The following is a 45033-nucleotide window of genomic DNA, read 5'->3' as shown; positions in this document are numbered from 1 at the left end:
ACGCCAACGCCGAGGACGTCGTCCTGCGCGGGCTGACCGACGACCAGCGGGCCACGCTGCTGGCCACGCCCACCGATGACGGCTACCGCCTCGACATCCGCCTGCAGGGCGAGCACGAGACGGTCTTCTTCGCCCTCTGAGCGGGCAGCGGCGCCCGCCTACGTCGATTGTCGCAGTCGAGATGGCAGCACACGCCGTCCGGGAGGGGTCATCTGCGGCATCCGGCGCACCTCGCCCCTCCCTAGGTTCACGAGGACGCCTCCGGAGACCCTGGTCACAGGAACCCCGGGGAGGCGTCGGAGCATCCCGGAGTCGGCGGACCGCCACCCGGGACGGATCCCCTGAGGAGGGCGTGATGACGCGACCGGCCGACGCTCAGCACGGCGTCCTGGTGCTGTCGTGCCAGGACGCGCCCGGCATCGTGCACGCGGTGTCGGGACTGCTGGTGCAGGAACGGTGCACCATCGTGGAGAGCCACCAGTTCGACAGCCCGACGAGCGGGATGTTCTACATGCGCGTCGAGTTCGCGCACGTCGACGGCGCTCCCCTCGACCTCCCCGCGCTGCGCCGCGCCTTCGAGGGGACCGCGGAGCACTTCGGGATGTCCTGGCGCCTGGCCGACGCCGCCGAGCGGCAGCGCGTGCTCATCATGGTCAGCCAGTACGCGCACTGCCTCAACGACCTGCTGTTCCGCAACTCGGTCGGTGAGCTCAACCTCGACGTCGTCGGCATCGTCTCCAACCACCCGACGCTCCAGGGCATCGCGGACTTCTACGGGGTCCCCTTCCGGCACATCCCCGTGACCCGCGAGACCAAGCCGGAGGCCGAGGCCGCCCTGCTCGAGATCGTCCGGGCGGAGGGCGTCGACCTGGTGGTCCTGGCCCGCTACATGCAGATCCTGTCCGACGACCTGTGCAAGCAGCTCGAGGGCCGTGCGATCAACATCCACCACTCGATGCTGCCGAGCTTCAAGGGCGCCCGGCCCTACCACCAGGCGCACGCCCGCGGCGTCAAGTTCATCGGCGCGACGGCCCACTACGTCACCGGGGACCTCGACGAGGGCCCCATCATCGAGCAGGAGATGCTGCGGGTCGACCACTCGGTCAGTCCCGAGCAGCTCGCCGCCCGGGGCCGGGAGGCGGAGACCCGCGCCCTGGCGCACGCGGTGCGCTGGCACACCGAGAACCGCGTCATCATCCACGGCAACCGGACCGTCGTCTTCGAGTAGGCGACCGCACGAGACGGTGCCGGGGCCGCGGGCCCCGGCACCGGGCCGGTCAGAGCCGGGTCAGGCGGCACGCGGTGCCGTACGCGCAGACCTCGCTCCAGGTGCCGCCCATCTCCGTCGTGTCGAAGCGCATCGCCACCACGGCGTCGGCGCCCCTGGCCTCCGCGGCGGCGGTCAGTCGCTCGAGCGCCTCCTGCCGGCTCTCCTCCAGGTTCTTGGTGAGCCCCTTCAGCTCCCCTCCGGTCAGCGACTTCATCGCCGCGCCGAGCTGGGCGCCCGCGTGACGGGAGCGGACGGTCAACCCGAAGACCTCGCCGAACACCTCCTCGATGCGGTGGCCCGGTACGTCGTTCATCGTCGTGATGAGCACAGGATCACGCTCCCTCGGTGTCGTTCCCCGTCCGTGACGCGGTGCAGTGTCCGCCGGGTCGGCGAGCGGTACCAGCAGGTCGGCCCTCCGTCCCGGAACGGTGACCGGGCCTCGGGGGGAGCGCCGCGCTCCCGGACCGTGCGGTCAGGCGGGCGCGGCCGCCGTGCGGGTCGGGTCGACGACGTCGGCCAGGGTGAGCCGGGCGCCGTCGGCGCGGGCCCGCTCCGCGGCGCCCGGGTCGAGTGCGGCGGTGACCGCGCGGAGGGCGTCCGGGGTCTCCTCGAACGCCGGCCAGCGCAGCCCGGTGCGCACCGCCTGGGTGCGGGCCGCGGAGAACAGCCGGACCGCCTCGCGCGGGCGGCCGGCCATCGCCGTGGCGACGGCCCGCAGCTCGAGGGCGACCGGCCCGTCGGGGGTGCCGAGCACCAGCCGGTGGGCGATCATCCGGTCCGACCAGGACAGGGCCGCCGGCGCGTCGCCGGAGCGGAGGGCGCCGACGACGGCCATCCCGGCGACCACCAGCGCGACGGGCTCGTCCCCGAGCGCCAGCGCCCGCCGGTGCAGAGCGGTCAGCCGCCCACCGGGCAGGACGCCGGAGCCGCTGTCGACCAGGGCGGCGCAGGTCTGCGCGAGCAGGTCGAGGTCGGCGTCCCCGACCGCGGTCCGCGCCGCCGTCGCCACCGCGGCGGCCAGGGCCCGCGCCGGCTCGAGCGCACCGGCCGCCACCAGGGAGTGGGCGAGCAGCGTCTGGACCTCGGCCACGGTGCGCGACCGCGCGTCCGGGCTGCCCTCCAGCAGGTCGGTGGCGACGGCGAGGTGGGCGACGGCGAGGCCGTCCTGGCCGCCGGAGGAGAGGTGGTGGGCGAGGGTCAGCCGCACGAGCGCCGCGGACACCGGGTCGGCGAGGTGCTCGACCTCCAGCGCCCGCTCGGCCCAGGTGCGGCCCTCGACGGTCCTGCTGCGGAAGCACCAGAACGTGCCCAGCCGGCCGGCCAGCCGCACGCCCTCGGCGGAGGGCGCCTCCACGAGCAGGTGCTGCAGCGTGGCGCGCAGGGTGGGGAGGTCGTCGTCGAGGGCGTCGAACCGCGCGCTCCGCGCCCCGCGGCCCCGCGGTGGCCCGGCCAGGGTCAGCGCGGTGGCCCACCCGTCCCGCCGGCGGCGCAGCGCGGCGGTGTCCGGGCCGGCCGCGTGCGCGGCGTGCCCGCGCACCGTCGCGAGCTGGGCGAACCGCGAGGGGCCGCCCGGCCGCGCCGGCCCGAGCGGGACCAGCAGCGAGCGGTGCACCAGGCGGGCGACGAGGTCGGCGGTGACCGTGTCCGGCCGCGACCCCGCCCCGGGACCGCCGAGGACGGCGCCGGCGGCCACCACGGTGAACGGGCCCGGCAGGACCGAGGCGGCGCGGTGCAGTTCCGCCTCGTCGTCGGGCAGCAGCGCGTAGCTCTGCTCGACGGCGACGCGGACGGTGCGGTGGTGGTCGCTGCCGCGCCCGGTCCGCGCCAGCGAGCTGGGGTCGGCGGTGACCTGGTGGGCGATCTCGTCGAGGCTGAAGGCACGCGCCCGTGCCGCGGCGAGCTCCAGGGCCAGCGGCACGCCGTCGACGGCGGTGGCGATCCGCACGACCGCGCTGAGCAGGCCGAGGTCCTCCCGGTCGGCGCCGGCGGCGGCCAGCCGGTCGAGCAGCAGCGCGACCGCGGGGGAGGAGGTCACGTCGTCGTCGCCCTGGGGCAGGGGCAGCGGCCCGAGCCGGTGCAGTCGCTCGCCCTCGACCTCGAGCGGCTCGCGGCTGGTGACCAGCACGGTGGGCGCGCCGGCGCCGGAGAGCCAGTCGTCGACCAGGTCGGCCACGGGGTCGAGGACCTGCTGGCAGCCGTCGAGCACCAGCAGCGCGCGCCGGCCGTGCAGCGAGCCCCGCAGCGCCGCCGCGGGCCGGGCGGTGTCGGTGGGGGCGAAGCCCAGCGCGGACACCACGGTGGACAGGACGGTGGCGGCGTCGCCGGCCGCGGTGAGGTCGACGAACCACACGCCGTCGGGGAACCGGCCGGCGACCGTGCGCGCCACCTCGATGGCCAGGCGGGTCTTCCCGCACCCGGCCGCGCCGACGAGGCTGACCAGCCCCGAGCCCGTCACCAGACCGGTGAGCTCGGCCAGCTCCCGCCCGCGCCCCACCAGGGACGAGGTGCGGTGCGGGAGGTGCGCCGGCGGCGGCGCGACGGCCTGCGCCGGGGGCCCGTGCCGTGGGGACGGGACCGCGGGCCCCGCGCGGGCGGGCGTCCGGGGGCCGGCCAGCGTCGGGTCCTCGGCGAGCATCCGGCCGTGCAGCTCGCGCAGCTCCGGCCCCGGCTCCAGCCCGAGCTCGTCGCGCAGCACGGCGCGGACCTGCCGGTAGCTGCGCAGCGCCTCCTCGGGCCGGCCCAGGCGGTGCTGGGCGAGCATGCGCAGGCTCCACAGCCGCTCGCGCAGCGGTGTCTCGGCCATGGCCGCACCCACCTCGAGCAGGGCCCGCTCGGGGGCGCCGTCGGCCAGCAGCGCCTCGGCCAGGAGCTCGCGGACCTGGTCGCGCAGCTCCTCCAGCCGGGCGACGGCGGCGGTCGCCCACGGCTCGTCGGCCACCGTCGGGTAGGGGCGCCCGCGCCACAGCGCCAGGGCCTGCTCCGCGACCCGGCCGGCCTCCTGCGGGCGCCCGGCGGCCAGCAGCGCCCGCGCCTCACCGACCAGTCCGGAGAACCGCCGCGAGTCGATGGTGGTGGGGTCGGCGACCAGCCGGTAGCCGCCGGGCTCGCGCAGCAGCACCGCCGAGGGGGCGCCCGGCGGACGGTCGGGCTCGAGCGCCTTGCGCAGCCGCCAGACGTGCGAGTCCAGCGTCGACGGCGAGCGGGCCGGGGAGTCCGCACCCCACACGGCCTCGGTGAGCGCATCGACGCTGACCGGCCGGCCCGCGTCGACCAGCAGCAGGGACAGCGCCGATGCCAGACGGGTGCCGCCGAGGGCGACCGGCTCCCCGCCGCGGACGACCTCGAGCGGGCCGAGGTCACGGAAGGACAGCACGTCGGCAGGAGCGTCGCCGTGCACGTTGACCCCCTCGCGTGCCACCCCCGTGCCCGCGACGACGGGACCGGCCCCGTCCTCGGGGAGCCGCGTGCGCGACGCGGCCACCGTCGACGACGCCCCAGCGTCGGACCACTGCGTACCGCATCCGGCGCCGTCCCGGTAGGGGTCCGGACCCGGCCGCACGGCCGGGTTGGAGCGTGCTTGGAGCGCCCGGCCGGAGGGTCCTCGGACCGGCCCGCCCGCCCGGCGGGCCCGGGGACCACCGCAGGGGGAGCCGTGACGAGCGTGCGAGGGACCAGTGGGGACACCGGGGGACGAGGCGGCGGGGTCCGGCGGCTGTCGCGGCGCGGCTTCCTCGCGGGGACGGGGACGGCGGCCGCCGGTGTCGCGGTCGGGACGGTCACCGGCGCGCTCCCGGCCGCGGCCGCGCCGTCGCAGGGAGCGGGGAGCGGGCCGGTCCCCGCCGTCGAGGTCGGCCCCGGCGACCCGCGCTACCCGGCGCTGGTGACGGGGTTCAACCAGCGGTTCACCGGCACCCCCGCCGCGGTGGTCGTGGTGACCACCGCCGACCAGTGCCTGCAGGCGGTCCGCGTCGCTGTCGCCGCCGGCCGGCGGGTCACCGTCCGCGCGGGCGGCCACTGCTACGAGGGGTTCGTCACCGACAACCCCGGCGGCGTGGTCCTCGACGTCTCGGGGATGCGGGCGGTCACCCGCACCGACGACGGCGGCACCCGCCTGGAGAGCGGCTGCACCAACTGGGACGTCTACGAGCTGCTGTACAAGAGCCAGGGCGTGACGCTGCCCGCGGGGTCCTGCTACTCGGTGGGCCTGGGCGGGCACGTCGTCGGCGGCGGCTACGGCCTCATGTCGCGCGAGCACGGGCTGACCGTCGACCACCTGTCCGCCGTCGACGTGGTGGTCGTGGACGCCGACCGCTCCGTGCGGCTGGTGACCGCGCGTCCCGACGACCCGGAGACCGGCGACCTGTTCTGGGCGCACACCGGCGGCGGGGGCGGCACCTTCGGCGTCGTCGTCGCCTACACCTTCCGCGACCTGCCGGCGCCTCCGCCGACCGTCCAGCTGGCCACGACCACCTGGCAGTGGAGCGCCCTGGACGCGGCCTCGTTCGCCACCCTGCTGGGCAACTACGGCGGGTGGCTGGCCGCCAACAGCGCGCCGGACAGCCCCGGGCGCCGGCTGTTCGGCCTGCTCAAGCTCTCCCACGTCTCGGCCGGCACGGTCACGCTGGTCACCCAGGCATCCGGCGAGGACCCCGCCCTGCTCGACGGGTTCCTCGCCGCGCTCGACGCCGGCATGCCCGCGACCGCGCTGCCGGCGACCACGCGGCGCACGATGCCGTGGCTGCAGGCGACGCAGACGCTCAACGGCTCGGGCCCCAACCAGCGGGGCAAGTACAAGTCGGCCTACCTGCGCCGGCCGTTCCCCGAGGCGCACGTCGCCGCCCTGCACGCCGCCCTGACCGACCCCTCCTACAGCAACCCGCAGGCGCTGGTGCAGGTCGACACCTACGGCGGGCAGGTGAACGCCGTCGCCGGCGGCGACACGGCCGTGTCGCAGCGGTCGTCGATCATGAAGCTGCAGTACCAGACCTACTGGACCGACCCCGCCGAGGACGAGGTGCACCTCGACTGGATCCGCCGCTGCTACGCCTCGGTGTACGCCGCCACCGGCGGGGAGCCGGTGCGCGACGACGTCACCGACGGCTGCTACGTCAACTACCCCGACGTCGACCTGCGGGACTGGCCCACCCTGTACTTCGGGCCGAACTACGGCCGCCTGCAGGAGGTCAAGGGCCGGTGGGACCCCACCGACCAGTTCCACCACGCCCAGTCGGTCCGCCTGCCGGGGCGCTGACCGGGCGCCCGCTCACCGGGCGGTCGCGGGAGCCGGCGGCGGGACGGCGGCGAACAGGTCGACCAGGGCGTCCCAGCGGTTGCGGCGACCCGGCGGGAACCGGCGCAGCGACCGGGCGCGGTGCGCGCTGCCCTCGGGATAGCGCCACCGCGCCCACGGGGACGCCGGCCGGGCCAGCCGCACCGCGCCGACGAGGGCCACGAACGGCACGAACACGCCCACGACGCCGAGGACCACCCGGCCCTTGAGGACGGCGACGAGGGCGGCGGCGACGTGGACCAGCAGCGTCAGCGCGAACACGCCCTCGCCCCGGGCGTCGTCGGCGTCGAAGGGGTTGGCGCCGACGAGCAGCATGACGCCGACGACGAGGGCGATCAGCACCGCGTCCACCGAGCTGCGGCCCTCGCGCGACCAGTACACGTCCTCGAGGTGCAGCCACAGCGCGAACTCGTCGAGGGTCAGCGCCGCGCCGGTGCCGAACAACACGGCGAGCAGGGCACCGCCGGCGCCGTCCGGGCGCCACGCGAACTCGGCCGTGCCGGTGCCCAGCAGCAGGAAGATGCCGTAGACCTCGTGGTGCACGTGCACCCCGCCGACGCTGGCGTCCCGGAACGGCCCGCGGCCGGTGCGGATGGCGTGCGTGACGAAGCGGGTGACGAGGAAGGCGACGAGGAACCCGAGGACCAGCCAGGCGACCAGCTCGCGGCGCCCGCTCAGGACCGGCAGCAGCCCCGGGTCCAGGTCCGTCCCCACCAGGTCCACACGCTGCGGGTCCACACGCTGCGGGTCCACGCAGCCTCCTCGCCTCCGGCCGTTCCGCGATCGTGCCGTCCACGCCGCCGCCGTGGGGGACGCGCACGCGTGCCTTCCGCCGCGGTGGCGGACCGGCGAGGATCGCCGAGCGCGCGGGGCGAGGGGAGGACCGGGTGGATGACGTCGTGTCGATCGACACCCTGGCCGCCGTCGCGGCCGTCTCGCTGCTGGCGGCCGTCGTCGTCGGGCTGTTCCCGCGCCTGCTGGTGCCCCAGGTGGTGCTGCTGCTGGCCGGCGGGATGGTGCTCGGCCCCCACGTCCTCGACGTCGGGGCCGCGGCGGACGTGCGGGTGCTCGCCGACGTGGGGCTCGGCTTCGTCTTCCTGCTGGCCGGCTACGAGCTCGACCCGCGCCTTTTCCGCGAGGACGCCGGCCGGCGGGCGGTGCTGGCGTGGTCGGTCTCCCTGGGGCTGGCGCTGGGGGTGGTGGGCGTCCTGGCCGCCACCGGCGTGGTGCGGGCCTTCCTGCCGGTGGCGCTCGGGCTGACCACCACGGCGCTGGGCACGCTGCTGCCCGTCCTGCGGGAGAAGGGGCTGCTCGGCGGGCGGCTCGGGCGCTACCTGCTGGCCACCGGCGGCGTCGGCGAGCTGTTCCCCGTGCTCGCCATCGCGGTGTTCCTGGGCAGCCAGGGCCGGCTGGCCGCGCTCGCCTCGCTGGGCGCGGTCGCCGTCCTGGCCGTGGTGCTCGGCCTGCTGCGCCGCGGCGTCCGGGACGGCGGGCGGCTGGCCGCCGTGGTCCGGGCGGGGCAGGACGAGACCGCGCAGATCACCCTGCGGGCCACGGTGCTCCTGCTGGTCGCGCTGATCGCGCTCACCGACCAGTTCCACCTCGACGCGGTGCTCGGCGCCTTCCTCGCCGGCGTCGTCCTGCGGCAGTGGGTCGGCACCGCCGCGCCGCAGCTGGAGGCCAAGCTCGACGCGGTCGGGTACGGCTTCTTCGTCCCCGTCTTCTTCGTCTCCTCCGGCATGGCGCTGGACCTGGCCTCGATCGCCCACGCCCCGCTGCGGCTGCTGCTGTTCTTCGTGCTCATGCTCGCGGTCCGGGGCGGCCCCGCCCTGCTGGTCTACCGCCGCGTGCTCCCGGCGCGGCAGCGGGTGCAGACCGCGCTGGTGAGTGCGACGGCGCTGCCCGTGCTGGTGGCGCTGGCCGAGATCGGCGTGCGCAGCCGCACGATGCTGCCGGAGAACGCCGCCGCGCTGGTCGGCGCGGGCGTGCTGACCGTGCTGCTGTTCCCGGCGCTGGTCGTCGCGCTGGACCGGCGGCCCGCCGTGGCGGCGCCGGTACCGGCCGCGGGAGGCCCGGCGACCGGCGGGTGAGCGCGGCCGCGGGGGTCGCGGCCGCGCTGGCGCTGCTGGCGGCGGCCCTGTTCGCGCTGGCGTCGGCGGTGCAGCAGCGTTCTGCGGCCGCCGTGCCGGAGGGAGCCGGGGGGAGCCTCCGCCTGGCCCTCGCCCTGGCCCGCTCGCCGCGCTGGTGGGTCGGGACCCTCGCCGACACCGGCGGCTACGCGGCGCAGGCCGCCGCCCTGGCCGTGGGGTCGCTGCTGCTCGTGCAGCCGCTGCTGGTGACGACCGTGCTTTTCGCGCTGCCGCTGGGTGCCCGGTGGGCCGGGCGGCCGCTGAGCCGCGCCGACTGGTCGTGGGCCGCGGTCCTCGTCGTGGCCCTGGCCGCGTTCGTCATCACCGGGGAGCCCACGGCCGGGGACGACGCGGCCGGCTGGCGGACCTGGCTGCCGGCGTGGGCGGTGCTGGGCGCGGTCGGCGGCGCGTGCCTGCTCGGCGCCGCGCTGCGGCGGGGCACGCCGCGCGCGGTCCTGCTCGCGCTCACCACGGGCCTGGCCTACGGCCTGGCCGCGGCGCTCACCAAGGGGGTGGTGGACCTGCTCGACGAGGGCGTGGCCGCGGTGCTCACCTCGTGGAGCACCTGGCTGCTGGCCGCGGCGCTGCTCGGCGGGACGTTCGTCCAGCAGGCCGCGTTCCAGGCCGGCCCGCTCGGCGCCTCCCTCCCCGCGGCGACGGTGGGCGAGCCGGTGGTCGGCGCGGCGCTCGGCGTCACCGTGCTCGGCGAGCGCCTGCGCGCCGGCGGGACGGAGTGGCTGCTGGTGGCCCTGCTGGTCGCGGCCATGGTCGCGGCCACGGTGGCGCTCGCCCGGTCCGCCGCATCCTCCGGGGCGGTCCCGTAGGGCTCAGCCGACCGGCGCCGGGGCCCGGCGCCGGGCCAGCAGCGCGAACACGAACGGCGGCAGGGACAGCACCACGGTCGCCAGCGCCAGCAGGGCGACGTAGCCGACGGTGCTGCCGGTGGCCAGCTGGCTCGGCGGCACGAAGCCGAGCAGGAAGGAGGCCAGGCAGCCCAGCAGCCCGACGCCGCCGACGAGCCACACCCCGGGCAGCCCGCCGGGGATCCGGTAGGGCCGGGGCACGTCGGGACGGGTGTGCCGCAACCGGATGACGCTGGCGAACACCAGCGCGTACATCGCCACCACCACCTGCGCGGTGACCGCGGAGAGCATCCAGTACGACGTGCTCACGCTCGGCACCACGACGAACAGCAGCGCGAAGACCGTGCCGGCTCCGCCCTGCACGACCAGCAGCGCCACCGGGACGTCGTTGCGGTTGGTCCGCCCGAACCGCCCCGGCGCCAGCCCCTCGCGGGCGACCACGGCGACGCCCTTCGCCGGTCCCAGCACCCACGGCGTGAGGTGGGCGACGCCGCCGAGGACGACGAGCACCGCCAGCGGCGGCAGCAGCCAGCCCACCGAGAGCGTGTCGAGCACGCTGGCGAACAGCTCCATGGTCCCGGACACCAGGCTGATCTCGTGCCTCGGCAGCACGAAGGCCATGAACAGCGAGCCGAGCACCGAGAACACCACCGTCACCGCGACGGCGAGGGCGATCGCCCGGGGGACGGTGCGGCCGGGGTCGCGGGTCTCCCGCGCGTGGAAGCCGGCCATCTCCATGCCGGTGAACAGCAGGATGACCCCGCCGAGGAACGCCATGTTGCCCAGCGAGACGTCGGGCACCAGGGCACCGGCGGAGAAGGGGATCTGCGAGGGGTCGCCGCGCAGCAGGAAGGCCGCCCCGAGGACGACGACCAGCAGCGCCGGGACGATCGAGCCCGCGACCGTGCCCACCGCGCCGATCACCGCGGACGTGCGCACGCCCCGCAGCGCGGCGGCGGTCGTGCCCCAGAAGACGATCAGCATGACGACGACGAGGTAGGCCCGGTCGTCGGCCAGCGACGGGTCCACGACGTAGGCCGAGGAGGCGGCGATGAACGACAGCACGGTGGGGAACCAGGCGACGTTCTCGGCGTAGTCGCACCACACGGCGAGGAACCCGGTGCGCCCGCCGAAGGCCTCCCGCACCCAGGCGTAGACGCCGCCGTCGCGCGGGAACGCGGTGCCCAGCTCGGCGGCCGCCATCGAGACGGGGACCAGGAACACCGCGATCGACAGCGCGAACAGCAGCAGCATCGACCAGCCGTACTCGGCCATGACCGGCAGGTTCCGGGCGCTGACGATCGAGGCGACGTTGACCATCGCCAGCGCCAGCACGCCGAGCCGGGCGGGGCGTGCGGGCCGGCTCACCGGGCGCCCTCGCCCACCAGCGCCGCGCGCAGCCGCCGTCGCGTGTCCTCGTCCCCGGTGCCGGGCAGCAGCACCGTCGCGTCGGCCACGGTGAGCACGGCCCCGCTGCCGCGCGGGCGGGTCAGCGACTCGAAGCGCCGGGCGGCGGCGTCCCGGGCACCGGGGGAGGCGAACCGGTCGACGACGACGGTCACCGCTGCCCCCGGGCAGGTCGCGGCCACCTCGTAGGCGCGGCCGCCGAGGCTGCCGCCGGGCAGGTCGTGGGCCACGTCGGCGGTGGCGCAGACCCGCAGCCCCGCCGCGGTCACCGCCCGCTCGACCGCGGCGAGGGAGCCCGGCCCGAACGGCGCCCGGTCCCGGGCGGCCCAGGAGACGACCGCGAGGGCGCCGAGCAGGGCCGCGAGCACGACTCCCGTCCCGAGGACCGTGCCCGCCCGCCTCACGCCGCCGCCCGGCCCGGTGGGTCGGGCGGCGCCGGCACGCCGCCGACGGCGCGGGGCACGAGCAGCGACCCGAGGCCCGGGACGGTGAGGAAGCCCTCGGCGCCGGCGTAGCGCAGGCCCACCCGCGGGAGGTCCGCGCGCCGGCGGACGGCGAGGACGCGCGGGAGCCACTCGGGGTGGAACCGCTCGTTGAAGTCGCGCAGCGAGCGGATCTGGAAGAACGGGTTGAGCACGCCGACCGCCCAGCGGGCCGCGCGCTGCGCCGGGGTGAACTCGACGTCGTCGGCGAACAGCCGGCCCCACACGGCGAAGTTCATCGACAGCCGGGCCACGCCGCGGGCGCCCAGGGCGGCGGCGGTCTGCGCGATGAGGAACTCGGTCATCCCGTTCGGGGCGCCCGGGTCGTGCCGCATCAGGTCCAGCGTGTAGCCGAAGGACGGGCCGTAGGCCGGCACCAGCCGCAGGAAGCCGCCGGGCACGCCGCGCTCGTCGAGGGCCACGCAGAGCAGGAACTGCGGGTCGGCACCCGCGCCGCGCACGTCCTGCGACAGCGTCATGGTGAACCCGCGCTCCGGTGCCTTCCCGCGCCAGCGGGCGCTGATCGCGTTGAGCTGGTCGACCAGCGCCGGCGGCGCGTCGGCCTCGGCGAGCAGCCGGAACCGGTGGGTGCGGCCCACCCGCCGCACGGCCGCGCGCAGGCTCTTGTGCCCGGCGCCCTCGAGCAGCGGCTTCCGGCAGTCGATGACCGCCTCGTCGCCGAGGTAGACCGAGGTGAACCCGCGCGAGGCGTACAGCGGCATGCTCGCCTCGCGGACGGCGAGCAGCGCCGGCGTCCACGCGCGCTCGTCGCACAGGGCGAGGAACTCGTCGAGGACCCGCACCACGGAGTCCCGGGCGCCCACGGGGTCCCCGGACACCAGCGCGTACCCGCCCAGGTAGGTGTAGGCGAGGAACGCCTCGCCGTCGCTGGAGAAGAAGAAGCTCTTGTCGTCGCGCAGCGAGAAGTAGGCCAGCGTGTCCCAGCCGTAGGTGTGCACCAGGCGCGAGGCGTGCGCCCAGTCCTCCCCGGTGTGCGGCCGGCGGGCGGCCAGCGGCCGCAACAGCAGGACACCGAGGACGACGAGCCCGGCGACGCCGAGGGCGAGGAGCGCGTCGGGGAGGAACCGGGCGAGGAACGCCGAGCGGTAGGTGTAGGGCCCGTCGAGGCCGACCAGCCCGCCGAGCACCGTCTCCAGCGCGCCGCCGGGGGTGAGGGCCGGGTCGACGCGGGCGCGCTCGGCCCACAGCGTGGTCAGGCCGAACAGCAGGACCCCGCCGAGGTACAGCGGCAGGACGTGCAGCAGCCGCAGCAGCGACGGCGGGTCGCCGGGCGCGCGGAACGCCGAGCGGGCACCCACCAGCGCGACGACCATCGCGATGCACAGCGCCACCGCGACCGGGTGCGGCCCCTTGACCGCGTGCGCGACCGCCCCGACCGCGAACAGCGCGACGACCAGCTGCCACGCGCGGTGCTTGCGCCGGGCGAGCTGCCGGGCGAGCAGGAGGAGCAGCAGGCCGACCACGACGGAGGCCACCGAGCCCGCGACGGGCACCCACAGCGGGTCGACGTCCACCGTCCCGCCGCCGATCCGGTCGTGCACCACCGGCAGGCGGACGGCGAGCTGCAGGACGCCGCACAGCGCGGTCAGCGCCGACAGCAGCGCGACGGTGCGCGGGCGCACCTGCGCGCGGGGCGGCGGCGCGGGCACCGGGTGCGCCGACGGGGCGAGGTCGGGCAGCGCGGTCACCGGGCCGCCGTCGGCCGGGACCGGCGTGGGGGTGACCAGTGGCCGCGGCGCGCCGCCGGGGCCGCCCCCGGGTGGTGGTCCGGACTCCGGCCGCAGGGTCGGGAAGAGGATGACCTCGCGGATGGAGTCGACGCCGGCCAGCAGCATCACCAGCCGGTCGATGCCGACGCCGAGGCCGCCGGTGCAGGGCATGCCGCGTTCGAGCGCCCGCACGTAGTCCAGGTCGACGTCGCCGGCCTCGGGGTCCCCGTGCTCCTTGGCGCGCGCCTCGGCCTCGAAGGCGGCCAGCTGCTCGACGGCGTCGTTCTGCTCGGAGTAGGCGTTGCACAGCTCGAAGCCGGCGACGATCAGCTCGAAGCGCTCGACGTAGGCGGGGTCGTCGCGGTGGGTGCGGGCCAGCGGGGAGACCTCGCGCGGGTAGTCGACGCAGAAGACCGGCCCGACGACGTCGTGCTGCACGCGCTCGTCGTAGACCTCCTTCATCAGCCGGCCGGGGCCCCAGCCCGCCTCGTAGGGGAGGCCGAGCCGGTCGAGCACGGCGCGGGCCTCCTCGACCGGCATCGCCGGGTGCATGACCGCGCCGGTGACGTCGGTGATCATGTCGGCGAAGCGCCGGCGGGGCCACGGCGCGGCGCCCAGGTCGATGTCGTGGCCGCCGTGGTGGACGACGAGGTCCTCGCCGAGCGCGGCCCGGGCGGCGGCGGTGACCGTGTCCTCGACCAGGTCCATCATGTCGCCGTAGTCGGCGAAGGCCTGGTACGCCTCGAGCATCGTGAACTCGGGGTTGTGGCGGGTGTCGATGCCCTCGTTGCGGAACACCCGGCCGATCTCGAAGACCCGCTCCATGCCGCCGACGATCAGCCGCTTGAGGTGCAGCTCCAGCGCGATGCGCAGGTAGAGGTCCAGGTCGAGCGCGTTGTGGTGGGTGACGAACGGGCGCGCGCTGGCGCCGCCCTGGATGCTCTGCAGCACCGGCCCCTCGACCTCGGTGAAGCCGCGGTCCTCCAGGTGCCGGCGGATGGCGCGCACGGCGGTGTGCCGGATCCGGAAGACCTCGCGGGTCCGCTCGTTGACCTCCAGGTCGGTGTAGCGCTGCCGGTAGCGGGTCTCGACGTCGGGCAGCCCCCGGTGGGGGTCCGGCGGCGGGAGCAGCGCCTTGCCGAGGACGGCGAAGTCCGCCACGCACACCGACAGCTCACCGCGCCGGGTGGTGATCACGGTGCCCTCGGCGCCCAGCCAGTCGCCGCGGTCGACGTCGTCGAACTCGGCGTGCCGGTCGGCGCCGAGCACCGAGCTGTCGACGAACAGCTGCACCGTGCCGGTGCGGTCGCGCAGCGTGGCGAAGGTCAGGTGGCCCTGGCGGCGCACCAGCTCGAGCCGGCCGGCGACCCGCACCCGGTCGGCCGCCCGCTGGTCCGGCGCCAGGCCGGCGTACCGGTCGTGCAGGCCGGCGGCGGTGGCGTCGGTGGGGTAGCGGTAGGGGAGCGCCCGGCGCTCGTGCAGCGCCGCGAGCTTGCGCAGCCGGTGCGCGCGCTGGTCGGCCGCCGCGCCCGTCCCGCCGGGCGTCTCCGGCGCGCTCACCGGGTCGCCACGTGCCGGCGGTGCTCGCCGGCGACCACGGCCGTCGGCGGCGTCCGGGCCGGCTGTCCGCCGAGCTCCTCGTCGGCGGGGTGGATGCGCGCATGCCGGGTCATCGGTCGTCCTCCCAGGTGCGGGCCGGTGTCGCGACCGGGACTGTGGCGAGCCCGCCTCCAACCCGGCTCCAACGGGCGGGGCGCCCGGTCAGGCGGGCTGCGGCTGCACGTGCAGGAGGTCGGTCAGGTACTCGGTGACGGCCCGGTCGTCGCTGCCGGCCGACAGGTAGCCGACGTAGCCGTCGGGCCGGATGAGGGCGAGCCCCGCCGCACCGGTGCCGTAGCGGTGCGCGACCGCCCCGGCGGGGTCGACGAGGGCGTCCGCGGGTGCGCCGGCGGCGGTGGCGACCACGGGCACGACCGAGCCGAGGGCGCCGAGGGCGCTCCGCAGCCGGTCGAGCACCGCGGGGTCGCCGGTGGTCGTGAGCAGCAGGAACCCGGGACGGCGGAGCAGGTCCCCGATCCACGCCTGCGCGCCGTCGGCGGTGATCAGGCCGGGCACGTCGGGTGCGTGGTCGCCGGGGGAGGCGTGCCGCCGCCCGCCGGCGAGGCCGGTGACGGCGGGGCTGCCGCGGTAGGCGATGGTCGTCTCGGTCATGGCCGACACCAGTTGCTCACCCGCCGCCGGCACGTGCCCCAGGACCGAGAGCGCGAGGTCGCGCAGGTGCGCGAGCGTCCCGTCCGCGCTCATCACGTCCGTCAGGGTGCTGGTCAGCCGCACCACCCGGGCGCCGACCGGGTGCCGCTCGGCCTGGTAGGTGTCCAGCAGCTCCGGTGCGGCCCGGCCGGTGCTCACCAGGGCCAGCTTCCAGGCCAGGTTCACCGCGTCCTGCACGCCGGTGTTCATGCCCTGCCCGGCGGCCGGGCTGTGGACGTGCGCGGCGTCCCCGGCGAGCAGCACCCGGCCGGAGCGGTACTGCGGGACCTGCCCGTGGTGCACCTCGAAGTAGGTGAGCCACCGCGGATCGTCCAGCCGCCACGCCCCGCCCATCCGCTCGGCGACGAGCCGCTGCGTCTGCTCGAGCGTCGGCCGGGCGCCGGGTGCCGGGGCGCCGACGAGGAACAGCAGCCGGAGACGCCCGCCCGGCATGGGGAACGCGCCGCCGATGCCGTCGGGGTGCAGGTACATGCGGATGGTGTCGGCCGACGGCGCGCCCTCCGCGGCGACGTCGGCGAAGAGGAAGTGCCGGCCGGAGAACACGCCCTCGAGGCGGGTGCCGACGGCGGCCCGCACCCGGCTGTGGCCGCCGTCGGTGCCCACCACCCAGCCGTAGCGGTGCCGCGTGGTCCCGGTGGGGGAGGTCAGCGTGACGGTGACACCGTCGTCGTCCTGGTCGAGGCCGTCGAGGGACGTGCCGCGCTCCACGGTGATCCCGAGCTCGCCGGCCAGGGCGGTCAGGAACGCCTCGGTCTCCGGTTGGGCCAGGTCGAGGATGCGGGGGAAGCGCGAGTCCACCTCGGCGGTGGTCGCGTGCACCCGCAGCGTGGCCTCCCGCCCGGCCCGCAGCTCCAGCGCGGTGATCGCGAGCGCCCGTGCCTCGAGCCGGTCGAGGACGCCCATGGCGGCCAGGTGCTCCTGGGTGCGCGGGTGGACGACGACGGCGCGCGACTGGTCGGTGGGCTCGGGCAGCGCGTCGACCAGCCGCACGCGGGCGCCCTGGCGGACCAGCTCGCAGACCGCGGTCAGGCCCACCGGTCCGGCCCCGACGACCAGGACGGTGCGGGCGTCGCCGGTCCCTGCGGCGGGTGCGGTCATCGGGTCCTCCTCGGTCCGGGGTTGGGGCCACGGTGACCGGAGGCGGTCCAAGCACGCGCCAAGCGGCGGGTCGGCCGCTGACGGCCCGCCCGACGACGTCCCGACGACGTCGTCGGGACGTCGGTCAGCCGTAGAAGCGGTAGACCGGCTCGGCGATGCAGACCGGCTTGCTGCCGCCCTCGGCCTCGATGACGGCGGTGGCGGTGATCTGCAGTCCGCCGGGGATCTCCTCGACGTCCTTGAGCGTGGCGGTGAGGCGCAGCTTGGCGCCGACCGGCACGGGGGCGGGGAAGCGGACCTTGTTGAGCCCGTAGTTCACGCCCATCGTCATGTCGGTGACGACGAGCACCTCCGACCACATCGGGATGAGCAGGGACAGCGTCAGGTACCCGTGCCCGATGGGGCCGCCGAAGGGGCTCTCGGCCTTGGCCCGCTCGACGTCGACGTGGATCCACTGGTGGTCCCCGGTGGCGTCGGCGAACAGGTTCACCCGCTCCTGGGTCACCTCTACCCAGTCGCTGGTGCCGAGCTCGGTGCCCTTCAGGGCGGGCAGCTCGGCGAGGGTGGTGGTCGTGGTGCTCATGCGGAGTGCTCCTCGGTGGTGGCGTAGCGGTCGCGCAGGTCGGGCTTGCGGATCTTCCCGGTGGCGGTCTTGGGCAGCTCGGGGACGAACTCGACGTGGCGCGGCACCTTGAAGCCGGCCAGGCGCTGGCGGAGGGCGGTGCGGATCGCCTCGGGGTCCTCGGCCGACCCGGGCGCGGGGACGACGACGGCCAGGCCGACCTCGCCCCACGTCTGGTCCGGCACACCGATGACGGCGGCCTCGAGGACGTCGGGCAGCTCGAGGAGGGCCGACTCGACCTCGGCGGGGTACACGTTCTCCCCGCCGGAGATGATCATGTCCTTGTAGCGGTCGCGGATGTAGAGGTAGCCGTCCTCGTCGGTCGAGCCGGCGTCCCCGGAGTGGTACCAGCCGTCGACGATGGCGGCCGCGGTCGCCTCGGGGGCGTTCCAGTAGCCGGCCATGATGTTCGGCCCGGACAGCACCACCTCGCCGATCTCGCCGGGCGCGCACTCGGTCCCGTCGGGGCGGACCACCCGGACGTCGACGAAGAACTGCGACTTGCCCGCCGAGCCGACCTTGGCCACCGCGTCCGCGCTGTCGAGCGCCGTGCCGGCCGGTGCCGACTCCGTCATGCCGTAGGCCTGCTGCACCGTGACGCCGCGGTCCAGCCAGGTGCGCAGCAGGGGGAGGGGGAGCGGTGCCCCGGCGGCGCCGATCGTGCGCAGCGCGGACAGGTCGACGTTGTCGAAGTCCGGCTGCCGGCTGAGGGCGTCGAGCATGGTCGGGACCGCGAAGAACGACGTCACCCGCTGCTCGACGACGACCCGGAGCGTCGCCGGCGGGTCGAAGCCGCGGACCAGGACGACGCACCCGCCCCGCAGCAGCGTGGGGTTGAGCGTGCCGTTGAGCCCGCCGATGTGGAACAGCGGCGCCAGGCCCAGCGTGCGCTCGTCCGGGGTGAAGTCGAACCCGAGGACCTGGTTGATGCACGACCAGGTCATGTTCCCGTGGGTCAGCGTGGCGCCCTTGGGCCGGCCGGTGGTGCCGGAGGTGTACATGATCAGGCAGGGGTCGTCGAGGGTAACCGTCTCGTCGCGGAGCACCGGCTCGGCGTCGGCCAGCAGCTGCTGCCAGTCGAGGGAGTCCGCGCCGCCCTCGAGCGGGGTCTCGGCGGCCGCCCAGTGCCGGACGGCGGGCACCGCGGCCCGCAGCGCGTCCGCCGTCGTCCCGTGCTCCCGCCCGTGGACGACGACGGTGGCGCCGGAGTGCTCGAGCACGTACCGCGCCTCGGGGACGGTGAACCGGGCGTTGACCGGCACCCACACGGCGCCGAGCTGCCCGCACGCGTAGAGGACCTCCAGCGCGGCGGGGTGGTTGGCACCGAACCACGCGACCCGGTCCCCGCGCCGGACACCGAGGGCGTCCAGCGCCGCGGCCGCCCGGCGGACCCGGTGCGCGAACTCGCCGTGGGTGGTCGTCGTCCCCTCGAACCAGATCGCCGGCTTGTGCGGGGAGATGCGCAGCCGGCGCTCGGGCCACGAGCCCAGGCCCGCGTTCCTCATCGTGGGCCGGTCGGGTCGAGGTTCAACGCCCGGATCGCGTTCTCCTTCATGATGAGCGGCCTGACCTCGGGCTTGATGTCCAGCTGCTCGAAGTCGGCGATCCACCGCTCGGGCCGCAGCAGCGGGTAGTCGGAGCCGAAGAGCACCTTCCTCTTCAGCAGCCCGTTGGCCGCCTTGACCAGCTGCGGCGGGAAGTACTTGGGGGACCAGCCGGACAGGTCGATGTAGACGTTGGCCTTGTGGGTGGCCACGGAGATGGCGGCGTCCTGCCAGGGCACCGAGGGGTGCGCCATGATGATCGTCAGGCCGGGGAAGTCGGCGGCGACGTCGTCGAGCAGCATGGGGTCGGAGTACCGCAGCTTGATGCCGCGCCCGCCCGGGAGGCCCGCGCCGATGCCGGTCTGGCCGGTGTGGAACAGCGCCGGGACGCCGAGGCTCTGCAGCTCCTCGTAGAGCGGGTAGACCGAGCGGTCGTTGGGCTCGAAGGCCTGGATCGACGGGTGGAACTTGAACCCGCGGACCCCGTGCTGCTCCACGAGCTTGCGGGCCAGCCGGATGCCCGACACGCCGCGGGCGGGGTCGACCGAGCCGAAGGGGATGAGCACGTCCGGGTGCTCGGCGGCGAGGTCGGCGATCTCCTCGTTGGACAGCGCCGGCTGACCGGTGGCCATCTCGGTGTCGACGCTGAACACCACGGCGGCCATGTTCTTCGCCCGGTAGTCCGCGGCGATGTCGGGCACCGTCGGGTCGTACGGGTCGCCCTTGAAGTACTTCGACGCCGCGGCGGACAGCTCCTCGTCCAGCGCCATGTGGCCGTGCGTGTCGGCGTGCACGTGGGTGTGCACGTCGATCGCGACCAGGGCGTCGAGGTCCAGGCGGAGCGTCACTTCGGGGGCTCCGGGAACTGCTGGCCGACGGTCTGCTGCGCGCCGGCGAAGGTCGAGGGCCACACCTCGGCGATGGCGTCGGCCGACCAGCCCGTGCCGTCGGCGAACTCGACCACGGCCTCGCTCGGGTGCGTCCACAGGGCGAGGCGGTCCCCGCCGATGCCGATCGCCTGGCCGGTGATGCCCGCCGCGGCGTCGGAGGCGAGGAAGGCCACCAGGCCGGCGGCGTCCTCCGGGGGGCCGAAGGCCAGCTCCCGGCGGGCGTAGGGCGGCAGCGGCTCGCCGGCCTGCAGCGCGTCGACGTAGGGCTTGAGGAAGGGCACCGTCTCGGTCATGCCGGTGGCGGCGACGGGCACGACGGCGTTGACCGTGATCTCCGCGCGGGCGAGCTCCATCGCCCAGGTGCGCACCATGCCGACGATGCCGGCCTTGGCGGCGGCGTAGTTGGTCTGCCCGAAGTTGCCGACCTGGCCGGTGGGGGAGCCGACGCAGATGACCCGGCCGCCCTGGCCCTGCTCGCGGAGCCGGACGGCCGCGGCGCGCGTGCAGGTGAAGGTGCCGCGCAGGTGCGTGGTGACGACGGCGTCGAACTGGTCGTCGGTCATCTTCCACAGCGTGCTGTCGCGGAGGATGCCGGCGTTGTTCACCAGCACGTCCAGCCGCCCGAACTCCGCCACGGCCCGGTCCACCAGGGCCTGCGCGGCCTCGCTGGTGCCCACCGGGACCACCTCGGCCACGGCGCTGCCACCGGCGTCGGTGATCGTCCGCACCGCGGCCTCGGCGACCTCCGGGTCGACGTCGTTGACGACGACGGAGGCGCCCGAGCGGGCGAGTTCGCTGGCGTAGGCGAGGCCGAGGCCCCGGCCGCTGCCCGTGACGATGGCGACCTTGCCGGTCAGGTCCACGGGGGCTCCTCTTCGGGACGGGGGTGGTGCGGGCAACGTAGGTCGGTATCGTGGAGGTTGTCAACGATGGAGGTCTTCATGGTCCAGCCCCTGGCCGACGACCTCGGCTTCCTGCTCTCGCGCGCCAGCGGGCAGGTCGTCCGGGCCACCAACGCGGCCCTCGCGGCGCACGGGCTGCGGGTGCGCCAGTACTCGGTCCTGGTGCTGGCCTGCGAGACCGCCGACGGCATCAGCCAGCGCGAGGTGGCCGCGGTGCTGGGGCTGGACCCGTCCCAGGTGGTGCTGCTCGTCGACGAGCTGGCCGCCGCCGGGCTGGTCGAGCGGCAGGCCCCGGAGGGCGACCGGCGGACCCGCCTGGTCGTGCCGACGCGGGAGGGGCGCCGGGTCCGCGAGGCGGCCGGCCGGGACGCCGATGCCGCCGTCGAGGCCCCGCTGGGCCTGCTGGGCCGGGCGGAGCGCGACCGGCTGCGCGACATGCTGACCCGGATCTGGACGGCGAGCGGCTGAGCGAGCCGCGGCCGGGGAGCGCGGCCTAGGGAACGCGACCGGCGGCGCGCAGACTGCGCTCCAGTGCCGCCCGGGCGGCCGGCGCGAGGCCGTCGAACACGCGCCGGTAGACCGCACTGCTGGTCGCGGCCGGCCAGTCCGCGCCCAGCTGCGCGGCCGGCAGGCCGGGGTCGGTCCGCAGGAGCGCGAGCCAGTCGGCGCCGAGCAGGGTGAGCTGGGCGAGCGAGCCGGCGACCGCCGGTGGACGGCTCCACGTCTCGATGAACCGCAGGTGGGCCTCGCGCACGGCCGGCACCTCCCACGCCCGGCGCACCAGGCGGTCGACGTCGGTGCCCGGCAGCACGCGTGCGGCGAAGGCGTCCGCCAGGCCGGCGACCTCGGCGAGGTCGGACCGGCCCAGGACAGCGGCGACGTCGACCGTGCCGGGAGCGATCCACAGCCCGTCGCGCAGCCCGCCGAAGCCGGCCCAGGTGAGCCGGGCGCGCACGCGGTGGCGCAGGTCGCGCCGGCTCTCGGGGACCGAGTAGCTGAGCAGTGTCCACTCGCCCTCGGGGTGCTCGAAGGGAGCGGGGGAGGAGACCCGGCCGGTGGCCTCGCGCAGCACGTCCTCGGCCAGCGGCGTGAGGGCGTACTCCGCCGTCCGGCCGACCTGCCCGCGGGACAGCAGCCCGCGCTGGGTCATCCGCTTGAGGGTGGCCCGGCCCGCCGCCTCGGCGACCCCGAGGTCGGCCAGCAGGTCCAGCAGGGTCATCGAGGGCAGCGGGGGGAGCCCGGCGTCGAGGACCAGGGCGCCGAAGAAGCTCAGCAGCAGCGACTGCGGCCGGTGCGCGGCCGCCGGCTCCCGCGCCGGTCCCGGAGCGCCGTCCACGGCCTCCAGCGCGCTCATGTGCCTCCTCGGTCGCGGTCGTCGATCAGAGCACAGCCCGTCCTCCGCCTGCTGAAGTTAGACACTTGCTTGACGTGCGTCTACTACGGCTCTAGCTTTCCCGTGACCTGCAGCACCTCCACCCCCGTCGGGTCGACCGGCCGAGCCACGAGGACGCCGATGTCACAACCGCTGCTGAGCGTGGAACACCTCGACGTGTCCTACGACGGCGCCGTCCAGGCGCTCGAGGACGTGTCCCTGGAGGTCGCGCCGGGACAGGTCGTCGCCGTCCTGGGGTCGAACGGTGCCGGGAAGTCCTCCCTGCTGCGGGCGATCTCCCGGGCGCTGGGGTCCTACGGGGGCGCGGTCACCGGCGGCACCATCCGCTACCAGGGCGTGGACCTCGCGGGGATGGACGCCTCCGCGGTGGTCCGGCGGGGGCTCGTGCAGGTGCCGGAGGGTCGGCGGGTGTTCCGCGACCTGACCGTCGAGGAGAACCTGCAGGCGGGTGGCTTCACCGTCCGGGACGCGAAGAGCCGCACCGAGGCGCGCGACCGGGTCTTCGACCTCTTCCCGGTCCTGGCGGAGCGACGGTCCCAGCTCGGCGGGCTGCTCTCCGGCGGGCAGCAGCAGATGCTGGCGATGGGCCGGGCGCTGATGACCTCACCGGAGCTGCTGCTCCTCGACGAGCCGTCCCTCGGCCTGGCCCCGCTCCTGGTCGACCAGATCGGCGAGATCGTCTCGCAGATCAACGCCCAGGGGACGGCGGTGCTGCTGATCGAGCAGAACGCCGTCATGGGGCTCCGCGTCGCCGACCGGGCCTACGTCCTCGAGGTCGGCCGCGTGACCGCCTCGGGCAGCGCCGACGAGCTGGCGGCCAGCGACGACGTGCGCGAGCGCTACCTCGGGGTGGCGGTCCCGGTCCGGGCCGCCGACGTCGTGGTGAGCGAGCCCGCCATCCCCACCGCCGAGGCGCCGAAGCGGCTCTCCGTGGAGCACCTGACCGTGCGCTTCGGCGGCATCGCCGCGCTGTCCGACGTGTCCTTCGCCGTCGAGCCCGGCACGGTGCACGCGCTCATCGGGCCCAACGGGGCCGGGAAGTCCACCTGCATCAACGTGCTGGGCGGGGCCTACCGGGCCACCGAGGGGCGGGTGACCTACGGCGACGACGTGCTCACCGACCTGCCGGCGCACCGGACCGCCGGGCTGGGCGTCGCGCGGACCTTCCAGAACATCTCCCTCGCGCTCGAGGACACCGTCGAGGACAACCTGCTCGTGGGCCGGCACCGGCTGATGCGCTCCGGCGTGCTGACCGGCGCGGTGCGGACGCCGCGGGCGCGACGCGAGGAGCGGCAGCACCGGGAGACCGTCCGCGACATCGCCGAGCTGCTCGGCCTGACGCCGCTGCTGCGGACCCCCGTGCACGGCCTGTCCTACGGCAACCGCAAGCGCGTCGAGATGGGACGTGCCCTCGCCGCCCGGCCGTCGCTGCTCCTGCTCGACGAACCGGTCGCCGGCATGACCCACGGGGAGTCGCAGGAGATGGCCGAGACCATCCGGCAGGTCCGCCGTGACCTCGGCCTGTCGATCCTGCTCGTTGAGCACGACATGCCCTTCGTCATGGGCCTGGCCGAGCAGGTCACCGTCCTCGACTTCGGCAAGAAGATCGCCGAGGGCACCCCGGCGGAGGTCCAGCAGGACCCCGAGGTGCTCCGGGCCTACCTGGGAGCGGCAGCCGTATGAGTTACTTCCTGACCCAGGTCCTCAACGGCCTCTCGTTCGGGCTGGTGCTGAGCCTGATCGCGGCCGGCTTCGCGATCGTGTTCACCTCCACCGGGGTGCTCAACTTCGCGCACGGCTCGGTCGTCCTGCTGGGTGCCTACCTCGTCGCGGTCACGCACCCGACCATCGGGTTCTGGGCCGCCGTGCTCGTCGGCGTCGTGGGCGCCGCGGTGGTCGGCGTCCTGGTCAACGCCCTGCTCGTGCGCAACCTCGCCGACCCCAACCCCGGCACCGCGGCGATCCTCATGCTCGGGGTCGACATCCTGCTGCTCACCGAGTTGACCCGCCGGATCGGCAACCGGGTGCTGCCGCTCGGCGCGCCCTGGGGTGCCGACGTGGTCCGCTTCGGCGGCATCGCCCTGCCCGCCGGCCGGGTGCTGGCCGCGGGGGTCGCGGTGGTGGTGTTCGCCGGGCTCTGGTTCCTGTTCGCCCGCACCCGCCTGGGGATCGGGATGCGCGCCGCCGCCGCTGACGGGCCGACGGCGTCGCTGATGGGCATCCGGCTCTCCCGCACGGGCGCCACGGGGTGGGCGCTGGCCGGGGTGCTCGCCGCCCTCGCCGGGGTCTTCCTGACCTCGTTCCCGTCACCCGGGGTGGCACCGCCGGTGGCTCTGTCGGCCTTCCTCGCCATCCCGGCCTGGGTGCTCGGGGGCTTCGACTCGGTGCCCGGGGCGGTGCTCGGCGGCCTGGTCATCGGCCTGGTCACCGCGCTGACCGTCGGCTACGAGAGCGAGCTACACGTCCTCGGCGGCGGCTTCGGCGAGGTCGTGCCCTACCTCGTGATGATCGTCGTCCTGCTCGTGCGGCCCCAGGGTCTGCTCGGCAGCAAGGAGGCCGTCCGTGTCTGAGCTGCCCCGCCGGATCGCCGGGCTCGTCCTCCTCCTGGTGGCCGTCGCCCTGCCGCTGGTGCTCGAGGACTTCTGGCTCCAGCTCGGCCTGTTCGTGATGGCCACGATGATCGGTGCCGTCGGGCTCACCCTGCTGGTCGGGGTGGCCGGGCAGCTGTCCCTGGGCCACGCCGCGTTCGCCGCCATCGGTGCCTACGTCTACGTCTGGGCGACGTCGGAGTCCGAGCCGACGCTCGCGGGGGCCGGCCTGCCCGCCGTCGTCGGGCTCGTGCTCGCCGTCGCGGTGGCCGCCCTGGTCGGCTTCGTGTTCTCCCCGGTCGCCAGCCGGCTGCGGGGCATCTACCTCGGCCTGGCCACCCTCGGCCTGGTGTTCCTGGTCCGGCACCTGCTGCTGAACCTGGATCCCTGGACCGGGGGGTTCAACGGCCGCTCGGTGGAGCCGTTCACGCTCGGCGGCTTCAGCTTCAGCAACCGCGACCCGGACTACCTCGCCGTCGCCGGTGTGGAGCTCGAGGGCCTGCACCGGCTCTGGTACCTGTTCCTGGTCCTCACCCTGCTGGCCTGCTGGCTGGCGGCCAACCTGCGGTCGAGCCGGACCGGCCGTGCGTGGGCCAACCTCCGCGACAGCGAGACCGCCGCCGCGGCCATGGGGATCGGTGTCGCCCGGTACAAGGCCGCGGCGTTCGTCGTGTCCTCGGGGTACGCCGGGCTCGCCGGTGCCCTGCTCGCTCTCGCGTACGGCCGCCTGGCGCCCGACGTCTTCACGCTCACCGTGTCCGTCGACTTCCTGGTGATGATCGTGATCGGTGGCCTGGGCTCGGTGGGCGGCGCCATGGTCGGCGCGCTCTTCGTCACCGCACTCCCGCTCGTGCTGACCCAGTACAGCGACGCGCTGCCCTTCATGGCCGCGCCGGGCTCCGGTGGGCTGGACCCCGCGACGACGTCCCGCCTGCTCTACGGGCTGGCCATCATCGCCGTCCTGGTCTTCCTGCGCGGGGGACTCGCCGGCGCGTCCCGCCGGCTCACCGGACGCCGTGCGGCGTCCGGCGCCCCCGACGACACCCCCCGCCCCACCACCCCGATCGCCCCCGGCCACGAGGCCGGGGACCGCACCTCCGAGTCCAAGGAGACCGCTCGATGAGGAAGACCCGCCCCGCCCTGGTCGCGGCCGCAGCCTGCGTGTTCGCGGTCACCGCCTGCTCCACCACGGAGCCGGAGGCCGCCGGCGGCGGGGGTTCCGGAGACGTCGAGACCGGCAACGGCGTCACCGACTCCGCCATCACCGTCGGCGTCCTCACCGACCTCTCCGGGCCCTTCGCCGCCGGTGCCGCCGTGCAGGTCACCGAGTTCCAGGCCTACTGGGACCAGGTCAACGCCGACGGCGGGATCTGCGACCGCGACGTCGAGATGCAGGTCCAGGACCACGCCTACGACCCGCAGAAGGCCGTCTCGCTCTACCGCAGCATGTCCTCCGACATCGTCGCCCTGCAGCAGGTCCTCGGTGGACCGACCAGCGCCGCCGTCCTCCCGCTCGCGCAGCAGGAGAGCGTGTACGTGGGCGGGGTGGGCTGGGCCAGCACCGCGCTGCAGTACGAGAACAACCAGCTCCCCGGCGCCAGCTACAGCATCCAGGGCGCCAACGCCATCGACTACCTGGTCGACGAGCTCGGGCTCTCCGAGGGCGACTCCGTCGGTGTCGTGTACTTCGTCGGGGACTACGGCAGCGACGCCCTGGCCGGCGCCGAGCACGCCGCCGCGGAGCGGGGGCTCACGATCGTCCCGCAGGAGATCACCCCCGCGGTGACCGACCTCTCCGCGCAGGCCTCGGCGCTGGTGCAGGAGGGCGTGCAGGCCGTCGTCCTCGGCGCGGCACCCGCACAGCTGGCGTCGCTGGTCGGCGTCCTCTCCTCCCAGGGCGCCGACGTGCCGGTCATCGGGATGAACCCGACCTTCAACCCGGCGCTGCTGGACACCCCCGCCGCCGAGGCGCTGCTGGCCAACACGTACAGCATCACCAGCGTCGCCCCCTACGCCAGCGACGCGCCCGGCGTGCAGGAGGCGAACGCCCTGTACACCGAGGCCGACCCCGACGGTGCCCTCGGCTGGGAGGTCCCCCTCGCCTACGGGCAGGCCCAGCTGCTGAGGACCGCGCTCGAGGACGCCTGCGAGGCCGGCGACCTGACCCCCGAGGGCGTGGTCGCCGCGCTGGGGAACGCCTCGGACGTCGACACCGACGGCGTGTTCCCGGACGGGCTGGACTACACGCAGGTGGGCGAGTCCCCGACCCGGACCGTCTTCGTCTCCAAGGTCAGCGACACCGCCGAGGCCGGGCTGGAGCTCCTCGACACCTACGAGGGCCCCAGCGCGCAGAGCTACACCTTCGGCTGACCGTCGTGCCCCTGGACCGCAGTGAGCTGCTGGCCGCTCCGGTCCCGGGCCCGGTGGAGGGCGTCCTCGGCGACGTCCTCCACCGGGCGGCCCGGGAGGCGCCGGAGGACCTGCTGCTCAGCACGCCGGCCACCGGCGAGACGTGGACGGCGGAGCAGCTGCTCGCCGACGCCCGGGCGGTCGCCGGTGGCCTGCTCCGCGACCTCGAGCCGGGCTCCCGCGTCGCCACCTGCCTGAGCAACGGCCCGGAGCCGGTGCTGCTCCAGCTGGGGGTGGCGCTGGCCGGGATGACCCTGGTGCCGATCAACCCCCGGTCGCGCCCGGCGGAGCTCGAGCACGCCCTGCGGCTGTCCGGCGCGGTGCGCCTCTACGCCGCCGTGGACGCCGGGGGCAACCCGGTCGCCGACCTCGCCGCCGAGGCCGCCGACCGGCTGCCCGCGCTGCGGGAGGTCCGCCGGTGCGGCGCGGGGTGGCGCTCCGCGATCGAGCTGGCGGAGCCTCCCGACCTGCCGGTGGTCGACCCGGAGAGCCTCGCGCAGGTGCAGTTCACCTCCGGCACCACGGGGCGGGCCAAGGGCGTCCGCATCACGCACTCCGGCATGGTCACCACCGGCCGCGCGTTCGCCGACCGGCTCGGCCCGCGGGCGGGACGGGTCTGGGTGGACCCGATGCCGCTGTTCCACACCGCCGGCAACGTGCTCGGCGTCGTGGGAGCGCTGTGGGCGCGGGCGGAGCACGTCGTCCTGCCCTTCGCCCCGGCGCCGGTGCTGCAGGCGCTGGCCGACCGCCGGGCCACCCTGCTGTCGGCCGCGCCCACGCTGCTGGACCTGCTGGCGAGCCACCCGGACCTGCCGGACACCGACCTGTCCGCGCTGGAGGTCCTCTTCACCGGCGGCATGACGGTTCCCCCCGCGTTCGTCGACCGCGTCGAGACCCTGTTCGGCGCCCGGCTCTCGATCACCTTCGGCATGACCGAGACCTGCGGCGCCGTGCTGCAGACCGCGCCGACCGATCCCGACCCGATCCGCCGGCAGACCGTGGGTGCGCCCCTGGCCGGCACGGACGTGCGCATCGCCGGCCCGGACGGATCGGCCGTCCCGCCCGGGACCGCCGGCGAGCTGTGGGTCCGGGGGGCGCGCATCACGCGGGGGTACCTCGACGACCCGGCCGCCACGGCCGAGGCCATCGACGCCGACGGGTGGCTGCACACCGGCGACCTGGCGGAGATGGACGCCGACGGAGCGTGCCGCGTCGTCGGGCGCATCAAGGACATGATCAAGACCGGGGGTGAGAACGTGTCCCCGGTCGAGGTGGAGGAGGTCCTGGTGGCGCACCCGGACGTCGCCCACGCCGCGGTGGTGGGTGTGCCCGACGAGCGGTGGGGCGAGCTGGTCGTGGCCTTCGTGGTGCCGGCCGGCAGCCGGGACCCGAGCCCGGCGGAGCTGACCGACCACTGCCGGGACCGGCTGTCGCCGTTCAAGGTCCCGCGGTCCTGGCGGCTGGTCGACGAGCTGCCGATGACGGCGTCCGCCAAGGTCCAGCGCGCCGAGCTCCGCCGGAGAGCGGCGGCGGAGGCACGGTGAGACGGCAGCTGCTCGCCGACCTGGCGGCCGAGGGCTCGGCACTGGAGGAGGTCCTCGTCCGTCTCGCGCCCGCGGACTGGGCGCGGCCCACCCCGGCGCACGGGTGGACGATCGCCTCCCAGGTCGCGCACCTCGCCTGGACGGACGAGGTCGCGCTGCAGGCCACCACGGACCCGGGCGGGTTCGAGCGGGCCGCGGACGACCCCTCGGACGCCGTCGACCGAGCGGCAGCGGAGGGCGCGGCGCTGCCGCCGGCGGCCCTGCTGGCTCGCTGGCGTTCCGGGCGGGAGCGGCTCGCGGCCGCGCTGGCCGCGGCACCCGACGGGGTCCGGCTGCCGTGGTTCGGCCCGCCGATGAGCGTGGCGTCCATGGCGACGGCCCGGCTCATGGAGACCTGGGCGCACGGCACCGACGTCCGGGACGCCCTGGGTCTGGAGCCGCTCGACTCACCGCGACTGGACCACGTCGCCCACCTCGGCGTGCGCACGCGCGCCTTCGCCTTCGCCGCCCACGGGTTGCCCGTCCCGGCCGCCCCCGTCCGGGTCGAGCTCGACCGCGCCGACGGCTCCGTGTGGAGCAACGGACCCGCGGACGCCGAGCAGCGCGTCACCGGGCCGCTGCTGGACTTCTGCCTGCGGGTGGTGCAACGCCGCCCCCGGGCCCGGCTGGCGCTCACGGCCGTGGGACGCGACGCCGAGACCTGGCTCGACGTGGCACAGGCCTTCGCCGGCCCCCCGGGCCGTGGCAGCGAGGCGGGGCGGCACGCCGCCCGGACGGAGGAAGCGCCTCCCCGACCCCGGTGACGCCACCGCGCGACGTGGCGGGGACTGCCGGGCGAGGTGGTCGTCAGCGGCCACGACGGACACGCGCACCGACCGCGACGGCCGTGGCACCGACGTGACGCCCCGGTGACGGGTCGTGCCTAGCGTCGGCACCCGGCGGGCCGGGTCCCCGTCTGCCGGTGCCGCAGCACGGGAGGGTCCGATGGCGAGCCTGATCGCGAGAGTCACGTCCACGAGCCCGCGGGCCCCGCTCGCCCGGCTGCTCACCGCTCCGCTGGGCCTGGACGTGTGGGAGGTGAGGCCGGATCACCTGGTGGTGGAGGCCGACGAGGCCCAGGCCGCCCGGCTGGAGGCGATGGGGTACGGCGTCGAGCAGGTGCAGATGCTCGAGCCCTACCTGTCCACCTTCGCGACCGACGCCGCCGCGACCGGTTACCACACGGTGGCGAGCCTGGAGGAGGACGTGCGGCGCCTGGCCGAGGAGCACCCGGAGATCGCCGAGCTGCACGAGATCGGGCGCAGCGTGGAGGGCCGCCCGCTGTGGGCGCTGCGCATCGGCGAGCGCCGCGGCAGCACCCGGAAGGTCGCCGTCCTCGGCTGTCACCACGCGCGGGAGTGGCTCGCCGTCGAGGTGCCCCACCTGCTGGCCGAGCACCTGCTCGAGAACTCCTCGTCCGACCCCGTGCAGCGGTGGCTGCAGCAGGGCGAGGTCTGGGTGGCGCCGATGGTCAACCCGGACGGCCACGAGTACACGCGCACCGACCACCGGCTGTGGCGCAAGAACCGGCGCCCGAACCGGGACGGCAGCGTCGGTGTCGACCCGAACCGCAACTACGGCTACATGTGGGGCTCGCTCGACGTCAGCACCTCCAGCCACGTCCCGTCCGACGCGACGTACGTCGGCCCGCGGGCCTTCTCCGAGCCCGAGGTGCGGGCGGTGCGGGACCTCGTCGCCCGCGAGCGCTTCAGCGGCGTCCTCAGCTACCACAGCTACTCGCAGCTGATCCTGTACCCGTGGGGCTACACGGCCGAGCGGATCGCCGACCAGAGCGACTTCGCCGAGCACCGGGACCTGGCCCAGGAGATGGAGCAGCTGATCCGCAAGGTGCACGGCAGGACCTACGTCGCCCAGCAGTCGTCGGAGCTGTACCCGACGGCGGGTGACACGACCGACTGGACCTACGGGGAGTACGACGCGGTGTCGTTCACCATCGAACTGCGCCCGGCCTCCGCCGAGGAGGGCGGGTTCATCCTGCCGTCCAGCGAGATCCGGCCCTGCTGGGAGGAGAACCGCCCGGCGGCGTTCGAGTTCATCGAGCGCGTCCTCGAGCGGCCGGAGCACTGACCGGTCGTGCCCGGTCCAGGTCCCACCGGCAGCCCCGCGGCGAGGTCGGCTGCGCGGGCCCGCAGCCGCTGACCGCGGGCGAGGGCGACGAGCCGGTGGTCGCCCGCGTGACCCCGGAGGCCGGCCGCAGCGTCGCCGAGCTGCTCGGCATGTCGCTGGGGCTCGACGTCTGGGAGCGCCACGCCTCCTTCCTCGTCGTCGCCGCGCCCGAGAGCCGGCTCGGCGAGCTGGAGCGGCGCCGGCTCGCCCGGGTCGACCGCTGGGCCACGGTGGCGGACCACGTGACACAGGCGCAGGCCCGGCCACCGGCCGAGGACGACGAACGGGACGCGCAGGAGGACGGCGAGCCGACCGGGTGACGGTCGGCGGCGGACCCCCCGCGACCGGCCGGGGGCCCGACGCGGCCGGGATCTCGGCCGGGGCGCGCCGGGCACACCGGCACGACGCGCCGGAGACGAGACGACGGCGCGACGGAACCGGGTGACAGCCGTGGGTCCGGTGTCCCAGCCTGGGCCTCCTCGCATCCCGGATCGACGCGGTGGGGTGACAGCGGGTGGCGGACCTGACGATCGACCGGGCGCCCGAGCGCCGCGCGCACGAGCACGACCACCGCGCACCCGACCAGCGCTCACTGGACCAGGTCCCGCGCCCTCGCGACCGGCCCGACGCGCCGCCGGGCGCGGTCACTGGTGTCCCGCTGGCCCGGCTGACCGCCCTGGCCCGGCTCACGGCCGCGCAGGCCGTCGAGCTCGGTGCGGACCTGCTCGCCGAGGCCGCGCGGGCCCCGGAGGACGCCGCCCGGGCGGGCGGCCCGGACCTGCTCGACCGGGTGACCGTCGGGACCGACGGGCGGGTGCGCCTCGATCCCGCGACGGCGGGCGCCCCGGCAGGGACCGCTCTGGCCGCGGTCCTCGCCGGCATCGCGGCGGCCGCGCGGTCCCGCGGCCGCCCGGCGGAGGGCGCGGCGGCGGACCTGCTGGCCCGGCTCGACTCCGCGGCGGCCGACCTGCCGGTGGCCGGCGTGCCCGCCGTGGCCGAACGGCTCCAGGAGACGGCGAGCGCCGCCGACCGCGCCGCCGTCCGCGCCGAGCTGGCCGCGCTGGTGCGGGCCGTCCTCGCCGGCCCGGCCGCGGCGCGGGCCGGCTCCCCGCCGGGCCCGGGCCGCGCGGCCCCCGTGCGCCGGTCCTCCCTGGCGCCCTCGGGCAGCACGTGGCGGCGGATCGGCGGGTGGCTGCTGTCCGTGGTGGTCCTCGGCGCGGTGGTCCTCGTCGAGGTCGTCGTGCTCCGGGACGACATCGCCGCCGACGTCGAGGTGCTGCTGGACGCCGGCCGCAGCGGCACCGAGCCGTCAGCGGCGCCGGAGCCCGACGGCGTGCCGGTGACCCCACCCGCGCCCGCGGCGGCCGGGGACGTCACCGCGGTGGACCTGCGCAACCTCGCCGCGTGCACCCCGGGCACGCCGTGCACCGTCCGGGTGCAGGTGCGCCTGCAGCCGAGGAGCGAGCCGCGGCAGGTGAGCTGGACCTACACCCTCGTCGACCGCTGCACCGGCGCCACGTCGACCACGCCCGGCGGATCGGTCGCCGTCCCCGCCGGTGGTACGCGGGCCGAGGCCGTCGGGGTCGTCGCGCTGCCCGCCCTCCCCGCCGTGGCCGTGCTGGCCGTCACCGAGCAGCCCGCCGCCGCGGCGTCCGCCCCGCTGTCCGTGGGCTCCTGTCCGCCCGACGCGCCGGTCCGCTGACGGGAGGACGCGCGTGCTGGACGAGAGGGACGCCGGCGGACCGGTGGACGAGGAGCGCAGCCGGCGGTGGACCCGGCGCCAGCGCCGGGTGCTGTGGGCCGGTGCGCGGGCGGCTGCCGAGGAGCCGGAGGACGGCGACGGTCGCCGCCGGCGGACCCGGCAGGAGCGCCGCGACCGCCGCAGCGCACGGTTCGACCTGCTCGCCGTCGTCGCCGCGCTCGCCCTGGTCGGGCTCGGGCTGGCCAACCTGGTCCTCATCGGCGAGACCGAGCTCGCCGCGCGCCAGGCGGCCATCGCCGTCGGCGGGGTGCTCGCCCTCGCCGTCTTCTGGCGGGTCCGGGTGCGCTACCTGGGCGTCCTGGGCTGGCTGGCCTACGGCGCGGCCGTCGTCTTCCTCGTCGGCGTCCTGACGGTCGGGGTGACGGTGAAGGGCGCCACCCGATGGTTCGTCCTCGGCTCGGTCACCTTCCAGCCCTCGGAGCTGGCCAAGCTCGGGCTGCTGCTGGTCCTCGCCGCCGTCCTCGGCTCCGGCCGGCCGGCCTGGCGCCGCTTCGCGCTGGCCGTGCTGCTGGCGGTCGTGCCCATCGCGCTCACCCTGCTCCAGCCGGACCTGAGCACCACCATGCTGCTGGCCGTCCTCACCGCGTCGATGCTCGTCCTCGGGCGGGTGCCGGCGCGCTTCCTGCTGCCGCTGGGCGCCGCGGCGGTGATCTCCGCGCCGCTCCTGATCAGCCTGCTGCAGCCCTACCAGCTCCAGCGCCTGGGCACCTTCCTCGTCGGCGCCCACGAGTCGCCCACCGGCTCGGGCTGGGCGCTGCGCCAGGCGCACATCTCGGTGGCCTCCGGCGGGCTGCTCGGACGGGCGGACGACCCGCTGCGCGAGCTGCGCGCGGAGTACCTGCCCGAGGGGCACACCGACCTCGCGCCGGCCAGCCTGGTCGGCCAGTGGGGCCTGGTCGCCGGCGCCGGGGTGGTCCTCGCCGTCGTCGTCCTGGTGTGGCGGCTCGCGCTGGCCAGCCGCCGGGCGCGCACGCCGCACGCCGCGCTCGTCGGCGGCGGGCTGGCCGTCCTCATGGGCGTGGAGACCGTGGTCTCGGTGGGGGCCAACCTCGGGTTGCTGCCGCTGGCCGGCGTCCCGTTCCCCCTGCTCAGCTACGGCGGCACGGCCCTCGTCGTGCACCTGGCCGCCATCGGCGTCGTCCTGGGCGTCCGCCGGGACGGCACCCGCCGGCGGCTGTGGGCCCTGCCGAGCCGGCGCAACCCGCGACCGCGGCTGGTCCGGCTGGCCGCGGTCGCCCTCTCGGTCCTGCTCGTCGCCTTCGGGGTCTACGGGTGGCGGCTGCAGGTCACCCGCGGCGAGGAGCTCACGCTCGCCGGCGAGGAGCAGATGACCCGGTGCATCCGGCTGCCCGCCCCCCGCGGCGCGATCACCGACCGGCACGACACGCCCCTCGCCGTGGACGCCGCGGTCGCCGGCACCGGCGTGGACCGCGTCCTCGTCGTCCCCGCCCTGCTGCGCGACGCCCCGTCGGCCGTCGACCGGCTCGCCGCCCTGACCGGCCGGGCCCCCGGCGACCTGCAGGCCCAGATCGACGCCGCGGCGCCCACCACCCTGTCGCTGCCGGTGGCCGACGTGCCCCGCCCGACCGGCGACGCGGTCACCGCGGCCGGCATTCCCGGCGTGCTCGTCGTCCCGGAGCCCCGCCGGTGGTACCCGGAGGGCGCGGCGCTGGGGCCGGTGCTCGGCTTCGTCGGCGTGGCCACGCCCGAGTCCGAGGCGCGCTGGGCCGTCCTGCCGGCGGGGGAGTTCGTCGGCCGCGCCGGTCTGGAGCTGCAGTACGACGCGGTGCTGCGCGGCGTCAACGGGCGCCAGTGCCTCTACGTCGACCCGGCGGGCGTGCCCGTCGCGCTGGCCGAGCGGGTGGCGCCGGTGCCCGGGGCCGACCTGCGTCTCTCCCTCGACCTGGGGCTGCAGCGGCAGGTGTACCAGGGGCTGGTCGCGGCGCTGGACGCCCAGCGGCGACCCGACGGGCACGTCGCCGCCGCCGTCGCGATGGACCCCCGGACGGGTCAGGTGCTCGCGATGGCGAGCGCCCCGTCCTTCGACAACGGCGTCTACGGGCCCCCGGCCGACCCCGCCGCGCTGGCGGCGCTGGCCGGGGCGCCGGGCTCGCCGACGCTCGAGCACGTCACCCAGGCGGCGCTGCCGCCCGGATCGACGTTCAAGCTGGTGGTGGCCGCGGCCAACCAGGCCCACGGGGCCTTCGACGCGGACTCGGTCATCCCCACCGGCGGCAGCTTCACCTACGGCGGCCACACGTTCGGCAACTGGAAGCCGATGGGACCGATGGACCTCGTCGAGGCGATCGCGTGGTCCAACGACGTCTACTTCTACAAGCTCGCGCTGGCCCTCGGGCCCGAGGCGATCGCGGAGACCGCCGGGGCGCTCGGGGTGGGGCAGCCGACCGGCATCGACCTGCCCGGCGAGTCCGCCGGCTACCTGGGCACCCCGGAGTCCGTGGCGGCCGACGGCGGCACCTGGTACGGCGGGTCGACGGTCATCCTCGGCATCGGGCAGGGCGAGATCCAGGTGACGCCGCTGCAGAACGCCCGGTGGACCGCGGCCGTCGCCACCGGCGTCCTGGTCACCCCGCGCCTCGGCCTGGCGGTCGGCACGGAGGGGACCTTCACCGCCGTCCCCGCCCCGGCCCCGTCGCCGCTGACCTTCGCCGACGGGCTCGGGCCGGTCCGGGAGGGGATGCGACAGGTCGTGACCACCGGGACCGGCACCCGGCTGGCCGGCCTCCCCGCGCCGGTCGGCGCCAAGAGCGGCACCGCCCAGGACGGCGGCCTGGGCGCCGACGAGTACGACTTCTGGATGACCGCCGCGTCCCCGATCGACGCTCCCGAGATCGTGGTGACCTCCGTGGTGCAGGGGCCGTACGAGCGGAGAGGCGACGCGGCCACCGTGGCGAACGACGGGCTGCAGTACTTCCTCGACCACCGTGCCGACGTCCTCGCCACCGGGCCGGTGCAGGGGCCCTGACGGTCAGCGGCGGCCGTAGGCCGCCAGCAGCGGCCGGTTGCGCAGCGCCCGGGCGGCGCCCTCGGCGACGCACGTGAGGGGCTCCGCGGCCGTCGTGACGGGGAGGCCCAGCGCCCGCTCCAGCTCCTGGGGCAGGCCGGGCACCAGCGAGCCCCCGCCGAACACCAGCACGCCCTCCGCCATGACGTCGGAGAGGGCCTGCGGGGGGAGGTCGTCCAGGACGGGCGCGAGCGTCCGGACGACCTGGTCGGTCACCGGCCGCACCGCCTCGGCCACCTCGGCGGCCCGCACCGTGGCCAGCCGGGGGCGGCCGGCGATCCCGTCGCGGCCCTGCACGACCAGCGGCCCGTCGCCGTCCGAGCCGACCCGGACCTTGAGCGCCTCCACCTCGAGGTCGCCGACGTGCAGCTGGTGCTCCTCGCGCAGCCAGCGGGCGACGGCCAGCGTCATCTCCTCCCCGCCGGTGCGGCCGGTGCGGGAGGCGAGCACGCCGCCGTAGCAGAACGCGACCGCCTCCGCCGTGCCGCCACCGACGTCGACGACCAGGTGCACCCGGCGCTCCATCGGGTCGACGCCGCAGCCGACGGCGCCGGCGATGGGCGCGTCGAGGGCGGTCACCGGGCGGATGCCCGCCTCCTCCGCGGCCTCGATCAGCGCCCGGGTCTCCAGCGCGGAGGAGCCGACGGGCACGGTGACGACGGCGCGCACCGGGAGCCGCCACGGGCGCTGCCCCGCCGCGTGCAGGACCGCCCGCAGGTAGACGCGGGCGGTCTCCAGGTCGGTGACGCCCCCGTCGTCGAGGGGCCGCACCGGCGTGAAGCGGGAGGGCGCGCGGCCGAGCAGGTCGGCGGCCTCGGCGCCGACGGCGAGGACCCGGTCCCGGCGACCGCCCCCGCGCCGCACCAGCATGACGGTGGGCCCCTCGAAGAGGACCCCGCGGCGGGCCTCGCTCACGACCGTCGTGGTGGTGCCCAGGTCGATGCCGAGTTCCACGCGCGCCTCCTGGTGGTCCGGTACTGGGCCAGTCTCGTGTCCCACCGGTGCGCGGTCCAGGTCTGCCGCCACGGCGCGCGAGGCCGTCCGACGGAGAGCGGGACCCGCCGCCCGTCCGGCCCGGTCCGGCCCCGCGATCGGGGCGTGGGGAGGGAGGTCCCCCCGCCTCGGGGCGTCGACGGAAGGGTGCTCGTCCCACCGGGTGGACGCGTCAGACGTCACCTCCGGTGGTGTCCGACGTCGGTCCGGGCGACCTGTCCCCGTCTCCGGACCCCGCCGGCCCGGGAGCGCCGAGACGACCTGCGCGACGCGTGCTCCTGGACCGCAGTCGACCGACTCCGGCACGCAGCCACCGCGCCGCCGTCCACCGCAGTACGCCGCCACGGGTGGCCCGTCCGAACGGCACCCCGCCGGACGCGGTCATCATGGCGGCTGCTCCTCTGGCCCCTGGAGGGCGACATGCCTGATCGCCGTGGGATCGCCGGCACCACCCTCCTGGTGACCGTCGCCGCAGCAGCACTCACCGCCTGTGGATCCGGCACCTCCTCCAGCGCCGGGACGTCCTCCAGCGGGTCCTCGTTCAGCTCCACACGGAGTCCTGCGGCGGCCGAGCCCTCGGGGCCGGAGCCCTACTCCACCCAGGCGTTCGTGGTGCCGCTGACGCTGGAGGTCGACACCTGGCTCACGTCGGTGACCCCGGAGGAGGACTCCGCGCACCTGGTCTACTGGAGCGCCGCGGTCGACGACTCCCGGGTGCGGTTCCTGGTCCCGGTCGTGACCTACGTGCCCGGGACGGGCAGTCCGACCGACCCGCCTGCGGACTTCGTGTCGTACCTGCACAGCCAGCCGGACTTCCAGCTGGAGGACGAGGCCGGCACCGAGGTCGACGGTCGGCCGGCCACGGTGATGACCGCCACGTCCCAGCCCGGCCGGGCCGAGGGGTACTACGACGGATCTCTGGGGTGCGTCAGTTCCGACGCCGAGATCGACGATCCCGTCGGGTGTTTCGGACTCCAGCCGGACCGCGAGCTCCGTCTGGCTGTGATCGACCTCGGCGACGAGACCCTCCTGGCCTGGGCACGCATCGCCAAGGACAGCCCCGACGCCCCCGAGCTCTTCGAGCACTTCGAGACCATGCTGAGCAGCATCCGGTTCCGCTGACCCGCCGGCGGTCCGCCACCTCGGCGGGTCCTCCGCCGCTCCGCCGCACGGGAGCAGCGTGGACTCCGCACGGTCATCGGCCGGTGCAGCCTCCGTGGAGTCCGCCGTGATGACGACCGCCGGTGGTCACTCCACCTTGGAGAACGGAGCGCTCTCGTAGATCGTGCGCTGCGCGAGCAGGTCCACCGAACTGCACTCCGGGTTCTGTCCCTCGTCGCGGAGGACCTCGAGGGTGAGCTGGTCCCCCTCGAGCGTCGCGCGGTAGTCGATGGCGCACCCGGCATCCGCCTCCCGGGCGTGGACCACGTCGCCGTCGACCGTGTACGTGCCCGTCCAACCGCGCTCCGCCTCGCCGTGGTCGGCCCGCTCGTACTGGTCCCACACGCCGTCGTGGGCGTGGAACTGGAACTGGATGGTGCTCTGGGCCGAGCCGGAGCCGAGTTGGTCCACGAACGCCTCCGCATCAGCAGAGCTGCCGCCGGCGTCCTCGTAGACGACCCGAGCCTCCTCGAGCGGGATGTCCGGGGTCTGCCACGTGCCTTCCAGGTCGGCCGCTTGCCCGGCCGGCGACGACTCGTCGGTCGCACTGGCCGGCGTGGAGCCCGCCTCGGAGCTGCCGCCGCCGCAGCCGGCTGCCACGAGGAGAGTCGCCGCGGCAGCCGCACGGGCCCACGCCGGACGCCGGGAGCGAGAGGTGACCATCGTGACTCCTCCACGGGGACCGCTGGGAAGAGAGGACGGACGAGTCCGGTCAGGACTGCTGACGCAGCTCTGCAGGAACGGTAGGGCGATCGCCGCGGGAGCACCACGCCCCCGCTCCCGGATGCCGCGTCAGCCGACCCCGTCGTCGGGTCCCGACCCGGATCCGACGACCTCCCGGGCGGCACGCGTCGTCGAGGAGGGCCGAACCGACGTCGACCGCACCGATCGTCCCGGCACCCGGCGCCGGGGGGACCCCAGCAGGTCCTCCCAGCAGGTCGACGAGGATCCTCGGATCGGGCGTCCTCGCTGCGGCGTGCGAGTCCACCACCGCACCGGCCCCCGCGGCCTCGGCGCGGGCCCACGAGTGCTCGACGAACCTGACGGAGGTCCACACTGGCCGGTGCCGGACGAACGGGCGGCGGCTGACACCCCGTCGGTGCTCGCCCGTCCTCCGGACGTCCGTGTCCTTGACGTCACGACGAGGTCACGCGCAGTCTCCTCGGGGCGGGACTGTGTAAACGGTCACGTTCGACCCTTGTTCACCTGTCGACATTCTGGTTCCCTCTTGCGAAGTCGGTCTCGAATGACGCAACAGAGATGGGGAACGTCATGGAGAACCCACGGAAGCCCACCTCGTCCTCTCCCCAGAGGAGCCGACCAGGAGCCGTGGGGGCTGATCCCCCGTCCGGCGAGGGCGCGGCGACCGCGGCGGACCGTCCCGCCGTCCACGCGACGGACGTGACCGTGACCGGGACCCACCCGGCGATCGCCGAGCCCCCGCCCTGCGTCGCCGACCGGCACTGGGCCGTGGACCGGGTCCTGTTCGCCATCGCCGCGATCATGGCGCTGGGCTTCGTCGCCTGGGGCTTCGTGAGCCCGACGGGTCTCGGCACCGCCAGCGGTACGGCCCTCGGCTGGATCACCGGCAACCTCGGGTGGCTGTTCGTGCTGCTGGCCTCGGCCTTCGTCATCTACGTCATCTGGCTGGCGGCCGGCAAGTACGGGCGGATCCCACTGGGACGCGACAACGAGCAGCCGGAGTTCCGCACCATCTCGTGGATCGCGATGATGTTCAGCGCGGGCATGGGCATCGGCCTCATGTTCTTCGGGGTCGCCGAGCCGCTGTCGCACTTCGTCGCGCCACCCCCGCTGACGACCGAGGCCGGGTCGTCGGAGGCGATCCAGACGGCGATGGCGACCACGCTGTTCCACTGGACGCTGCACCCGTGGGCGATGTACGCCGTCGTCGGGCTGGCCATCGCCTACGGCACCTTCCGCAAGGGCCGCCGGCAGCTGATCAGCTCCGCCTTCATCCCGCTGCTCGGCCGCCGGCGGGCCGAGGGGCCGGCCGGCCGCGTCATCGACGTCCTGGCCATCTTCGCGACGCTGTTCGGCTCGGCTGCCTCCCTGGGCCTGGGTGCCCTGCAGATCGGCAGCGGCGTGGAGATCCTCGGCTGGGCCGGCGACGTGGGCAACGGCGTCCTGGTCGCGATCATCGCGGTCCTCACCGCGGCCTTCGTCGCCTCGGCGGTCTCCGGCATCGAGCGGGGGATCCAGTGGCTGTCGAACACCAACATGGTCCTGGCCCTGGTGCTCGCGGTGTTCGTCTTCGTCCTCGGCCCGACGATCTTCATCCTGAACCTGATCCCCGACGCGGTCGGCAGCTACTTCTCCGACCTCGGCGAGATGGCCGCGCGCACCGAGGCCACCGGTGGCGACGCGATGGCCACCTGGCTGCGCGGCTGGACGGTCTTCTACTGGGCGTGGTGGATCAGCTGGACGCCGTTCGTCGGGCTGTTCATCGCCCGCATCAGCCGCGGCCGCACCATCCGCCAGTTCGTGACGGGCGTCCTCCTGGTGCCCAGCCTGGTCAGCCTGCTGTGGTTCGCGGTGTTCGGCGGGGCCGGGATCGCCGCCCAGCGCAACGGCGTCGACATCGCCGGTCAGGGCACCACCGAGGGGCAGCTGTTCGCCGTCCTCGAGCAGTACCCCCTGGCCACCGCCGCGACCGTGCTCGTGATGGTGCTCGTGGCGATCTTCTTCGTGTCCGGTGCGGACGCGGCCTCGATCGTCATGGGCTCGCTGTCGCAGCGCGGCACCCTGGAGCCGAGCCGCTGGGTCGTCGTCTTCTGGGGCGTGGTGATGGGCTCCGTCGCAGCGATCATGCTGCTGCTGGGGGAGGACGGCGCCGCGCTGACGGGGCTGCAGAACCTGACGATCATCGCGGCCCTGCCGTTCGCGCTGGTCATGGCGGCGATGGCGGTGAGCCTGGTCAAGGACCTCCGCCACGACCCGATCGTCCTGCGCGGCAACTACGCCTCCCTGGCCATCGAGCAGGCCGTCGTCGACGGCATCAGCCGCCACGGCGACGACTTCGTCCTGGTCGTGGAGAAGACGCCGGATCCCTCGTCGGACACCGCGGCGGAGGCCGGGCGACCGCCCACGGTGAGCCCGGGGGCGAACGGCCGGCTGCCCATCAGCCCGAGCGGCAACTTCGTGGCACCGGCCGGAGGGGCGCCGTCCGTCCCCGCGCAGAGCTCGTCCAGGGCCGAGGCGATGGGCCGACCGTCCGGTCCGCCCGTCTAGCGCGCCGGCCGGCAGGGAGGAGCCTCCCGGCACCGGAGCTGCTGCGTGCCGCTCCGGTGCCGGGAGGCTCCGCCGCGTCGGGCTCCGCGGAAGGATCGGCCCGCGTGCTGGTGTCCGTGCCCCGCCGGCCTCGACCGGCGGGGCTGCGGCCCGTGACCGCGTCGCCTCGTCGGTCCGCCGGCCGCGGGTCCGCGCGCTCGGTCCGGTGGGACGGGCCAGGTGGACGTCCGGCCCGGACGCGACGGCCGGGACGTGACGGCCCGGGGCGCACCACCTGCTCAGGCCGTCGGACCGCCGGGGTGCCTGCCCGGCGCAGCCGCCCTCCTCGGGGCGCTGGCCGCCGGACGGCCCGGCCGGGTGGTCAGGACGGCGTCGGCACCGCCGAGCGCAGCTGCCGGCGCCACCGGGTGAACAGGCGGGGCTGGTTCATCCCGAGGACGGCCACCGGGTGCCCGTCGCGCTCGTAGACGACCAGGAAGCTGCGGTCGGCGCAGCTGCCCTCCACCACGCGGGCGACGTCCCCCTCGCGCCGCGAACCGGCGAACTGGATGCGGGCGCCGTACTGGTCGGACCAGAAGTAGGGCACGGGCGTGGGCACCGGCCCCCCGGTGCCCAGCAGGGTGGCGGTCGCGGTGGCCGGTTGCTCGAGCGCGTGGGTCCAGTGCTCGGTGCGGACGTGCCGCTCCGCGGTGACCGACCACGTCGCGGCGCAGTCGCCGACCGCGACCACGCCGGGGATGCTGGTGGCGCCGCGCGCGTCGGTGAGGACGCCGTTGCCGAGGGCCACGCCGGAGTGGGCGAGCCACTCGGTGTTCGGGGTGGCGCCGATGCCCACGACCACCACGTCGGCGGGCAGGCGCGTGCCGTCGGTCAGCTCGACGGCCTCGACCCGGCCGGTGCCGACCAGGGCGGCGACCCCGGTACCGACCAGCAGGCGGGTGCCGTGGTCGGCGTGGAGTCCGGCGCAGACCGCACCCATGTCGGTGCCCAGCGGGCCCGCGAGCGGGACGGGCTGCGTCTCGACGACGGTCACGTCCAGTCCGAGGGTGCGGGCGGTGGAGGCGACCTCCGCGCCGATGAACCCGGCACCGATCACGACCAGGCGCTCGGCGAGGGCCAGGTCCTCCCGGAGGGCGAGCGCGTCGTCCAGGGAGCGCAGCACGTGCACGCCGTCGAGGCCGTCACCACCGGGGAGGCGCCGGGCGCGGGCGCCCGTGGCGAGGACGACGCCGTCGGCACGGACCTCGCTGCCGTCCTCGAGCAGCACCGCGCGGCTGAGGGGGTCCAGGCCCACCGCCGTCGTGCCGAGCCGCCACTCGAGGGAGAGGTCCTCGTCGTCGGGCGCGCCGAGGGCGATGTCGTCGAGCGACGCCCTGCCGGCCAGGAACTCCTTCGACAGCGGCGGGCGGTCGTAGGGGGCGTGCTCCTCGTCGCCGACGACGACGATCCGGCCGTCGTAGGACTGGTCGCGGAGCGCGCGCGCGGCGGAGAGGCCGGCCAGCGAGGCCCCGACCACGGCGATGGTGGGACTCACGCGGCGCCCTCCGCGGCGACCCCGGGTCGCACGTAGACCATGCCGTCCGCCACGACGACGCGGTGCGTGCGGACGGGCGTCTTGGCCGGAGGGCCGGACACCTTCCCGGTGCGGAGGTCGAAGCAGGAGGCGTGCAGCGGGCACTCCACCGCGCAGCCGTCCAGCCAGCCGTCGGCCAGCGAGGCGTCCTGGTGGGTGCACGTGTCGTCGATCGCGTAGAACTCGCCGTCGACGTTGAAGACCGCGATGGGCTCGTCGGCCTCGACGCGGATCGCCTCGCCGGGCGGCAGTGCGGTCGTGGGGCAGACCGGGATCATGTGTGCTCCAGGCTCATCGCTGTTGCGTTGGACGCAACTTCGTGCCGATGACGCAACAGCATGCTGGAGAGCGGCCGGGCCCGTCAAGAGCGGCAGGGTCCTGTTCCGTCCGCGCCCTACCCTGAGGCCATGAGCGGGCCACGGGGTGCGAACGGAGAGCGGAACTCGGTCGCCGCGGTCCAGTCCGTGGACCGTGCGCTGAGTGTCCTCGAGATCCTGGCGGCGCACGGGGAGGCCGGTGTCACGGAGGTGGCCGCCGAGCTGGGCGTGCACAAGTCCACCGCCTTCCGGCTGGTCGCGGTGCTGGAGAGCCGGGGCTTCGTCGAGCAGCTGGCCGACCGGGGCAAGTACCGACTCGGCTTCGGTGTCGTCCGCCTCGCCGGCGCGGCCGCCGCCCAGCTGGACATCGCCCGGGAGGGGCGGCGGATCTGCGAGGCGCTGGCGGCCGATCTCGAGGAGACGGTCAACATCGCCATCCTCGACACCGACCGCGCGGTGAACGTCAGCCAGGCCCGCGGGCCGGCGGCGCTGAGCACGCACAACTGGGTGGGGCAGGGCACCCCCCTGCACGCCACGTCGAGCGGCAAGGTGCTGCTGGCACACGCTCCCGAGGCCGTCCGCAAGGGCGTGCTGTCCCGGGACCTGCAGCGGTTCACGGCTGCCACGATCACCGATCCCGAGGTGCTCCGGCAGGACCTCGACCGGATCGTCGAGCAGGGGTGGGGCTGCACCGTCGAGGAGTACGAGGTCGGGCTCAGTGCCGTGGCCGCCCCCGTCCGGGACGCGGACGGCGACGTGATCGCGGCGCTCAGCGTGTCCGGGCCGTCCTTCCGCATGGCCTCGGAGGACTTCCCCAAGCTGGCCAGGCGGGTGCTGACGGGTGCGGACGAGCTGAGCAGGAGGCTGGGCTTCTTCAGCCAGACCCGCTGAACCCGGGGGCGCGAGCGGTGCGGCGCGTTGTTGCGCTGTGCGCGAGCGGCTGAGTAATGTGCAACACGGCGGTCGTGTTGAGCTCGCTGGCGGACGACGACCGTGGTTCGTCGCAGACCCGTGTCGTGCGACGTCCGGCGCACCCCTCCCTCGCCCCCCGGAACCCCGAGGTGCCGTATGACCACCACCGAGAAGCCCGCGAGCCTCATCTCCACGTTGCCGGGCCACTACTACACCGACCCCCAGGTCTTCGCGTTGGAACAGGCCCACGTCTTCGAGGACATGTGGTTCTGCGTCGTGCGCTCGGGTGACCTGCCGACGCCCGGCTCCTTCAAGAAGGTCCAGGTGGGCAGGGAGAGCGTGCTCGTCGTCCGCAGCCGGGACGGCGGGCTGCGCGCGTTCCTCAACGTCTGCCGGCACCGCGGGGCACAGATCTGCACGGAGGACTCCGGTGCGGTCAAGCGCGCCTTCCAGTGCCCGTACCACGCCTGGACCTACGACCTCGAGGGCAAGCTGATCGCGGCCCCGAACCTGACGAAGATGCCCGACATCGACCGCGTGGAGTACGGGCTGGTGCCGGTGCACCTGCGGGAGTGGCTCGGGTACGCGTGGGTGTGTCTGGCGAAGGAGCCCCCGTCGTTCGAGGACGACGTCGTGGGCGCCATCGGCGAGCGGCTCGGGGACGTGGAGTCCATCGACCGCTGGGAGCTCGACTCGCTCACGGTGGGCCGTCGCATCACCTACGACGTGAAGGCCAACTGGAAGCTCATCATCGAGAACTTCATGGAGTGCTACCACTGCGCGACCATCCACCCGGAGCTGACCGAGGTGCTCCCGGAGTTCGCGGACGGCTACGCCGCGCAGTTCTTCGTCGGGCACGGCGCGGAGTTCGGTGAGGAGGTCCAGGGCTTCACCGTCGACGGCACGGAGGGCTTCGACAAGCTCCCCGGCGTCGCCGAGGACCAGGACCGCCGCTACTACGCCATCACGGTCCGCCCGACGGTCTTCGTCAACCTGGTGCCCGACCACGTGATCTTCCACCGCATGTTCCCGGTCGCGGAGGACCGGACGATCGTGGAGTGCGACTGGCTCTACTCCCGCGACGTGGTGGAGTCGGGCAGGGACGTGTCCCGGTCGGTGGAGCTGTTCCACCGGGTCAACGAGCAGGACTTCGCGGCCTGCGAGCGCACCCAGCCGGCGATGTCCTCGCGGGCCTACGCCAACGGTGGCGTGCTCGTCCCCTCCGAGCACCACATCGGCGCCTTCCACGAGTGGTTGACCCAGCGCCTGTCGGGCTGAGGGCGGACCCGCCACCGAGGGGCCGGGAGGACGACCTCCCGGCCCCTCGGTGTGCCGGCCGGGACCGAGCCCCGGCCGGCCGTCGCTCAGGTGACGGTGCCGAGTTCCGCGGAGATGCGGGTGTCCGGGCCGTGGCCGGTGTGCACCACCGTGTCGCCGTGCAGG

At 75.4% G+C, this 45033-nt stretch carries 35 protein-coding genes; 19 read left to right on the top strand and 16 right to left on the bottom strand.

Going from position 1 to position 45033, the window contains the following annotated elements; all coding sequences use genetic code 11:
• Nucleotides 1-355 precede the first annotated feature (355 nt).
• Entirely contained in the window at nucleotides 356-1228 is an 873-nt protein-coding gene (purU, locus tag LY71_RS22825; RefSeq protein WP_106282171.1) for a formyltetrahydrofolate deformylase, read from the top strand.
• Between the two features lie 49 nt (nucleotides 1229-1277).
• Here the strand turns inward: purU and LY71_RS22820 are convergent, their stop codons facing one another.
• Both LY71_RS22820 and LY71_RS22815 read right to left on the bottom strand, forming a co-directional pair.
• Entirely contained in the window at nucleotides 1278-1598 is a 321-nt protein-coding gene (locus LY71_RS22820; RefSeq protein ID WP_245888251.1) for a YbjQ family protein, read from the bottom strand.
• Between the two features lie 144 nt (nucleotides 1599-1742).
• Complete coding sequence (locus LY71_RS22815) at nucleotides 1743-4688, bottom strand: AfsR/SARP family transcriptional regulator (RefSeq protein ID WP_170121460.1); 2946 nt, start codon at nucleotides 4686-4688, stop codon at nucleotides 1743-1745.
• A 243-nt stretch (nucleotides 4689-4931) separates the two neighbouring features.
• Here LY71_RS22815 and LY71_RS22810 point away from each other — a divergent pair, with 243 nt between their 5' ends.
• Complete coding sequence (locus LY71_RS22810; protein ID WP_211297496.1) at nucleotides 4932-6521, top strand: FAD-binding oxidoreductase; 1590 nt, start codon at nucleotides 4932-4934, stop codon at nucleotides 6519-6521.
• A gap of 12 nt (nucleotides 6522-6533) precedes the next feature.
• Here the strand turns inward: LY71_RS22810 and LY71_RS22805 are convergent, their stop codons facing one another.
• Complete coding sequence (locus tag LY71_RS22805; RefSeq protein ID WP_245888250.1) at nucleotides 6534-7313, bottom strand: hypothetical protein; 780 nt, start codon at nucleotides 7311-7313, stop codon at nucleotides 6534-6536.
• Between the two features lie 146 nt (nucleotides 7314-7459).
• On the opposite strand from LY71_RS22805, the gene LY71_RS22800 reads away from it, so the two are divergent.
• Nucleotides 7460-8650: a cation:proton antiporter gene (locus tag LY71_RS22800; RefSeq protein WP_245888249.1), complete on the top strand. Its 1191-nt coding sequence runs from the start codon at nucleotides 7460-7462 to the stop codon at nucleotides 8648-8650.
• Nucleotides 8647-9513 (top strand): DMT family transporter, encoded by an 867-nt coding sequence (locus tag LY71_RS22795; RefSeq protein ID WP_106282165.1) that lies wholly within the window; start codon nucleotides 8647-8649, stop codon nucleotides 9511-9513. Before LY71_RS22800 ends, LY71_RS22795 begins: the two co-directional genes overlap by 4 nt.
• A 3-nt stretch (nucleotides 9514-9516) precedes the next feature.
• Here LY71_RS22795 and LY71_RS22790 read toward each other — a convergent pair whose 3' ends face one another.
• From LY71_RS22790 to LY71_RS22755, 8 genes are all read right to left on the bottom strand, one after another.
• Nucleotides 9517-10920, bottom strand: a complete 1404-nt coding sequence (locus LY71_RS22790; RefSeq protein ID WP_106282163.1) for an amino acid permease — start codon at nucleotides 10918-10920, stop codon at nucleotides 9517-9519.
• Nucleotides 10917-11327, bottom strand: coding sequence for a hypothetical protein (locus LY71_RS22785; protein WP_106282162.1), 411 nt, complete (start codon nucleotides 11325-11327; stop codon nucleotides 10917-10919). Before LY71_RS22785 ends, LY71_RS22790 begins: the two co-directional genes overlap by 4 nt.
• 32 nt (nucleotides 11328-11359) lie before the next feature.
• Nucleotides 11360-14731, bottom strand: a complete 3372-nt coding sequence (lysS, locus tag LY71_RS22780) for a lysine--tRNA ligase (protein WP_170121459.1) — start codon at nucleotides 14729-14731, stop codon at nucleotides 11360-11362.
• 201 nt (nucleotides 14732-14932) lie between these two features.
• On the bottom strand, nucleotides 14933-16540 hold the full coding sequence (locus LY71_RS22775) for an FAD-dependent monooxygenase (protein WP_106282158.1): 1608 nt from the start codon (nucleotides 16538-16540) through the stop codon (nucleotides 14933-14935).
• Nucleotides 16541-16664: 124 nt separating this feature from the next.
• The gene (locus LY71_RS22770) at nucleotides 16665-17123 is read right to left on the bottom strand and encodes a MaoC family dehydratase (protein WP_106282156.1); all 459 of its coding nucleotides are present in this window, start codon (nucleotides 17121-17123) and stop codon (nucleotides 16665-16667) included.
• A complete protein-coding gene (locus LY71_RS22765; RefSeq protein WP_106282154.1) occupies nucleotides 17120-18667 on the bottom strand; it encodes an acyl-CoA synthetase in 1548 nt (515 codons plus the stop codon). The genes LY71_RS22770 and LY71_RS22765 overlap by 4 nt, the downstream gene beginning before the upstream one ends.
• Complete coding sequence (locus LY71_RS22760; protein WP_106282177.1) at nucleotides 18664-19542, bottom strand: amidohydrolase family protein; 879 nt, start codon at nucleotides 19540-19542, stop codon at nucleotides 18664-18666. The genes LY71_RS22765 and LY71_RS22760 overlap by 4 nt, the downstream gene beginning before the upstream one ends.
• 8 nt (nucleotides 19543-19550) lie before the next feature.
• A complete protein-coding gene (locus tag LY71_RS22755; RefSeq protein WP_106282152.1) occupies nucleotides 19551-20459 on the bottom strand; it encodes an SDR family NAD(P)-dependent oxidoreductase in 909 nt (302 codons plus the stop codon).
• 78 nt (nucleotides 20460-20537) lie between these two features.
• Between LY71_RS22755 and LY71_RS22750 the strand changes: the two genes are divergently transcribed.
• Complete coding sequence (locus LY71_RS22750) at nucleotides 20538-20966, top strand: MarR family winged helix-turn-helix transcriptional regulator (protein ID WP_211297495.1); 429 nt, start codon at nucleotides 20538-20540, stop codon at nucleotides 20964-20966.
• Between the two features lie 25 nt (nucleotides 20967-20991).
• Here the strand turns inward: LY71_RS22750 and LY71_RS22745 are convergent, their stop codons facing one another.
• Nucleotides 20992-21852, bottom strand: coding sequence for a PaaX family transcriptional regulator (locus tag LY71_RS22745; RefSeq protein WP_106282148.1), 861 nt, complete (start codon nucleotides 21850-21852; stop codon nucleotides 20992-20994).
• A 159-nt stretch (nucleotides 21853-22011) separates the two neighbouring features.
• Between LY71_RS22745 and LY71_RS24770 the strand changes: the two genes are divergently transcribed.
• The 10 genes from LY71_RS24770 to LY71_RS22695 all read left to right on the top strand — a co-directional run bounded on the left by LY71_RS24770 (nucleotide 22012) and on the right by LY71_RS22695 (nucleotide 35346).
• A complete protein-coding gene (locus LY71_RS24770) occupies nucleotides 22012-23574 on the top strand; it encodes an ATP-binding cassette domain-containing protein (protein ID WP_106282146.1) in 1563 nt (520 codons plus the stop codon).
• Complete coding sequence (locus LY71_RS22735; protein ID WP_106282144.1) at nucleotides 23571-24461, top strand: branched-chain amino acid ABC transporter permease; 891 nt, start codon at nucleotides 23571-23573, stop codon at nucleotides 24459-24461. The genes LY71_RS24770 and LY71_RS22735 overlap by 4 nt, the downstream gene beginning before the upstream one ends.
• Complete coding sequence (locus LY71_RS22730; RefSeq protein WP_106282142.1) at nucleotides 24454-25602, top strand: branched-chain amino acid ABC transporter permease; 1149 nt, start codon at nucleotides 24454-24456, stop codon at nucleotides 25600-25602. The genes LY71_RS22735 and LY71_RS22730 overlap by 8 nt, the downstream gene beginning before the upstream one ends.
• The gene (locus tag LY71_RS22725; protein WP_106282140.1) at nucleotides 25599-26849 is read left to right on the top strand and encodes an ABC transporter substrate-binding protein; all 1251 of its coding nucleotides are present in this window, start codon (nucleotides 25599-25601) and stop codon (nucleotides 26847-26849) included. Before LY71_RS22730 ends, LY71_RS22725 begins: the two co-directional genes overlap by 4 nt.
• Before the next feature lie 5 nt (nucleotides 26850-26854).
• Nucleotides 26855-28432: a class I adenylate-forming enzyme family protein gene (locus LY71_RS22720; RefSeq protein WP_106282138.1), complete on the top strand. Its 1578-nt coding sequence runs from the start codon at nucleotides 26855-26857 to the stop codon at nucleotides 28430-28432.
• A complete protein-coding gene (locus LY71_RS22715; protein ID WP_106282136.1) occupies nucleotides 28429-29235 on the top strand; it encodes a TIGR03084 family metal-binding protein in 807 nt (268 codons plus the stop codon). The genes LY71_RS22720 and LY71_RS22715 overlap by 4 nt, the downstream gene beginning before the upstream one ends.
• Nucleotides 29236-29416: 181 nt before the next feature.
• Nucleotides 29417-30559, top strand: coding sequence for a M14 family metallopeptidase (locus tag LY71_RS22710; RefSeq protein WP_106282134.1), 1143 nt, complete (start codon nucleotides 29417-29419; stop codon nucleotides 30557-30559).
• Nucleotides 30560-30666: 107 nt separating this feature from the next.
• Nucleotides 30667-30918, top strand: a complete 252-nt coding sequence (locus tag LY71_RS22705) for a hypothetical protein (RefSeq protein ID WP_245888248.1) — start codon at nucleotides 30667-30669, stop codon at nucleotides 30916-30918.
• A 194-nt stretch (nucleotides 30919-31112) separates the two neighbouring features.
• Nucleotides 31113-32300, top strand: a complete 1188-nt coding sequence (locus LY71_RS22700; protein WP_106282130.1) for a hypothetical protein — start codon at nucleotides 31113-31115, stop codon at nucleotides 32298-32300.
• Nucleotides 32301-32313: 13 nt separating this feature from the next.
• Nucleotides 32314-35346, top strand: a complete 3033-nt coding sequence (locus LY71_RS22695; RefSeq protein WP_245888247.1) for an FtsW/RodA/SpoVE family cell cycle protein — start codon at nucleotides 32314-32316, stop codon at nucleotides 35344-35346.
• A gap of 3 nt (nucleotides 35347-35349) precedes the next feature.
• Here LY71_RS22695 and LY71_RS22690 read toward each other — a convergent pair whose 3' ends face one another.
• Nucleotides 35350-36339 (bottom strand): rod shape-determining protein, encoded by a 990-nt coding sequence (locus LY71_RS22690; RefSeq protein ID WP_106282128.1) that lies wholly within the window; start codon nucleotides 36337-36339, stop codon nucleotides 35350-35352.
• A gap of 459 nt (nucleotides 36340-36798) precedes the next feature.
• On the opposite strand from LY71_RS22690, the gene LY71_RS22685 reads away from it, so the two are divergent.
• Entirely contained in the window at nucleotides 36799-37500 is a 702-nt protein-coding gene (locus LY71_RS22685; RefSeq protein ID WP_146146225.1) for a hypothetical protein, read from the top strand.
• A gap of 126 nt (nucleotides 37501-37626) precedes the next feature.
• Here LY71_RS22685 and LY71_RS22680 read toward each other — a convergent pair whose 3' ends face one another.
• Nucleotides 37627-38202 carry a hypothetical protein gene (locus LY71_RS22680; RefSeq protein ID WP_106282124.1) on the bottom strand — a complete coding sequence of 192 codons (576 nt, stop codon included), beginning with the start codon at nucleotides 38200-38202 and terminating at the stop codon, nucleotides 37627-37629.
• 744 nt (nucleotides 38203-38946) lie between these two features.
• On the opposite strand from LY71_RS22680, the gene LY71_RS22675 reads away from it, so the two are divergent.
• On the top strand, nucleotides 38947-40788 hold the full coding sequence (locus tag LY71_RS22675; protein WP_170121458.1) for a BCCT family transporter: 1842 nt from the start codon (nucleotides 38947-38949) through the stop codon (nucleotides 40786-40788).
• A gap of 361 nt (nucleotides 40789-41149) precedes the next feature.
• On the opposite strand, the gene LY71_RS22670 is transcribed toward LY71_RS22675, so the two are convergent.
• Nucleotides 41150-42322 carry an NAD(P)/FAD-dependent oxidoreductase gene (locus tag LY71_RS22670; protein WP_106282122.1) on the bottom strand — a complete coding sequence of 391 codons (1173 nt, stop codon included), beginning with the start codon at nucleotides 42320-42322 and terminating at the stop codon, nucleotides 41150-41152.
• Nucleotides 42319-42639, bottom strand: coding sequence for a bifunctional 3-phenylpropionate/cinnamic acid dioxygenase ferredoxin subunit (locus LY71_RS22665; RefSeq protein WP_106282120.1), 321 nt, complete (start codon nucleotides 42637-42639; stop codon nucleotides 42319-42321). The genes LY71_RS22670 and LY71_RS22665 overlap by 4 nt, the downstream gene beginning before the upstream one ends.
• A gap of 186 nt (nucleotides 42640-42825) precedes the next feature.
• Here LY71_RS22665 and LY71_RS22660 point away from each other — a divergent pair, with 186 nt between their 5' ends.
• Both LY71_RS22660 and LY71_RS22655 read left to right on the top strand, forming a co-directional pair.
• A complete protein-coding gene (locus LY71_RS22660; protein WP_245888246.1) occupies nucleotides 42826-43569 on the top strand; it encodes an IclR family transcriptional regulator in 744 nt (247 codons plus the stop codon).
• Between the two features lie 177 nt (nucleotides 43570-43746).
• Entirely contained in the window at nucleotides 43747-44868 is a 1122-nt protein-coding gene (locus LY71_RS22655; RefSeq protein ID WP_106282116.1) for an aromatic ring-hydroxylating oxygenase subunit alpha, read from the top strand.
• Nucleotides 44869-45033: the final 165 nt, after the last annotated feature.

It is taken from the genome of Geodermatophilus tzadiensis (assembly GCF_003002915.1).
In the GTDB taxonomy this organism is placed as follows: domain Bacteria; phylum Actinomycetota; class Actinomycetes; order Mycobacteriales; family Geodermatophilaceae; genus Geodermatophilus; species Geodermatophilus tzadiensis.
This window is presented reverse-complemented; position numbering and strand designations above follow the sequence as displayed.

Coding starts and splice junctions, on each gene's coding strand:
- LY71_RS22745 (WP_106282148.1), bottom strand. CDS start 21,852: ATGAGCGCGCTGGAGGCCGTGGACGGCGCTCCGGGACCGGCGCGGGAG.
- LY71_RS22765 (WP_106282154.1), bottom strand. CDS start 18,667: ATGAGGAACGCGGGCCTGGGCTCGTGGCCCGAGCGCCGGCTGCGCATC.
- LY71_RS22735 (WP_106282144.1), top strand. CDS start 23,571: ATGAGTTACTTCCTGACCCAGGTCCTCAACGGCCTCTCGTTCGGGCTG.
- LY71_RS22710 (WP_106282134.1), top strand. CDS start 29,417: ATGGCGAGCCTGATCGCGAGAGTCACGTCCACGAGCCCGCGGGCCCCG.
- LY71_RS22685 (WP_146146225.1), top strand. CDS start 36,799: ATGCCTGATCGCCGTGGGATCGCCGGCACCACCCTCCTGGTGACCGTC.
- LY71_RS22725 (WP_106282140.1), top strand. CDS start 25,599: ATGAGGAAGACCCGCCCCGCCCTGGTCGCGGCCGCAGCCTGCGTGTTC.
- purU (WP_106282171.1), top strand. CDS start 356: ATGACGCGACCGGCCGACGCTCAGCACGGCGTCCTGGTGCTGTCGTGC.
- LY71_RS22775 (WP_106282158.1), bottom strand. CDS start 16,540: ATGACCGCACCCGCCGCAGGGACCGGCGACGCCCGCACCGTCCTGGTC.
- LY71_RS22665 (WP_106282120.1), bottom strand. CDS start 42,639: ATGATCCCGGTCTGCCCCACGACCGCACTGCCGCCCGGCGAGGCGATC.
- LY71_RS22680 (WP_106282124.1), bottom strand. CDS start 38,202: ATGGTCACCTCTCGCTCCCGGCGTCCGGCGTGGGCCCGTGCGGCTGCC.
- LY71_RS22750 (WP_211297495.1), top strand. CDS start 20,538: ATGGTCCAGCCCCTGGCCGACGACCTCGGCTTCCTGCTCTCGCGCGCC.
- LY71_RS22770 (WP_106282156.1), bottom strand. CDS start 17,123: ATGAGCACCACGACCACCACCCTCGCCGAGCTGCCCGCCCTGAAGGGC.
- LY71_RS24770 (WP_106282146.1), top strand. CDS start 22,012: ATGTCACAACCGCTGCTGAGCGTGGAACACCTCGACGTGTCCTACGAC.
- LY71_RS22655 (WP_106282116.1), top strand. CDS start 43,747: ATGACCACCACCGAGAAGCCCGCGAGCCTCATCTCCACGTTGCCGGGC.